At 32.0% G+C, this 56,158-nt stretch carries 72 protein-coding genes, 1 tRNA gene and 1 pseudogene (2 of these 74 only partly in view); 61 read left to right on the top strand and 13 right to left on the bottom strand.

All coding sequences use genetic code 11. From position 1 onward, the window contains the following. Window positions 1–826: the 3' portion of a heme o synthase gene (gene cyoE / locus ACP7BT_RS03890; RefSeq protein WP_002483654.1), read on the top strand. 86 nt of this gene lie to the left of the window's left edge; 826 of the gene's 912 nt are visible here — the last part of the coding sequence; its start codon lies off the left edge, out of view; its stop codon occupies window positions 824–826. Between the two features lie 24 nt (window positions 827–850). Beyond that, window positions 851–1,312 carry a DUF420 domain-containing protein gene (locus ACP7BT_RS03885; protein ID WP_011303401.1) on the top strand — a complete coding sequence of 154 codons (462 nt, stop codon included), beginning with the start codon at window positions 851–853 and terminating at the stop codon, window positions 1,310–1,312. 95 nt (window positions 1,313–1,407) lie between these two features. Here the strand turns inward: ACP7BT_RS03885 and ACP7BT_RS03880 are convergent, their stop codons facing one another. After that, on the bottom strand, window positions 1,408–3,666 hold the full coding sequence (locus tag ACP7BT_RS03880; RefSeq protein ID WP_426303734.1) for an ATP-binding cassette domain-containing protein: 2,259 nt from the start codon (window positions 3,664–3,666) through the stop codon (window positions 1,408–1,410). Window positions 3,667–3,855: 189 nt separating this feature from the next. Here ACP7BT_RS03880 and ACP7BT_RS03875 point away from each other — a divergent pair, with 189 nt between their 5' ends. Together ACP7BT_RS03875 and ACP7BT_RS03870 are read left to right on the top strand one after the other, a co-directional pair. Continuing rightward, window positions 3,856–4,905 carry a CAP-associated domain-containing protein gene (locus ACP7BT_RS03875; RefSeq protein WP_037538811.1) on the top strand — a complete coding sequence of 350 codons (1,050 nt, stop codon included), beginning with the start codon at window positions 3,856–3,858 and terminating at the stop codon, window positions 4,903–4,905. A gap of 17 nt (window positions 4,906–4,922) precedes the next feature. Then, window positions 4,923–5,357, top strand: coding sequence for a YlbF family regulator (locus tag ACP7BT_RS03870; RefSeq protein ID WP_041079081.1), 435 nt, complete (start codon window positions 4,923–4,925; stop codon window positions 5,355–5,357). 130 nt (window positions 5,358–5,487) lie between these two features. Here the strand turns inward: ACP7BT_RS03870 and ACP7BT_RS03865 are convergent, their stop codons facing one another. After that, window positions 5,488–6,411 (bottom strand): glycerophosphodiester phosphodiesterase, encoded by a 924-nt coding sequence (locus ACP7BT_RS03865; RefSeq protein ID WP_041079083.1) that lies wholly within the window; start codon window positions 6,409–6,411, stop codon window positions 5,488–5,490. A gap of 131 nt (window positions 6,412–6,542) precedes the next feature. On the opposite strand from ACP7BT_RS03865, the gene ACP7BT_RS03860 reads away from it, so the two are divergent. Continuing rightward, complete coding sequence (locus tag ACP7BT_RS03860) at window positions 6,543–6,794, top strand: YlbG family protein (RefSeq protein WP_041079085.1); 252 nt, start codon at window positions 6,543–6,545, stop codon at window positions 6,792–6,794. A 110-nt stretch (window positions 6,795–6,904) separates the two neighbouring features. On the opposite strand, the gene ACP7BT_RS03855 is transcribed toward ACP7BT_RS03860, so the two are convergent. Continuing rightward, window positions 6,905–7,294 (bottom strand): DUF7147 family protein, encoded by a 390-nt coding sequence (locus ACP7BT_RS03855; protein WP_041079087.1) that lies wholly within the window; start codon window positions 7,292–7,294, stop codon window positions 6,905–6,907. Window positions 7,295–7,363: 69 nt separating this feature from the next. Between ACP7BT_RS03855 and rsmD the strand changes: the two genes are divergently transcribed. Then, complete coding sequence (rsmD, locus tag ACP7BT_RS03850; RefSeq protein ID WP_041079088.1) at window positions 7,364–7,906, top strand: 16S rRNA (guanine(966)-N(2))-methyltransferase RsmD; 543 nt, start codon at window positions 7,364–7,366, stop codon at window positions 7,904–7,906. A gap of 1 nt (window position 7,907) precedes the next feature. Further along, window positions 7,908–8,393 carry a pantetheine-phosphate adenylyltransferase gene (gene coaD / locus ACP7BT_RS03845; RefSeq protein ID WP_426303733.1) on the top strand — a complete coding sequence of 162 codons (486 nt, stop codon included), beginning with the start codon at window positions 7,908–7,910 and terminating at the stop codon, window positions 8,391–8,393. 342 nt (window positions 8,394–8,735) lie between these two features. Here coaD and ACP7BT_RS03840 read toward each other — a convergent pair whose 3' ends face one another. Then, window positions 8,736–9,869 (bottom strand): nucleotidyltransferase, encoded by a 1,134-nt coding sequence (locus ACP7BT_RS03840; RefSeq protein ID WP_041080338.1) that lies wholly within the window; start codon window positions 9,867–9,869, stop codon window positions 8,736–8,738. 126 nt (window positions 9,870–9,995) lie between these two features. On the opposite strand from ACP7BT_RS03840, the gene ACP7BT_RS03835 reads away from it, so the two are divergent. From ACP7BT_RS03835 to pheT, 6 genes are all read left to right on the top strand, one after another. Next, window positions 9,996–10,544, top strand: a complete 549-nt coding sequence (locus ACP7BT_RS03835) for a YceD family protein (protein WP_002483644.1) — start codon at window positions 9,996–9,998, stop codon at window positions 10,542–10,544. A gap of 80 nt (window positions 10,545–10,624) precedes the next feature. Further along, a complete protein-coding gene (gene rpmF, locus ACP7BT_RS03830) occupies window positions 10,625–10,798 on the top strand; it encodes a 50S ribosomal protein L32 (protein WP_011303391.1) in 174 nt (57 codons plus the stop codon). Window positions 10,799–10,931: 133 nt separating this feature from the next. After that, window positions 10,932–11,873 (top strand): M23 family metallopeptidase, encoded by a 942-nt coding sequence (locus ACP7BT_RS03825; protein ID WP_041080340.1) that lies wholly within the window; start codon window positions 10,932–10,934, stop codon window positions 11,871–11,873. 26 nt (window positions 11,874–11,899) lie between these two features. Next, window positions 11,900–12,640, top strand: coding sequence for a TrmH family RNA methyltransferase (locus tag ACP7BT_RS03820; protein WP_041080341.1), 741 nt, complete (start codon window positions 11,900–11,902; stop codon window positions 12,638–12,640). A gap of 332 nt (window positions 12,641–12,972) precedes the next feature. Continuing rightward, window positions 12,973–14,031: a phenylalanine--tRNA ligase subunit alpha gene (pheS, locus tag ACP7BT_RS03815; RefSeq protein ID WP_002483641.1), complete on the top strand. Its 1,059-nt coding sequence runs from the start codon at window positions 12,973–12,975 to the stop codon at window positions 14,029–14,031. Further along, entirely contained in the window at window positions 14,031–16,433 is a 2,403-nt protein-coding gene (gene pheT / locus ACP7BT_RS03810) for a phenylalanine--tRNA ligase subunit beta (RefSeq protein ID WP_041080342.1), read from the top strand. The genes pheS and pheT overlap by 1 nt, the downstream gene beginning before the upstream one ends. Before the next feature lie 294 nt (window positions 16,434–16,727). Here the strand turns inward: pheT and rnhC are convergent, their stop codons facing one another. Further along, a complete protein-coding gene (gene rnhC, locus ACP7BT_RS03805) occupies window positions 16,728–17,660 on the bottom strand; it encodes a ribonuclease HIII (RefSeq protein WP_041080343.1) in 933 nt (310 codons plus the stop codon). 308 nt (window positions 17,661–17,968) lie between these two features. Between rnhC and zapA the strand changes: the two genes are divergently transcribed. The 13 genes from zapA (at window position 17,969) to ACP7BT_RS03740 (ending at window position 31,373) form a co-directional block, all read left to right on the top strand. Further along, window positions 17,969–18,238: a cell division protein ZapA gene (gene zapA / locus ACP7BT_RS03800; protein WP_002483638.1), complete on the top strand. Its 270-nt coding sequence runs from the start codon at window positions 17,969–17,971 to the stop codon at window positions 18,236–18,238. Further along, complete coding sequence (locus ACP7BT_RS03795) at window positions 18,235–18,756, top strand: CvpA family protein (protein WP_041080344.1); 522 nt, start codon at window positions 18,235–18,237, stop codon at window positions 18,754–18,756. Before zapA ends, ACP7BT_RS03795 begins: the two co-directional genes overlap by 4 nt. Before the next feature lie 111 nt (window positions 18,757–18,867). Next, window positions 18,868–20,580 carry a DNA polymerase/3'-5' exonuclease PolX gene (gene polX / locus ACP7BT_RS03790; RefSeq protein WP_426303732.1) on the top strand — a complete coding sequence of 571 codons (1,713 nt, stop codon included), beginning with the start codon at window positions 18,868–18,870 and terminating at the stop codon, window positions 20,578–20,580. A gap of 9 nt (window positions 20,581–20,589) precedes the next feature. Next, the gene (locus ACP7BT_RS03785; protein WP_041080347.1) at window positions 20,590–22,938 is read left to right on the top strand and encodes an endonuclease MutS2; all 2,349 of its coding nucleotides are present in this window, start codon (window positions 20,590–20,592) and stop codon (window positions 22,936–22,938) included. Window positions 22,939–23,019: 81 nt separating this feature from the next. Beyond that, on the top strand, window positions 23,020–23,334 hold the full coding sequence (trxA, locus tag ACP7BT_RS03780; protein WP_002483634.1) for a thioredoxin: 315 nt from the start codon (window positions 23,020–23,022) through the stop codon (window positions 23,332–23,334). Between the two features lie 205 nt (window positions 23,335–23,539). Next, window positions 23,540–25,327: an excinuclease ABC subunit UvrC gene (gene uvrC, locus ACP7BT_RS03775; protein ID WP_041080349.1), complete on the top strand. Its 1,788-nt coding sequence runs from the start codon at window positions 23,540–23,542 to the stop codon at window positions 25,325–25,327. Window positions 25,328–25,655: 328 nt separating this feature from the next. After that, window positions 25,656–26,267: a succinate dehydrogenase cytochrome b558 subunit gene (locus ACP7BT_RS03770; protein WP_011303381.1), complete on the top strand. Its 612-nt coding sequence runs from the start codon at window positions 25,656–25,658 to the stop codon at window positions 26,265–26,267. Between the two features lie 44 nt (window positions 26,268–26,311). Continuing rightward, complete coding sequence (sdhA, locus tag ACP7BT_RS03765) at window positions 26,312–28,075, top strand: succinate dehydrogenase flavoprotein subunit (protein ID WP_002483631.1); 1,764 nt, start codon at window positions 26,312–26,314, stop codon at window positions 28,073–28,075. 2 nt (window positions 28,076–28,077) lie between these two features. Next, entirely contained in the window at window positions 28,078–28,899 is an 822-nt protein-coding gene (gene sdhB / locus ACP7BT_RS03760; protein ID WP_002483630.1) for a succinate dehydrogenase iron-sulfur subunit, read from the top strand. 209 nt (window positions 28,900–29,108) lie between these two features. Further along, window positions 29,109–29,918 (top strand): glutamate racemase, encoded by an 810-nt coding sequence (gene racE / locus ACP7BT_RS03755; protein WP_041080350.1) that lies wholly within the window; start codon window positions 29,109–29,111, stop codon window positions 29,916–29,918. A 2-nt stretch (window positions 29,919–29,920) separates the two neighbouring features. Then, window positions 29,921–30,505, top strand: a complete 585-nt coding sequence (locus ACP7BT_RS03750) for an XTP/dITP diphosphatase (protein ID WP_002483628.1) — start codon at window positions 29,921–29,923, stop codon at window positions 30,503–30,505. Next, window positions 30,502–31,011: a YfcE family phosphodiesterase gene (locus ACP7BT_RS03745; RefSeq protein WP_002483627.1), complete on the top strand. Its 510-nt coding sequence runs from the start codon at window positions 30,502–30,504 to the stop codon at window positions 31,009–31,011. Before ACP7BT_RS03750 ends, ACP7BT_RS03745 begins: the two co-directional genes overlap by 4 nt. Before the next feature lie 288 nt (window positions 31,012–31,299). Next, window positions 31,300–31,373 (top strand) — tRNA-Arg (locus ACP7BT_RS03740). Window positions 31,374–31,505: 132 nt separating this feature from the next. Here the strand turns inward: ACP7BT_RS03740 and ACP7BT_RS03735 are convergent. After that, window positions 31,506–32,549, bottom strand: a complete 1,044-nt coding sequence (locus tag ACP7BT_RS03735) for a tyrosine-type recombinase/integrase (protein WP_041080352.1) — start codon at window positions 32,547–32,549, stop codon at window positions 31,506–31,508. Window positions 32,550–32,658: 109 nt separating this feature from the next. Between ACP7BT_RS03735 and ACP7BT_RS03730 the strand changes: the two genes are divergently transcribed. Further along, a complete protein-coding gene (locus ACP7BT_RS03730) occupies window positions 32,659–33,252 on the top strand; it encodes a hypothetical protein (RefSeq protein WP_061050653.1) in 594 nt (197 codons plus the stop codon). On the opposite strand, the gene ACP7BT_RS03725 is transcribed toward ACP7BT_RS03730, so the two are convergent. The 3 genes from ACP7BT_RS03725 to ACP7BT_RS03715 form a co-directional block, all read right to left on the bottom strand. Then, window positions 33,246–33,413 carry a hypothetical protein gene (locus tag ACP7BT_RS03725; protein ID WP_160279507.1) on the bottom strand — a complete coding sequence of 56 codons (168 nt, stop codon included), beginning with the start codon at window positions 33,411–33,413 and terminating at the stop codon, window positions 33,246–33,248. The genes ACP7BT_RS03730 and ACP7BT_RS03725 overlap by 7 nt on opposite strands. Window positions 33,414–33,497: 84 nt before the next feature. Then, entirely contained in the window at window positions 33,498–34,841 is a 1,344-nt protein-coding gene (locus ACP7BT_RS03720; protein WP_052463693.1) for an SAP domain-containing protein, read from the bottom strand. 95 nt (window positions 34,842–34,936) lie between these two features. Continuing rightward, window positions 34,937–35,686 (bottom strand): helix-turn-helix domain-containing protein, encoded by a 750-nt coding sequence (locus tag ACP7BT_RS03715; RefSeq protein WP_041080354.1) that lies wholly within the window; start codon window positions 35,684–35,686, stop codon window positions 34,937–34,939. Window positions 35,687–35,853: 167 nt separating this feature from the next. Between ACP7BT_RS03715 and ACP7BT_RS03710 the strand changes: the two genes are divergently transcribed. Then, window positions 35,854–36,084, top strand: coding sequence for a helix-turn-helix transcriptional regulator (locus tag ACP7BT_RS03710; RefSeq protein WP_041080355.1), 231 nt, complete (start codon window positions 35,854–35,856; stop codon window positions 36,082–36,084). A 224-nt stretch (window positions 36,085–36,308) separates the two neighbouring features. Here ACP7BT_RS03710 and ACP7BT_RS03705 read toward each other — a convergent pair whose 3' ends face one another. After that, on the bottom strand, window positions 36,309–36,500 hold the full coding sequence (locus ACP7BT_RS03705) for a hypothetical protein (protein ID WP_041080356.1): 192 nt from the start codon (window positions 36,498–36,500) through the stop codon (window positions 36,309–36,311). Window positions 36,501–36,694: 194 nt separating this feature from the next. Continuing rightward, a complete protein-coding gene (locus ACP7BT_RS03700; protein WP_041080357.1) occupies window positions 36,695–37,057 on the bottom strand; it encodes a hypothetical protein in 363 nt (120 codons plus the stop codon). Window positions 37,058–37,108: 51 nt separating this feature from the next. Between ACP7BT_RS03700 and ACP7BT_RS03695 the strand changes: the two genes are divergently transcribed. After that, a complete protein-coding gene (locus ACP7BT_RS03695) occupies window positions 37,109–37,306 on the top strand; it encodes a hypothetical protein (protein WP_041080358.1) in 198 nt (65 codons plus the stop codon). Here the strand turns inward: ACP7BT_RS03695 and ACP7BT_RS03690 are convergent. Beyond that, entirely contained in the window at window positions 37,303–37,884 is a 582-nt protein-coding gene (locus tag ACP7BT_RS03690; RefSeq protein ID WP_152609425.1) for a hypothetical protein, read from the bottom strand. The two genes, ACP7BT_RS03695 and ACP7BT_RS03690, sit on opposite strands and share 4 nt — an antisense overlap. Window positions 37,885–37,983: 99 nt before the next feature. On the opposite strand from ACP7BT_RS03690, the gene ACP7BT_RS03685 reads away from it, so the two are divergent. The 10 genes from ACP7BT_RS03685 (at window position 37,984) to ACP7BT_RS03640 (ending at window position 43,064) form a co-directional block, all read left to right on the top strand. Further along, window positions 37,984–38,289 carry a DUF771 domain-containing protein gene (locus ACP7BT_RS03685; RefSeq protein WP_041080360.1) on the top strand — a complete coding sequence of 102 codons (306 nt, stop codon included), beginning with the start codon at window positions 37,984–37,986 and terminating at the stop codon, window positions 38,287–38,289. A 5-nt stretch (window positions 38,290–38,294) separates the two neighbouring features. Then, entirely contained in the window at window positions 38,295–38,474 is a 180-nt protein-coding gene (locus tag ACP7BT_RS03680) for a hypothetical protein (RefSeq protein WP_041080361.1), read from the top strand. A 104-nt stretch (window positions 38,475–38,578) separates the two neighbouring features. Then, on the top strand, window positions 38,579–39,490 hold the full coding sequence (locus ACP7BT_RS03675; RefSeq protein ID WP_041080548.1) for a YqaJ viral recombinase family protein: 912 nt from the start codon (window positions 38,579–38,581) through the stop codon (window positions 39,488–39,490). A gap of 11 nt (window positions 39,491–39,501) precedes the next feature. Further along, entirely contained in the window at window positions 39,502–40,317 is an 816-nt protein-coding gene (locus tag ACP7BT_RS03670; RefSeq protein ID WP_041080362.1) for a recombinase RecT, read from the top strand. A gap of 41 nt (window positions 40,318–40,358) precedes the next feature. Next, entirely contained in the window at window positions 40,359–41,210 is an 852-nt protein-coding gene (locus tag ACP7BT_RS03665) for a DnaD domain-containing protein (protein WP_052463694.1), read from the top strand. After that, the gene (locus ACP7BT_RS03660) at window positions 41,200–42,111 is read left to right on the top strand and encodes an ATP-binding protein (RefSeq protein WP_052463695.1); all 912 of its coding nucleotides are present in this window, start codon (window positions 41,200–41,202) and stop codon (window positions 42,109–42,111) included. Before ACP7BT_RS03665 ends, ACP7BT_RS03660 begins: the two co-directional genes overlap by 11 nt. Further along, complete coding sequence (locus ACP7BT_RS03655; protein ID WP_041080363.1) at window positions 42,108–42,308, top strand: hypothetical protein; 201 nt, start codon at window positions 42,108–42,110, stop codon at window positions 42,306–42,308. The genes ACP7BT_RS03660 and ACP7BT_RS03655 overlap by 4 nt, the downstream gene beginning before the upstream one ends. Further along, window positions 42,286–42,492: a hypothetical protein gene (locus ACP7BT_RS03650; protein WP_052463696.1), complete on the top strand. Its 207-nt coding sequence runs from the start codon at window positions 42,286–42,288 to the stop codon at window positions 42,490–42,492. The genes ACP7BT_RS03655 and ACP7BT_RS03650 overlap by 23 nt, the downstream gene beginning before the upstream one ends. A gap of 12 nt (window positions 42,493–42,504) precedes the next feature. Further along, window positions 42,505–42,690 (top strand): hypothetical protein, encoded by a 186-nt coding sequence (locus tag ACP7BT_RS03645; RefSeq protein WP_041080365.1) that lies wholly within the window; start codon window positions 42,505–42,507, stop codon window positions 42,688–42,690. Beyond that, window positions 42,690–43,064 carry an SA1788 family PVL leukocidin-associated protein gene (locus ACP7BT_RS03640; protein WP_041080366.1) on the top strand — a complete coding sequence of 125 codons (375 nt, stop codon included), beginning with the start codon at window positions 42,690–42,692 and terminating at the stop codon, window positions 43,062–43,064. Before ACP7BT_RS03645 ends, ACP7BT_RS03640 begins: the two co-directional genes overlap by 1 nt. Before the next feature lie 19 nt (window positions 43,065–43,083). Here ACP7BT_RS03640 and ACP7BT_RS03635 read toward each other — a convergent pair whose 3' ends face one another. Beyond that, a complete protein-coding gene (locus ACP7BT_RS03635; RefSeq protein ID WP_041080367.1) occupies window positions 43,084–43,707 on the bottom strand; it encodes a hypothetical protein in 624 nt (207 codons plus the stop codon). A 759-nt stretch (window positions 43,708–44,466) separates the two neighbouring features. Between ACP7BT_RS03635 and ACP7BT_RS03630 the strand changes: the two genes are divergently transcribed. The 22 genes and pseudogenes from ACP7BT_RS03630 to ACP7BT_RS03525 all read left to right on the top strand — a co-directional run. Then, the gene (locus ACP7BT_RS03630; RefSeq protein ID WP_041080369.1) at window positions 44,467–44,763 is read left to right on the top strand and encodes a DUF5052 family protein; all 297 of its coding nucleotides are present in this window, start codon (window positions 44,467–44,469) and stop codon (window positions 44,761–44,763) included. After that, window positions 44,763–44,906 carry a hypothetical protein gene (locus ACP7BT_RS03625; protein WP_162835592.1) on the top strand — a complete coding sequence of 48 codons (144 nt, stop codon included), beginning with the start codon at window positions 44,763–44,765 and terminating at the stop codon, window positions 44,904–44,906. Before ACP7BT_RS03630 ends, ACP7BT_RS03625 begins: the two co-directional genes overlap by 1 nt. Before the next feature lie 12 nt (window positions 44,907–44,918). Continuing rightward, window positions 44,919–45,332 carry a hypothetical protein gene (locus tag ACP7BT_RS03620; RefSeq protein ID WP_052463697.1) on the top strand — a complete coding sequence of 138 codons (414 nt, stop codon included), beginning with the start codon at window positions 44,919–44,921 and terminating at the stop codon, window positions 45,330–45,332. A 187-nt stretch (window positions 45,333–45,519) separates the two neighbouring features. Then, the gene (locus tag ACP7BT_RS03615; RefSeq protein WP_426303731.1) at window positions 45,520–46,125 is read left to right on the top strand and encodes a hypothetical protein; all 606 of its coding nucleotides are present in this window, start codon (window positions 45,520–45,522) and stop codon (window positions 46,123–46,125) included. A 50-nt stretch (window positions 46,126–46,175) separates the two neighbouring features. Beyond that, on the top strand, window positions 46,176–46,700 hold the full coding sequence (locus tag ACP7BT_RS03610) for a terminase small subunit (protein ID WP_041080371.1): 525 nt from the start codon (window positions 46,176–46,178) through the stop codon (window positions 46,698–46,700). After that, window positions 46,690–47,898, top strand: coding sequence for a PBSX family phage terminase large subunit (locus ACP7BT_RS03605; protein ID WP_041080372.1), 1,209 nt, complete (start codon window positions 46,690–46,692; stop codon window positions 47,896–47,898). Before ACP7BT_RS03610 ends, ACP7BT_RS03605 begins: the two co-directional genes overlap by 11 nt. Window positions 47,899–47,910: 12 nt before the next feature. Beyond that, window positions 47,911–49,323, top strand: a complete 1,413-nt coding sequence (locus tag ACP7BT_RS03600; RefSeq protein ID WP_041080373.1) for a phage portal protein — start codon at window positions 47,911–47,913, stop codon at window positions 49,321–49,323. After that, window positions 49,283–50,236: pseudogene (locus tag ACP7BT_RS03595) on the top strand (phage minor head protein); the annotation flags it as partial. The gene ACP7BT_RS03600 and the pseudogene ACP7BT_RS03595, both read left to right, overlap by 41 nt. Window positions 50,237–50,323: 87 nt before the next feature. Continuing rightward, window positions 50,324–50,875, top strand: a complete 552-nt coding sequence (locus ACP7BT_RS03590) for an ADP-ribosyltransferase (protein ID WP_225791791.1) — start codon at window positions 50,324–50,326, stop codon at window positions 50,873–50,875. Then, a complete protein-coding gene (locus ACP7BT_RS03585) occupies window positions 50,872–51,018 on the top strand; it encodes a hypothetical protein (RefSeq protein ID WP_157822572.1) in 147 nt (48 codons plus the stop codon). The genes ACP7BT_RS03590 and ACP7BT_RS03585 overlap by 4 nt, the downstream gene beginning before the upstream one ends. Before the next feature lie 66 nt (window positions 51,019–51,084). Then, window positions 51,085–51,249, top strand: coding sequence for a hypothetical protein (locus tag ACP7BT_RS03580; RefSeq protein WP_160279508.1), 165 nt, complete (start codon window positions 51,085–51,087; stop codon window positions 51,247–51,249). A gap of 119 nt (window positions 51,250–51,368) precedes the next feature. Further along, on the top strand, window positions 51,369–51,893 hold the full coding sequence (locus ACP7BT_RS03575) for a phage scaffolding protein (protein WP_041080374.1): 525 nt from the start codon (window positions 51,369–51,371) through the stop codon (window positions 51,891–51,893). A 12-nt stretch (window positions 51,894–51,905) separates the two neighbouring features. Next, entirely contained in the window at window positions 51,906–52,838 is a 933-nt protein-coding gene (locus ACP7BT_RS03570) for a hypothetical protein (protein ID WP_041080376.1), read from the top strand. 13 nt (window positions 52,839–52,851) lie between these two features. Then, a complete protein-coding gene (locus ACP7BT_RS03565; RefSeq protein ID WP_041080377.1) occupies window positions 52,852–53,145 on the top strand; it encodes a Rho termination factor N-terminal domain-containing protein in 294 nt (97 codons plus the stop codon). After that, a complete protein-coding gene (locus ACP7BT_RS03560) occupies window positions 53,145–53,441 on the top strand; it encodes a phage head-tail adapter protein (RefSeq protein ID WP_041080379.1) in 297 nt (98 codons plus the stop codon). Before ACP7BT_RS03565 ends, ACP7BT_RS03560 begins: the two co-directional genes overlap by 1 nt. 1 nt (window position 53,442) lies before the next feature. After that, on the top strand, window positions 53,443–53,778 hold the full coding sequence (locus ACP7BT_RS03555; protein WP_041080381.1) for a hypothetical protein: 336 nt from the start codon (window positions 53,443–53,445) through the stop codon (window positions 53,776–53,778). Continuing rightward, window positions 53,765–54,178 (top strand): HK97-gp10 family putative phage morphogenesis protein, encoded by a 414-nt coding sequence (locus ACP7BT_RS03550; protein ID WP_041080382.1) that lies wholly within the window; start codon window positions 53,765–53,767, stop codon window positions 54,176–54,178. Before ACP7BT_RS03555 ends, ACP7BT_RS03550 begins: the two co-directional genes overlap by 14 nt. 11 nt (window positions 54,179–54,189) lie before the next feature. Beyond that, complete coding sequence (locus ACP7BT_RS03545) at window positions 54,190–54,612, top strand: DUF3168 domain-containing protein (RefSeq protein ID WP_041080384.1); 423 nt, start codon at window positions 54,190–54,192, stop codon at window positions 54,610–54,612. A gap of 5 nt (window positions 54,613–54,617) precedes the next feature. Then, window positions 54,618–55,163: a hypothetical protein gene (locus ACP7BT_RS03540; protein WP_041080385.1), complete on the top strand. Its 546-nt coding sequence runs from the start codon at window positions 54,618–54,620 to the stop codon at window positions 55,161–55,163. 52 nt (window positions 55,164–55,215) lie between these two features. Further along, window positions 55,216–55,710 carry a tail assembly chaperone gene (locus ACP7BT_RS03535; protein ID WP_041080386.1) on the top strand — a complete coding sequence of 165 codons (495 nt, stop codon included), beginning with the start codon at window positions 55,216–55,218 and terminating at the stop codon, window positions 55,708–55,710. Window positions 55,711–55,772: 62 nt separating this feature from the next. After that, window positions 55,773–56,081 carry a hypothetical protein gene (locus ACP7BT_RS03530; RefSeq protein WP_041080387.1) on the top strand — a complete coding sequence of 103 codons (309 nt, stop codon included), beginning with the start codon at window positions 55,773–55,775 and terminating at the stop codon, window positions 56,079–56,081. Window positions 56,082–56,083: 2 nt separating this feature from the next. Then, window positions 56,084–56,158 carry the 5' end (the start) of a phage tail protein gene (locus ACP7BT_RS03525; RefSeq protein ID WP_426303729.1) on the top strand. Its footprint extends 3,015 nt past the window's final position, so 75 of the gene's 3,090 nt are visible here — the first part of the coding sequence; it begins with the start codon at window positions 56,084–56,086; the stop codon falls past the right edge of the window.

Genomic DNA, 56,158 nt, shown 5'->3' with positions numbered 1-56,158 from the left:
AGGGAATTTAATTCCTGCATTTGCTGGATCATGGTTAGCGATTGTGTTGGCAAATCATTCCTTCCTCTCGTCAATACCACAAATCTTAATGATGTTAGTGGGCTCTACGTTAATTATGGGGGGCGCATGTGCTTTAAATAATTACTACGATCAAGATATTGACAGTATCATGCCAAGTAAACAACAGAGACCTACAGTTAATGAAAGAATTTCAAATAGAAATTTATTAATTCTCAGCTTTGGAATGATGCTCATAGGGGAAGCATTACTATTTGCACTCAATATACCTTCAGGCGTTATTGGTCTATTGGGCATTGTTGGTTATGTATCATTTTATTCAATTTGGTCTAAAAGACATACGGTTTGGAATACAGTCATAGGCAGTTTTCCAGGAGCAGTTCCACCGCTAATTGGTTGGACAGCGATAGAAGGAAATATAAGCTTAGTAGCCGTTGCACTATTCTTAGTTATCTTCTGTTGGCAACCGATTCATTTTTATGCTTTAGCAATTAAACGTAAGGATGAATATTCATTAGCAAATATACCAATGTTACCATCAGTTAAAGGATTTAATCGTACGAGAGTAAGTATGTTTTTCTGGTTAGTTGTCTTGTTACCACTACCATTCTTATTAAGTAGCTTAGGTGTTACATTTATTGTGTTAGCTACTTTATTAAATTTAGGATGGCTGTACTTAGGATTAACAAGCTTCAAAAAAGATACAGATCAAACAAAATGGGCAACAAAAATGTTTATATATTCACTAAACTATTTAGTCGTTTTCTTCGTACTCGTTGTTGTCATCTCGCTCATTCAAATGTTTTAATAACTTATGATAAGGATGTATTATATGAACTTACCAATTTTACCCACAATCAGTACAAGCTTTATTGTAATTAGTGCAATCCTTATTGCAATAGGTTGGCGTCAAATATGGAAAAGAAAAATTGAAAGTCATAAAAAGGTAATGTTGGCTGCAGCATTTTTTGCACTAGCATTCTTTATCATTTATGCTTCAAGAACAATTTTTATAGGTAATACTGCATTTGGTGGTCCAGATTCTATCAAAATTTATTATACAATTTTCTTGATTTTCCACATTAATTTGGCAACAATCGGGGGCATTTTAGGACTTGTACAAATCATTACCGCCTTTAAAGATAAATTTAAGGTACATAGATTTGTTGGACCTATAGCATCGATTGTCTGGTTCTGTACAGCTATTACAGGTGTAGCTGTATACCTATTGCTTTACGTATTATATCCAGGTGGCGAGACAACATCGCTACTTAAAGCAACGTTTGGATTATAATAATCATAAATAAAGCGTTAGTTTTTTAAAAGGCATATAAGAGGAGTCATCTCAATGAGATGACTCCTCTTTGTTTTGAATAGCTAACAAGATAATTAGCGTTCTGTATATCTTTTTAAGTGCTTGGCTGTAAGCGACGCATTTATTTGAAGTAAACCTTGAGGTTCCCCTTGATAAAGTAATTGGCCTCCTTTTTCACCTGCAAATGGTCCGATATCAATAATCCAATCAGCATAAGTCATCATCGTTAAATTATGTTCTATAATAACAACTGTATTGTGTTCATCGATGAGTCGTTTAAAGCAATCTATTAATATGGGGATATCATCTTCATGTAAACCAGTCGTTGGTTCATCAAAAACAAAGATATGTTGGTGGACAGTCTTTGTTAAGTATTTACTTAATTTGACTCTTTGTACTTCGCCACCAGACAATGTATCAAGTGTTTGTCCCAATGTCATATAGTTTAAACCAGTTGATTTTAAAGCTTGGAGTGGTTGAGCGATATCCTTATTTTTATTGAAAAAGGTGATTGCTTCATCAACCGTTAATGCTAAAATATCAGCAATATTATACCCCCCCACTTTAGCATCTAACACTTCTGGTTTGTATCGTTTACCATGACAAACATCACATGTTTGTGTGAAATCTGGCATAAAGGCTAGCTCTGTTTTGATAATGCCTCTACCGTGGCATTCAGGACAAGCACCTGCAGAATTATAGCTAAACAACGATTTCTTTAAACCGGTTGCTTCACAAAAATATGAGCGCACATCATCAAATATATTTAAATAAGTCAATAAATTGGAGCGACTCGAAGCATGCGCTGGTTTTTGGTCTATAAAAATGGTATCTGCTAGCGCTTCTAAACCTGCATGGATTAACGAACTTTTACCAGAACCCGCAACACCAGTTACGACAGTCATAGCTTGTTCAGGCAGTGTCACAGTCATATTCTTAATATTGTTACGAGAAACATTCTTTAAATTTATGAAATTTGAAGCGCTTAAATTCGGTGATTTTAATTGGTGCGTTCTGCGTAAAGCATCACCAGTATGTGTTGTTGAATTGAGTAACTCATGATAACTACCTGTAAAAGTAATGTCACCACCATATTTGCCAGCTAAAGGACCTAAATCAATAATATGATCGGCTATTTTTATAACATCTGGGTCATGTTCGACTACTAAAACTGTATTCCCTTTATTTTTCAAGGACAGAATAATTTCATTAATACGCTGAATATCTTCTGGATGAAGTCCAATACTCGGCTCATCAATAATATATACTAAATCACTCAACGCACTGTTTAAATGTCTAATGAGTTTAATTCTTTGTGATTCTCCACCTGATAAAGAGGTGGTTTCTCTAGATAAAGTTAAATAATTTAAGCCGATATAACTCAATGATTCTAACTGCTGTTGCAATGGTTCAATAATGACATTTGCTTTTGGTGAATCAATTTTTTTGATGAATTTTAAAGCATCATCAATTGATAAATTTGTAAAATCAGCAATATCTAAGTTATTGATTTTACACTTTAAAACTGAAGTGCTCAGTCTTTTTCCGTGACAAGTAGGGCATTTTTTAGAAGTAACCACTCTATCAATCGCTTCTTTAAATTTATTTTTTTCAAAGTTGTCATTCAATAAAAATGAACGTCTAAATCTATGGATGAGACCTTCAAATTTTGCAGTCTTAGGCCAGTTTTCTGGTGGGTGTTTAATTTTCATTGGCTTAGCGTACAAGAAGGTATCTAGTTCTTCTTTGGTAAAATGTTTTAATTTTTTATCGTTGTCAAACAAACCAGAATATAAATAGCGTTTTCCTCGCCAACTATCTGGTCTGAAAGAAGGGAAACGTATCGCATCTTCATTGAGCGATTTATTAAAATCTAATAATTCATGTAAATCAATGTCCTCAACGTAACCAAGCCCTGAACAAGTTTCACACATACCTTTAGGATTATTAAATGAAAAGATATCTGAGTAACCAACAAACGGTTTGCCAATTCGTGACCAAAGTAATCTCACAGATGCATAGATGTCCGAGATTGTACCGACTGTAGAGCGAGAATTTCCACCTAATCTTTTTTGATTTATAATCATTGCCACTGGTAAATGTTCGATTAAGTCGACCTTTGGTTTTGAAAATTGAGCTAGTTGATGTTGTATGTATGTTGAGTAAGTTTCGTTTAAAAGCCGTTCTGATTCTGCGGCAATTGTATTAAACACTAAAGAAGATTTTCCTGAACCCGAACGCCCAGTAAAAACAGTTATTTGATGTTTAGGTATATCAACAGAAATATTTTTTAAATTATTTTGCTTTGCGCCATGTATACGTATCATTGACATGCATTTTCACCTCTTATTTCATAGTATACCCAAAGTTGAGTTGTGTATTACCTTAATTTGTAATAGAGCGTAATATGTTGAAAATCTGTCGTATTTTACAATATACTTCTAATATTACGACGGCATGCCTTGTTTGTGATATATTGAAACATGTACAATAAATGAAAGAGAAGTATAGGTGGGTGAGCGATGAAAAAATTAATAATTAAAATTATTGGTGTACTGTTATTAATATGTTTCTTGATTTACCTTTTTTACTCACCACGTTTAAAGTTTGATGTTTTGGAGAATCCTAATAAAGATTCAACGAAGACTACTCAAAATGAAAATATTAATAAAAATGAGGAATCAGTTGAAAATCCGATGCCAAAAGAAGGTATCGGTACGTGGGTAGGTCAAAACCTAAAAAAACTTACAAATACATATGGGCAAGCTGAACGGGTTTATTCATATAAAGGTGATTTTAAAAATTATATATTTAAAGAGCATAATCAATATTATCTTGTTACAACAAAGCATAATATTATTAAATCTGTGTACGCAACTGGTAAAGATGCAAAAGTTGATCCATTAAAGATTTCCGATAATGCATCACATGTTTTTGAGAAATACAGTATTAATCCTGAACCAACGATTAAAGTTGATGGTAAAGAATATGAACTTGAATTATCTGATTTAGATATGAAGACGCAAACACTTATAAAGTTTAAAAATATTTATGCACAAATTTATATTGACCAACAATCAAATGAAATTGTAGCTGTTAGATATTTAGATAGCGAAGCCTTAGCAGCCTTTAAACCATATCAAATGTTAAGTTCTCAAGAAGATAAAGAAGTTCAAAGTGAGCATGATGATTTGCCCTATGAGCAAAATTCAAATCAATTGATGACATTATATGAAATTACAAATGAAATGAGAAAGTTAAAGGATGCCAAGCCACTTAAAATTAACAATGATATAGCTCATATTGCATCATTTAACTTGTATGAAGCTACAGGGACTGATAGTGTTGAATTTACAGAAGATGCTTTAAAACAACAGTTGAATGAACAAAAAATATCATTTGTCTCCACGAGTCAAAACGTAGGATATGATTTTAATGAAGTACCTACGTTGATTCATAGTTGGTTAAATTCGGATATCCATAGATCAAGGATGTTAAATTCAAAATATAATGAAATGGGTGGCGAAGTAACAAATGGTTATTACACACTTATTTTCGTAGAGGATAAATAGAAAGGAGATGGACGACGATGATTACAGAAGAAACTTTAACAGTGCTAGATGAAATAGAAATGCTCAGTGATAAAATATTACAATCTCGATTATATAAAGCATACAAAACAGCTGAACAGACATTAGCCAATGATGATGAAGCGCATCTACTTTATCAAGCTTTCTTAAAATCTAAAGAAAAATATGATGAAATTATGCGGTTTGGTAAATATCATCCAGATTATCAAAGTGTCATGTTAGAAACACGTATACGTAAACGTGCATATGAAATGCTTGATGTAGTGATGGATTATAAACAAAAAGAAGTTGCTTTGCAGGAATTGATAGATCAAGTTATTGTGAAAATTGCTTACGCAGTTTCTGAGAATGTGAAGATTGAAGCGGGCAATCCATTTTTCCAAAAAGAATCAGGTGGTTGTGCCACTGGCGGTTCATGTGGTTGTTCATTATAAAAGATAGATTGGAATTTTTAAGAAAATAGTAAAGGAGGCAGAGCGCTAACAGGACTCTGCCTCCTTTTTTGTGAATTTAATCAGATATTGAAATCATTGTAAATAGCACTTGTCGTTTATTTTATAATATTTATTTGGGATACGTATTTTTAAATCTTTCTGCTAAATCAGGTCGATCAGTGACTAAGGTATGTGCACCATAAAAGATTAAATCATTCATCATATCTAAATTGTTAACACCATAGTAGCCTGGAACAATATTTCGTTCGTTTAACCATTGTATAAACTTGGGCGATGTTAGCTTAATCCCGTTAAAAGAAACAGGCATTTGAAACGTATTCGCACGAGGTTGGAAAGTATTGCCAAGACCTGTGAAGAATTTCAATACGCCTTCAGCTACTTCATTTTGACTTGCACCAATCGCCACAGTACCATGGCTAATTATATTAAATCTTTCAATTTGTTGACTGTGAAAACTTGTCACTAAAACGCGTTTTTGTGCATGGTGTGCAACGATGACTTCATAAATGATTTCTGGCGCTAATTCACCTTCTTTGCTTTTGGGGTCATCTTTTAAATCCACATTAATTAATTGATTTGGATAATGTTTTAATAATTCATCAAATGATAATATTTTGGCATCTTCATGTCCACGATAAACTTTAGTACCATTAATATCGGTGAATCGATAACCTGCATCTAGTTGTTTTAATTCTGCTAAAGTATGTTCAGATACTTTACCTGATCCATTTGTAGTACGATCAACAGTAGCATCATGAAATACTACAAGTTTATGGTCTTTCGTAAGTCTGACATCTGTTTCAAAACCATCTATATCATGTGCGACTGCATTATCAAAAGCAAGCTTAGTTTGCTCTGGTCTGACAGCCATACCACCTCGATGTGCAAAAATATATGGTGCAGTTCTAGAAAAGAAAGGTGGTATACTTTGATTATGCGGTTGTGTTTTATATTTATTAATAAAAATTAAACTTCCTACCAAACCGACTGTGCCTAAAAATCCAGCTTTAATTATGTTATTAATTTTTGTCACGAGCCTTCCTCCTCAAATTTGGGTATATAGAGTAATATAGCAAAAGTTCATGCTACATCAAAATAATTATTATTTATAAAATGGAAAAGCCATGATATTATATAATAGCTAATAAATGGAGTGATGAATAAATGAATATTGTACCAAGAACAAGTATAATTATATATCTAAAACATATGAAGCATGAAAGACAAGTACGTAAATTCGGGCATATTGTCAGTACTAATGGACAAGAGAGATTTGTTGTCATGTACATTAATGAAGACGAAGCGGATCAAATTGTTGATAAATTAATGAGATTAAAATACGTGAAGCATGTTGAAGGTTCACCTTATAAATATTTGAAGAAAGTTTATGAGAAAGAACAGCATGAAGTTTTATAATATGAACTTAACGATACTGCTGCATACTGACTGAAGCAGTTGCTATATCAGCGTTAACAATAGGGAAGCCACAATAGTATATGCAATAGCTATAGTGGCTTTTTGTTATATTATTGCAAAGGTGGAATCCATCTTTGTAAGCGCAAGACACTTGTTAAATAATTAAAATATAATTCAGTGTCGTGAAATCGTTCGGTGGGCTGGACGTCAACAGCTTTTATATTGACGTGATATTTTTCAGCCTGGTTATTTATCAGTTCAAATTTTTTATTGGAATCAGGGTAAGGGTATTTCACTGCGTTAAGCATAATATACATTGCTTGGAAATGTTGTTCACTGGTTGGTTGCATGATGATAGCGACAGATGAACGTGCGTGTGCACAATTTGGAGAATGAAAATAAACGATATGTGCTATACGTTGGTGGTTATATTCTATTAATGTATTAAATTCGAATAAATCTGTAAGGCCTTCTCCGAGCTTTATAAATGATTGTTTCAAAATACGATGCCTCCTTATCTGCAGTATGCATTATATAAAATATATTTTGAGAATGGAAGTGTAAATCATATGAGAGTAATTTCTGGAATACATAAGAGTAAGGCGCTTGAGAGTTTAGAAGGACGCAATACTAGACCGACAATGGATAAAGTAAAAGAAGGTATATTTAATAGTTTACACGAAGTTTCTGGCATTGGTCTTGATTTATTTGCTGGTAGTGGAGCACTTGGAATTGAAGCATTATCTCGAGGCATTGACCAAATGATATTTGTTGATCAAAATTTTAAAGCTGTAAAAGTCATTAAAGCAAATTTAAAAAACCTTAATATTGATACACAAGCAGAAGTATATAAAAACAATGCTGATCGTGCTTTAAAGGCCTTAGCCAAACGAGAAATACAATTTGATGTAATATTTTTAGATCCTCCTTATGAAAAAGGGTTAATTGATGAAGCATTGGAAGGTATTGCAAAGTTTAATTTATTAAAAGAAAATGGTATTATCGTTTGTGAGTTTAAACATCATGAAAAAATCAAAACGGAGCCATTCCATGAGATAAAACGTTATCATTATGGTTTGACAGACACTTTGTTATTAAAAAAAGGAGATTAATATGTCTACAACTAAAGCAGTCATTCCAGGAAGTTTCGATCCGATTACATATGGTCATATCGATATCATAGATAGAAGTGCGGATCGCTTTGATGAACTACATATTTGTGTATTGAAAAATAGTGGTAAGTCAGGCACATTTTCAATAGAAGAACGTATCGCGCTGATTGAAGAATCAGTGAAACATTTGAATAACGTAACAGTTCATCATTTCAATGGTTTATTAGTCAATTTTTGTGACAAAATTGGAGCAGAAACGATTATAAGAGGATTAAGAGCTGTGAGTGATTTTGAATATGAATTAAGACTTACATCAATGAATAAAAAATTAAACAGCAATGTAGAGACAATGTATATGATGACGAGTACAAATTATTCATTCATCAGTTCTAGCGTTGTGAAAGAAGTTGCAGCATATAAAGCAAACGTTTCAGACTTTGTACCTTTACATGTTGAAAAAGCGTTAAACGAAAAGTTTAAAAAATGATAAAGAACCACTTACCAACTTGTTGGTTAGTGGTTCTTATGCAATTGCAAGGCAATTGTAAACCAAAGTAGCTTACCAACTTGTTGGTTAGTGGTTCTTATGCAATTGCAAGGCAATTGTAAACCAAAGTAGCTTACCAACTTGTTGGTTAGTGTTACACAGTAGCTGACTGAAGCTAAATGCACACAAGCATGTTTTTTAGCATTCTAGGCAGCCTTGTGGGGGCGGGACAACGAAATCATTATTAAAAAGCTGATTTCTGTCCCACTCCCTTATGCAATTGCAAAGCTAAATGACCATGCTTGGTATTTTAATCCGTATCAAATCCGTATCAAATCCGTATCAAATCCGTATCACTGGTGTATTAAAGTCGTTTGCAGTTTGACCTGAAATAAGGTTGTAAATTTTAGTAGCATGTATCTCATTAGTAAATAAATTTGCGTTTTGTTTATTGACTTGCGTCACAAAGTTTCTTTCTGGAAACGATTTTTTAATTTGTTTTAAATACTGTTGTCCACGTTCAGACATGCCTAGGATACGCACAGCGTTAATTGACGCAGGCTCATCATATTTTTTAAAATTTAAAAGTATATTCATAAGTAAACGCTGAATGTGCGTATAGGTATAACGTTTCGTTTTTAATAGTGTCATTAAATGTTCAAAACTTGTCGCTCGTTCAATAGTTTGAAGTATGCGATTTTCAATGCCTTCACTCATGGTATAAATCTGTGCTAATGATGTGGCATCTTGGCTTAAAATTGCATATTTTAAATAATTGAATGTATCCTCAATAGAGATATGAGGTCGTTCATAGTGCTTATGTATCTCAGATGGTACGACATCTTTCCAATGATCCGTTTGATTCATTAATGATTGACGAATAGAAGTGCCGCTTGCAAATGTTTGGTGAGAGATTTCATTATCGTGATGGGCAGACTGAAATCGGGAAATCGTCCATGGTTGTATTGATGGTGCGTATGTTTGGATTGCTCTCACATAAGAAAGGCCTAATGTATTGTTGGGCGATGATAGCAAGTCATTATCAGTAATCAGTTCGCTTAAGATTCTTGGGTAGCTTTTGCCTTCTTTTAATTTTTCTAAAAATAGAGGTGATTGCTCAATTTTATCAATAGACTGTGCCAATGATAGAAAGTCATCCATATTACCCGATTCGCTTCCAAATGATAAATGAGAAACATTTAAATAATCTGCTATCTGCACAGCTGTTTTTGCGAAATATTGACCTGCAGACACTGATGCATAAGCTGGAAGCTCTACGGCAAGGTCTACGGCACACAATGCCATTTTTGCACGAGTGAATTTATTGTAAATTGCGGGTTGGCCTCTCATCACAAAGTTTCCACTCATGATTGCTATGGAAATGTCAGAGTTGGTTATTGACTTTGATTGTTGGGCATGGTATAAGTGACCATTGTGGAAGGGATTATATTCAGTGACTAGTGCAACGCTTTTCATTTGCAATTCTTCCTTTCAGAATTCATTATAGATATTGTAACAGATGTAACTGTGTTAAGAAAAAATCTTGACAACTTATATCTATAAAGTTAAAATAAATTTTGTGCTTGTTAGAGGTGAAGCCATATGAAATGGTCAATAACACAATTAAGAAAATTCCAAGATAAACCTTTTGAATTCCATCAAACGGTTAATTTTGATCATTTAGTAAAATCATTAGATTTAATAGATTTATCAGATATTGATGTTGAAGGTGAATTAACCGTCAGATCAAGTGAAGTCATTGCAGATATGCATTTGACTGGGACGTATACGATGTCTTGTGCACGTACTTTAGTTCCTGTTGAAGTTCCTATTGATATCAAGTCTCAAGAGATTTTTGATTTAGAAGGATATGAGCAGTTTGAAAATGATGAAGATGAAGATGAACATTACCATGATGCAACAGACGGTATGATAAATCTAAAAGATATTGCTGAAGAACTAGTTATTATTGAAAAACCAATGCGCGTTTTTTCAAAAGAAAGCGATCAGATGTTACGAGAAGGTAATGGTTGGGAAGTTATTGACGAAGAACAAGCGGTTGAAATTGCGAAAGATAAAGCATCTGCTGAATCAGAGCAAATCGATCCTAGGCTTCAAAAACTACAACAATTATATGACGAAGAGCAATAGCGGATTTAGATAATCTATAGTATAATGGATTATTGAATCTGAAATTATCTATTTAGTGTTTGAATATAAGGAGGATTATCATGGCAGTACCAAAAAGAAGAACGTCTAAAACAAGAAAAAATAAACGTCGTACGCATTTTAAAATTTCAGTACCTGGTATGACTGAATGCCCAAATTGTGGAGAATACAAATTATCTCACCGTGTATGTAAGAACTGTGGTTCATACAAAGGCGAAGACGTTGTATCAAAATAATTTCATTTAATTATTAGGCTATATGATAGCCTAATCTAATCGTTCATTAATTATTCACTTGATAATTTTTGAACGATTTTTTATTTTAGAGATAGTTACTCTATATATTCAACTGATAGGTTGTGTGAATCATATGGAAACGATAAATGCACAAATAATTATAAATAAAATTGAAGATCACGATGCGCAGTGGCTTTATCATCATTTTAGTGAATCATTTCAAGAAGTTTCATCTTTTGAAGAACTTGAGAAATTACTAAGTAATTATAATGCACTTAGAGGCGAAAATAATTTATATAGACATCTCAATATTAATCGACAAGATGAGTACATTTGGTTTGATAATAAAATGGCTACAGGTGCAAGTGTCACATTAAATAAGTACCAAGAGATTGTTGGAATGTCCTTATTACCAATTGGTCATAACCATAATGCGAAACATACTAAATATAGCTATACCATTCCAATTAAAGAACCGTGCTTAGTTTATTGGGGTGGAGATAATGAATTAACGAATGACCATCATCGATTTAAACAACAACGTCATGCTTTAGATTTAGTGAGAGTTAAAGATGGTTATACATATAAAGGAAATCCAAATGAATGTGAGAATTACTATAGCTATGGAACATCAATCGTAGCGCCAGAAAATGGGGTAGTAGAGGCGATTGTAGATGGTATACCAGATAACTTACCCGGTGATAGTAATACTGTCCATCCAGAAGGTAATTATATTATTATTAAACATGGGCGTAATGAATATAGTATGATTGCACATATTAAACCATATTCTTTTAAGATTGAAAAAGGTGATATGCTATTGCGAGGACAACACATAGCAGAAGTTGGTAATTCAGGTAATACACCAGAGCCACATATACACTTTCAAGTTATGAAAGATAAGCATATTCAAGCGACACAAACATTAAAAATTCAATTTCAAAATGTTACAGCGCCTGTCAAAGGTGATATAGTAACATATAAAGGTGATAGTATTGTGGTAAAAGAAAAACACGAATTGTCTAAATTAGCAAAAGGCATACGTTCGAACATTACACACCTATTCAAAAGTTGAAAATAAATATATAAAGAGGCTATGTTATGGAAATAATAACTTCAGCACAAAATAATAAAATAAAAAATGCAAATAAATTAAAGAAAAAGCGTGAGCGAGATAAGACTGGCCTTGCGCTTATAGAAGGTTATCATCTTATAGAAGAAGCTTATAAGAGTAATATCAAGATTCAACAGCTCTATGTTGTTGATGCAGATAGAATACAAGATGATATGATAAGTTATGCAGAAGAAGTATTTGAAATTAATTTAAAACTTGCAGAAGTATTATCGGGAACTGTGACACCGCAAGGATTCTTTGCTGTTATTGAGAAACCTATCTACGAAACTACTAATGCGAAGCAAGTGTTATTAATAGATTGTATTCAGGACCCAGGTAACTTAGGTACGTTAATCCGTACAGCTGATGCTGCAGGTTTAGATTTAATCGTGTTAGAAAAAGGAACTGCAGATCCGTATCAAGATAAAGTAATGCGTGCAAGTCAAGGTAGTGTATTTCACATACCTATTTTAACGACAGAGTTAAGTGGTTTTATTGCTGATTTTGAGGGCGATGTTTATGGGACTGCGTTAGAAGATGCAGTTGTATATAATCAAATACCTAGTCAAGAGACATTTGCTTTACTTTTAGGTAATGAAGGTGAAGGCGTTAATGACAAATTACTCAGTCAAACAACGCAAAATCTAACAATTCCAATTTATGGTAAAGCAGAAAGTTTAAATGTTGCAATAGCAGGTAGTATTGTGATGTATCATTTGAAAGGTTGACCCTATCATAAATCATCGTATATAATAAATGTAATGATATTTAAATATGAACCCATAAAAAGACGTAAACTAAATAGATACAGAAGTAAAAGGGAGATTATCCACGACTGAAAGATAATCCGATGTAGTTAGTTTTTTTCACCTTTTTGGTTACTTAAAGAAATTTAAGTCGGAAATCATTTCCGTTATCAATGACAACAAGTGTATGCTACGGCATAAATTTGGGTGGTACCACGGAAGACTTCGTCCCAGTTTTAAGGGATGGAAGTCTTTTTTTATGCAATTTTAAAATATAAATATAACAACTTAAAATTCAAGTAGGAGGGCTAAGTATGGCACAAACAGAAGCTATGGCTGAAATCAAGCAGCAGGCATTAGTCGATATTAATGAAGCTCAAAATGAAAAAGCGTTACAGGATGTAAAGGTTAAGTATTTAGGAAAAAAAGGTTCAGTTACTGGATTGATGAAACATATGAAAGATTTACCGAATGAAGAGAAACCTGCATATGGTCAACAAGTAAATGAAGTTAGACAAACGATTGAAAAGGAAATTCAAGCACGTCATGAATTACTGGGTAATGAGCAGTTAGAGCAACAATTGAAAGAAGAAAAAATAGATGTAACATTACCAAGTCGTAAAATTGCGATTGGTGCTAAACATCCGCTCACAAGAACCATCGAAGAAATTGAAGATTTATTTTTAGGTTTAGGTTATGAAATTGTTGATGGTTTTGAAGTTGAACAAGATTATTATAACTTTGAAGCGTTAAACTTACCAAAATCACATCCTGCCAGAGATATGCAAGATAGTTTTTATATAACGGATGAAATTTTAATGCGTACACACACATCTCCAGTACAGGCTAGAACAATGGAAAAACGCAATGGTGAAGGCCCAGTTAAAATTTTATGTCCTGGTAAGGTTTATCGTCGTGATTCTGATGATGCGACACATAGTCACCAATTCACTCAAATTGAAGGGTTAGTTGTTGATGAAAATATTAAAATGAGCGATTTGAAAGGTACTTTAGAATTATTAGCTAAACAACTATTTGGTGAAGATAGAGAAATACGTTTACGACCTAGCTATTTCCCATTTACAGAACCTTCTGTTGAAGTTGATGTATCTTGTTTCAAATGTAAAGGTGAAGGTTGTAACGTATGTAAGCATACGGGTTGGATAGAAATATTAGGTGCTGGTATGGTTCATCCTAACGTTCTTGAAATGGCAGGCTTTGATTCAAATAAATATACTGGTTTCGCTTTTGGTATGGGACCAGATCGAATCGCTATGTTGAAATATGGTATTGAAGATATACGTCATTTCTATACAAATGATGTACGTTTCTTAAGTCAATTTAAAGCAGTAGAAGACAGAGGTGAAAAATAATGTTTATTTCTAAAGAATGGTTAGAGTCATATGTAGAAATTAATGAACCAGTTAATGTACTTGCAGAACGTATTACACGTACTGGAATTGAAGTTGACGATATTATTGATTATACAAAAGAGATTAAAAACCTTGTAGTAGGCTATGTACAATCCATAGCTGCACATCCAGATGCCGATAAACTTAATATATGCCAAGTTGATATTGGTGAAGCGGAGCCAGTACAAATCGTTTGTGGTGCGCCGAATGTAGATGCAGGCCAAACAGTGATCGTTGCAAGTGTTGGTGGCAGATTACCTGGTGGTGTGAAAATCAAACGTGCGAAATTACGTGGCGAACGTTCTGAAGGTATGATTTGTTCATTACAAGAAGTTGGGGTGCCTAGTAATTTAGTACCGAAACAATTTGAAGATGGTATATTTGTATTTTCAACTGAAGTTAAACCGGGAACAGATGCATTAGATGCATTATATTTAAATGATCAAGTGATGGAATTTGATTTAACACCAAATAGAGCAGATGCATTAAGTATGATTGGTACAGCCTATGAGACTGCTGCACTATATAATGTTCCAATGACGAAACCTGAAACACAAAGTACAGAAACAAGTGATCAAACGAATGATGAAATTAGTGTCAACATTCAAAATGAAGATAAAGTACCATATTACAGTGCACGCGTAGTGAAAAATGTAACAATTGCACCTTCTCCAGAGTGGATGCAAATGCGTTTAATCAAAGCTGGTATTCGCCCAATTAATAATGTTGTAGATATCTCTAATTATGTATTAATTGAATACGGTCAACCGTTGCACATGTTTGATCAAGACCAAATTGGTTCCAAACATATAGAAGTGAGACAAGCTAAAGCTGATGAAGAGATGACAACTTTAGACAACCAGGAACGTCAACTAAAAGAAAATGACATTGTTATAACAAATGGAGAAACACCTATTGCGATTGCAGGTGTAATGGGCGGAGATTTCTCTGAAGTTACAGAAGCAACGAAGCACGTTGTAATAGAAGGCGCTATTTTTGATCCAGTATCCATAAGACATACATCACGTCGATTGAACTTAAGAAGTGAAGCATCTAGTCGCTTCGAAAAAGGTATTGCAACTGAATTTGTAGATGAGGCCGTTGATAGAGCTTGTTACTTATTACAAACCTATGCTGGCGGTTCAGTAGCACAAGGACGTGTTTCTCAAGGTGAACTTGGATCTTTCGTTACACCAATTGATATTTCAGTTTCAAAAGTGAATCAAACAATCGGTTTTGAACTCAGTGCTGAAGATATTGAATCTATATTTGTTCAATTAGGTTTTGAAACAACTAAAAATAAAGATGTACTCACTGTCATGGTGCCTTCACGTCGTAAAGATATTTCAATTAAGGAAGATTTAATTGAAGAAATCGCACGTATCTATGGTTATGATGAAATCCCTTCAACATTACCTGTATTTGATCAAGTAACACATGGCGCGTTAACAGATAGACAATCTAAATCAAGAATAATTAAAGCGACATTAGAAGGTGCTGGATTAAACCAAGCAATTAATTATTCACTTGTAGATAAAGACAGAGCAAAAGATTTTGCATTACAAGAACGTGAAACAATTGACTTACTCATGCCTATGAGTGAAGCTCACTCAACTTTACGTCAAAGTTTAATCCCGCATTTAATTGATGCAGTTGCTTATAATGTGGCACGTAAAAATAGCGATGTGCGATTATATGAATTAGGTAGCGTATTTTTTGCGAATGGTGAGGATGAACTTCCTGATGAAGTAGAATATTTAAGCGGTATTTTAACAGGTGATTATACAGTTAATCACTGGCAAAGTAAAAAAGAAACGATTGATTTCTTCGTTGCTAAAGGTATCGTTGATAGAATCGCTGAAAAGCTAGATATCCAATTTGAATATGAAGCTGGAGAAATAAATGGACTGCATCCAGGTAGAACAGCTTATGTGAAATTAAATGGCGAAATTGTTGGTTTCGTAGGTGAACTACATCCTAAAACTGAAAAGGACTATGACCTAAAACGCACGTATGTCTTTGAATTAAACTTTGATAAATTAATGTCAGTATCTGTTGGTTATATTAATTATCAAGCAATTCCAAGATTCCCAGGCGTATCAAGAGATATCGCATTAGTGGTTAATCGTGCGACACCATCAGCCAAATTAGTAAACATCATTCATGAACATGGTGGCAATATTTTACAAGAAGCAGAAGTTTTCGATGTCTATGAAGGTGAAAATATGGCAGAAGATGAAAAATCAATCGCAATCCATTTAGCTTATTTAGACACTGAACAAACATTAACGGATGATAAAGTGAACGCTGTACATGAAGCCATATTAGAGGCTTTAAAATCAGAGGGTGCAACGATTAGATAATGATTCACAAACATATATTTTAGATTTGATTTTGTAATATAAGATAAGGGAGTAGGATAGAAATCAAATTTTCTAATAGAAATTTCGAAGTCTCACCTATGCAATCAAGGCAAGGATGACTCGGATAAAGGTTTATTTGAGCTAAAGCGTATGCATAAGTCTAACTAGACTTTTTACGTGGCATACTGATGCTTTTGCATAAGAAGTGAGACATTACAATTTCAATTCAGTCATCTACTCCCCAATTGAAAAAAGCGCCTTAGACATCTATTTATGTCTAAGGCGCTTTTCTATTTAATCATTATATTTTTTTTGAACTAAATTTTCAGCTTTTTTGCGATTGGCAAAATGTTTCTTGGAAATAGAATCAAGGTAAGCTATGCCTTTGCGTTCAATTATTTTAGCTGCAGTTAAATCTACTTTATTACTCGCTCCTTTAGGAATGTCTGTTTTAACTGATTGAGTTAAACGATCCATATGTTTAACGAATGCATACCTTGAAATAATACTTGCAGCTGCAATTGCAATGGATTTTGATTCACCTTTAGTCTCAAATTTCGTTTTATCACTGAATGGTAAGTCACTTAAGGCATAACGTTTATAAACACCTGCTTCGGCAAATTGGTCAATAACGATATAATCTAATTCAGTGGTATCAATTTTTTGAGTGACATTTTTAATCGCTTCATTATGCAATACAGCCTTCATCTTAACTTGAGACCAGCCCGCCTTTTGCTTTTCATTATATTTCTCATTATTCATGACCAATAATGAGTGGGGGATAAAGGTAACGAGCTGTTCGGCTAATTCAACAATTTTTGTATCTGTTAATTTCTTCGAATCATCGACGCCTAGCGCTTTCAAGATTTGTACATTTTTATGTGAGACATAGGCAGCACATACGGTCAATGGTCCGAAATAATCGCCACTTCCTGCCTCATCACTACCAATACATTGAAATTGGTTATATGAAATCGTTTGTTTGGTTGTTGAAGCTTTCTTATTGGATGGTTGTGATTTAGTAACATTAGGCAACAACTGTGCAGCGATACGTTCTGCATCCTTGCCTTGAAACATCACTTTGTTTGAATTATATATTGAAATAGAAGTTCCCTTGTATTTTGTTTTTGCTTTCATACCTCGGGATAGCTTTGATGTTTCAAAGGGTATTTTTGACATTAATTGCTGTATATCTGAATTGGTTAATTTATGTACAATATTTGTCATGTACGGTACCTCACTTTTTATATGAATAACTTATGTATTTAGACATTGAACATCATATCATATGTATGTAAGTGGTGTTAGGTGATAAATATATGATATTTTAATTATTGAAAGAAAATTTTAATTGTTATCGATAAAAAATAGCATTAATAACAAATATTTCTTATATAACAATTCTCACCTCTTACAAAATAATATTATGTCGTGTATAATGGTTCGTGAATATTCTAAAATACTAAATTACATACTTAATTGAAACAAATAGGAAAATAAGTTCGGAAATATATTAAAAAGTCAGGAGTTATGATATGGGCGAGTTTAAAAATCGGATTAACGTAACTATAAATGATCAACATTATACTATTGTCGGTGAGGACAATCCCGAGCATATCCGTTACGTTGCGCATTTAGTAGACGAAAGACTCAAAATGTTAGCTAGTAAAAGTGCTGGATTAGATACGACGAGAAAGGCGATACTTACAGCTGTCAATATTATGCATGAAAAAGTTCAATTAGAAGAAGAAAACCTTCGTCTGCAACAAGAAATAAAACAGTTGAAAAATAGTGAAGACAAATGATTTTAGATTTGATTGTTCTAATTATTTTTCTTTATATTGGAATGATTGGTTTTAGAAGAGGTGCTTGGTTAAGTGCTTTGCATTTAACTTCTACTTTGTTTTCATTATGGATTGCACAAAGATTTTATCATCAAATTGCTCAGCGATTAGAATTATTTATACCATTTCCCAAGACACGTGCATTTGATTTGAATTATGCCATTCAATTTGATAATATACACCAACGATTTGATCATATCATCGCATTTTTAATTATTGCGATCCTTACTAAAATCATATGTTATGGTATTATAGTGATTTTCGATAATGTGTTAAAATTTAAGCGTCCTAATGTCATAAGTCGAGTGATTGGTGTGATAATGAGTCTGATTTCTTCAATCATTATCAGTGCTACATTGCTTTACACTATTTCGTTGTATCCATTAAAAATAGTGCAACAACAGCTTATAAGTGGGAAAATCTCAGAATTTTTAATTTTACATATCCCCTATATATCCAACTATGTTGTGAATATATAGCGTGTTATAGATTAGAATGGTCTTATAAAATATAGGAGGTCAGGACACAATTAATTTACTGAATGCGTGCTACAGTAATCTGTCTTGACCTTTTTTTATGGAGTGAAAATAATGACAAAAAAAGATATTATTCAATTACTAGAAAAAATAGCGACTTATATGGAATTAAAAGGTGAAAATACGTTTAAAGTATCTGCATATAGAAAAGCTGCACAAAGTCTTGAAATGGACGAACGTACGTTAGATGAAATTGAAGATGTGACTGAATTAAAAGGGATTGGTAAAGGTGTAGGAGAAGTGATTGATGAATATCGTCAGTCAGGCCAATCAAGTGCATTAGAAGCATTGCAAAAAGAAGTTCCTGAGGGACTTATTCCTTTATTAAAAATACAAGGTCTTGGAAGTAAAAAAATTGCAAAGCTATATAAAGAATTAAATATTGATAGTAAAGAAGCACTGCAAGTTGCTTGTGAACAAGGAAAAGTTAGTGAGTTAAGTGGCTTTGCTAAAAAGACAGAACAGAATATCCTTGAAGCTGTAAAAGCTTTAGGCGCTAAGAAAGAAAAATATCCAATCGATCAAATACGTGGTTTAAATAGTGAAATTAATGACTATTTAGCTACAGTCAAGGATATAGACAAATACGAAGTCGCTGGTAGTTATAGAAGATATAAAGAAATGAGTAAAGATTTAGATTATATTATTAGCACAGATCATCCTACTTCAGTTCAACAGTCATTATTAAAAATGCCTAACATTGTTAAGCAAGTAGCAGTAGGTCAGACTAAGGTATCACTTGAATTAGCTTATGATGATGAAACGATAGGTGTTGATTTTAGGTTAATTGAACCTGCAGCTTTCTATCATACTTTACAACATTTTACAGGTTCAAAAGATCATAATATTAGAAGACGACAATTGGCTAAAGAACAAGACGAAAAGGTAAGCGAATATGGTATTGAACAAAATAATGGGGAAATCATTCAATATCAAAGCGAAAAAGAAATATATGAACATTTTGGAGTGAATTGGATAGAACCTGCATTGAGAGAGGACGGAAGTGAATTTGATAAAAACTTAGATAATATTATCAAATTAACAGATATTCATGGTGATATCCATATGCATACGACATATAGCGATGGTGCATTTAGTATTGAAGATATGGTAAAAGCGAACATTGAGAAAGGTTATGAATTTATGGTGATTACTGACCATTCTCAAAGTTTGAAAGTTGCGAACGGCTTATCAGTTGAACGTTTATTGCGTCAAAATGAAGAAATTAAAGCGCTAAATGAAAAATATAAGGAAATTGATATATACTCAGGTATAGAAATGGATATCTTACCTGATGGTCAATTAGACTATGATGATGAGATATTAGCGAAGTTAGATTATGCCATTGTTGCGATACACCAAAGTTTTAATCAGTCGCAAGAAGAAATCATGCGCAGATTGGAAAATGCTTGCCGTAACCCTTATGTACGCCATATTGCACATCCAACAGGTCGCATTATAGGTAAACGTCCTGGCTATGAACCAGACATAGATAAATTATGTCAACTTGCAGAAGAAACTAATACCATTTTAGAAATTAATGCAAATCCAAAACGTTTAGATTTAAATGCAGATACAGTTAAAAAACATCCAAATATACAGCTAACAATCAATACTGACGCACATCATGTCGAACATTTAGAATTTATGAAATATGGTGTTGCAACTGCACAAAAAGGATTTGTTACAAAAGATAGAGTGATTAATACAATGTCTCGAGAAGAATTTAAATCATTCGTTGAGAATAATATTAAACTGAAGAAATAGAGGGATTAGATGAGACAGAAATCTTTAAATGTCTTAGAATTCGATAAAATAAAAGCATTGATAGAAAATGAAACAATCAGTGATTTAGGTAAAGAAAAAGTTGTAGATATGGCACCAGCAACTGATTTTAACACGGTTGAATTTCAAATGAACGAAACAGATGAGATTTCACAAATTTATAACAAACATCGTATGCCTAGTTTAAGTGGATTAGCTAAAATATCCACGTATATTCATAGAGCGAAAATCGGTGGTGTACTCAGTGTTAGCGAATTAAATGTCATTAAACGCCTAATACAAATCCAAAATCAATATAAAACATTTTATAATAATTTATTAAATGAAGAAGAAACAATTAATTACCCTATTCTTAACGATAGAATGGAACAACTGCCTGTATTGTCAGATTTATATCAAAGTATTCATCAAAAATGTGATACTTATGATTTATATGATAATGCAAGTTATGAATTACAAGGAATTAGAAGTAAAATTTCTAGTACGAATCAAAGAATTAAACAAAATTTAGACAAGATTGTTAAGAGTCAAGCTAACCAGAAGAAACTATCTGACGCGATTGTCACTGTACGTAATGAGCGAAATGTAATTCCAGTGAAAGCAGAGTATCGCCAAGATTTTAATGGTATTGTTCATGATCAGTCTGCTTCTGGACAAACCTTATATATTGAGCCCTCATCCATTGTAGAGATGAGTAACCAAATAAGCCGTTTAAAAAATGATGAAGCGATTGAAAGAGAACGCATCTTATCCGCATTGACAGTAGAAGTAGCTGAAGAAGCAGATGCATGTTTAATTTCAGAGTCAATCATGGGCCAAATTGATTTCTTAACAGCCAAAGCACGCTATGCAAGTTCAATTAAAGGAACCAAACCACAATTTACAAAAGATAGAACAGTTTATTTACCAAAAGCTTTTCACCCATTACTTGATAAGCAAACAGTTGTTGCGAATACAATTGAATTTGCACAAGATATTGAAACAGTTATTATTACAGGTCCAAACACCGGTGGTAAAACAGTTACATTGAAAACATTAGGCTTAATCATTGTTATGGCACAATCAGGTATACTTATTCCGACATTAGATGGTAGCCAATTAAGTATTTTTGAAAATGTTTACTGTGATATTGGTGATGAACAATCTATTGAGCAATCACTTTCTACTTTCTCTTCACATATGAAGAATATTGTTGAAATTTTACAAGATACAACTAAAAACAGTTTGATATTATTTGACGAGTTAGGTGCTGGAACTGACCCGAGTGAAGGTGCTGCACTAGCAATGAGTATTTTAGATCATGTTCATGAAATAGGCTCATTAGTTATGGCAACAACGCATTACCCAGAGTTAAAAGCATATAGCTATAACCGAGAAGGTGTAATGAATGCCAGTGTCGAATTTGACGTCAATACATTAAGTCCAACCTACAAATTATTAATGGGTGTACCAGGACGTTCAAATGCATTTGATATTTCTAAAAAACTTGGGTTAAATATGAAAATCATTCAAAAAGCAAAATCAATGATTGGCCAAGATGAGCAAGAAATTAATGAAATGATTGCTTCATTAGAATCTAATTCAAAACGCGTAGATGAACAACGTATCGAGTTAGATTATTTATTAAGAGAAGCACAAGATACACATGATGCTTTAGCAAAACAATATGAACAATATCAAAATCATGAAAAACAATTGATGAACGAAGCAAAAGAAAAAGCGAACCAACGTGTGAAATCAGCTACAAAAGAAGCTGACGATATATTAAAAGAACTGCGTGAATTGAGAGACCAAAAAGGTGCCGATGTAAAAGAACACGAGCTCATTGATAAGAAGAAACAACTTGATGATCAATACGAAGCCAAATCCCTAAAACAAAATGTTCAAAAGAAAAAATGGGATGAAATCAATGCAGGTGATGAAGTTAAAGTGCTAACTTATGGCCAAAAAGGCGAAGTTTTAGAATTGATTGATCATAATGAAGCGGTTGTTCAAATGGGTATTATTAAGATGAAATTACCATTAGAAGACTTAGAAAAAACGAAGAAAACGAAATCGGAACCAACGAAAATGATTAAACGAGAAAATCGTCAAAGCATTAAAATGGAACTCGATTTACGTGGCTATCGTTATGATGAAGCAATGGTTGCTGTAGATCAATATTTAGATCAAGCTGTATTAAGCAATTATGAGCAAGTTTACATTATTCATGGTAAAGGTACAGGTGCATTACAAAAAGGTGTGCAAAATCATTTAAAACGACATAAAAATGTGGCATCATATAGAAACGGTATGCCGAGTGAAGGTGGATTTGGCGTTACCGTTGTAGAAATAAAATAATTGTGAGCAAGAGGTATGCAGATTTGTATAAAGTCTGTTATAATTTCTTCATCATTTGAAATTTAAGGAGGATTGGCAGTTATGGCAATCGTAAAAGTAACAGATTCAAACTTTGATGAAAATATTCAATCAGGGGTCAATTTAGTAGATTTTTGGGCAACTTGGTGTGGTCCATGTAAGATGATTGCTCCAGTATTAGAAGAATTAGCTGGTGACTATGATGGCAAAGCTAACATTTTAAAACTAGATGTAGATGAAAATCCATCAACAGCTGCTAAATTTGAAGTTATGAGTATCCCAACTTTAATCGTTTTTAAAGATGGCGAACCAGTTGACAAAGTTGTTGGTTTCCAACCAAAAGAAAACTTAGCTGAAGTAATCGAAAAACACTTATAATAAATTGAGCAACTTTCTGGGACATTAATCTTGATTAATGTCCCAGTTTTCAATTTATAAGCATATCAATCAATTGAGAAACATTGCGAAGCTATTTTATAATATAAATAAATGTAAATTAAAACTACGTTGATATCATATAAAACCAAGCTATTTATTGAAAAATCGAACTATAAAATTTTGTGTGAAAGGAGGAGGACAATTTATGGAAACATACCAAGAAAAAATTAAGCAGAAACTGACAGTAGTACCAACAGAGCCCGGTTGTTACCTAATGAAAGATCGAAATGATCAAATTATATATGTAGGTAAAGCAAAGAAACTTAGAAATAGATTAAGATCTTATTTTACTGGTGCGCATGATGCGAAAACCACAAGACTTGTCGGTGAAATTCGAAACTTTGAATTTATCGTAACATCCAGTGAAACTGAATCGCTACTATTAGAATTAAATCTTATAAAACAATATCAACCGCGTTATAACATCTTATTGAAAGATGATAAAAGTTACCCTTTTATAAAAATAACGAAAGAAAAATATCCAAGGCTCGTTGTAACGCGAACAGTGAAAAAGGGAAGTGGAAAATACTTTGGACCATATCCCAATGCATATTCAGCACAAGAAACAAAAAAATTACTAGATCGTATCTATCCGTTTAGAAAATGTGATAAAATGCCTGACAAATTATGCCTTTATTATCATATTGGCCAATGTTTAGGGCCTTGTGTGTATCCAGTAGATTTAGAAAAGTATGCTGAAATGACAAAAGAAATAACGGATTTTTTAAATGGAGAAGACAAAACAATTTTGCATAATTTAGAGCAAAAAATGCAAGAGTCAAGTGAATCACTAGATTTTGAACGTGCCAAAGAATATAGAGACTTAATACAACATATCCATAACCTTAATAAAAAACAAAAAATCACATCTTCTGATAATACGATTAGAGATGTGTTTGGTTACAGTATTTCTAAAGGATGGATGTGTATTCAAGTATTCTTTATTAGACAAGGTAATATGATTAAACGAGACGCAACGATGATACCGCTCCAACAAACAGAAGAAGAAGAGTTCTATACATTTATTGGACAATTTTATGATTTAAATCAACATATTTTGCCTAAAGAGGTACATGTACCGAAACATTTAAATAAAGAGTTGATACAATCCGTTGTGGACACAAAAATTGTACAACCACTTAAAGGCAAAAAGAAAGATATGGTTGATTTAGCAAATCATAATGCAGAAGTTACGTTAGAAAATAAATTTGAACTCATTGCAAAGGATGAATCACGCACTGTTAAAGCGATTGAAGAGTTAGGCGATGTAATGGGTATACAAACGCCTATAAGAATAGAGGCTTTTGATAACTCTAATATCCAAGGTGTAAATCCTGTGTCTGCAATGGTGTCTTTCATTGATGGTAAACCAAACAAAAAAGGTTATAGAAAATATAAAATTAAAACAGTTGATGGACCCGACGATTATAAATCAATGCGTGAAGTGGTACGCAGGCGATATACACGTGTATTAAATGAGGGCAGTCCATTACCAGATTTAATTATTGTAGATGGTGGTAAAGGCCACATGAGTGGTGTTATTGATGTCCTAGAAAATGAATTAGGTTTAGATATTCCCGTTGCCGGATTGCGTAAAAATGATAAGCACCAAACGTCAGAAATTTTATATGGAGAGCAAGCAGAGGTTGTACCTATGAAAAAAAATAGCCAACCATTTTATTTGTTGCAAAGAATTCAAGACGAGGTGCATAGATTTGCAATCACTTTCCATAGACAAACAAGACAAAAGACAGGATTACAATCTGTTCTAGATACAGTTGATGGAATTGGTGCCAAACGTAAGACTAAATTATTACGTACATTTGGGTCAATTAAGAGAATGAAAGAAGCAAGTGTAGAAGATTTAAAAAACTCTGGTCTTCCCCAAAATGTGGCTGAGAATCTTCATCACGCCTTATCCAATAATTCATAGATATAACTTTGTGGCATGAGAATCATTCTCATGCCCAATTTCTATTTAATTAGTGTTACAATAACAAATAACAGGAGTTCTTTTTTTACAAGTATATGGAAGCGTTTTCTAATTGAGAATGTTCTCAACAGCCTTTTATTTAAACTGTAAACTACAACGTCTCAAAAATGCAGTGATGTTTAAATAATTATGCAATGTTATTGTGTTGTAAAAAACATACGTCACAAAAAAATCATTGTTCATAAGGTTTATATGAAAATTGCCATTACTTTGTACGGTAAAAAAAGAAATCCAAAAAAATTATCTGTTTCACAGGGGGGACTTCCTTTTGGCATATTCGAAAAATCAATTCTATTTAAGACGCTTACATTCTTTGCTAGGCGTAATACCAATAGGTGGATTCTTATTAGTTCATTTACTTGTTAACCATCAGGCAACACAAGGTGAGGCCGCGTTTAACAAGGCAGCTGGATTTATGGAATCTATACCTTTTTTAATTGCAGTGGAATTTATCGTTATTTATATTCCAATTCTGTATCATGCGGTTTACGGCGTACATATTGCCTTTACGGCAAAGGAGAATGTAGGGCATTATTCTGCATTTAGAAACTGGATGTTTTTACTACAACGTGTGACTGGTGTCATAACATTTATCTTTGTAGCAATTCATCTATGGCAAACACGTATCCAACGTGCGTTAGGACATGAAGTGAACTTTGACATGGTTCATGACATTGTGACGAATCCATTTTGGTTAATTTTTTACATTGTATGTTTATTAGCAGTAACATTCCACTTTGCGAATGGTTTATGGTCATTCTTAGTTACTTGGGGTGTTTTACAATCTAAAAAATCTCAACAAATTTTCACTTGGGTTTCACTTGTTGTATTCCTAGTTGTTTCTTATATCGGAATCAGTGCAATCTTAGCATTTTTATAAAGAATTAAAACTAAGTTTCATATATATTTGAGGGAGTGACATATATGGCAGAGAAGAAAATTATTGTTGTCGGTGGAGGACTTGCCGGTCTGATGTCAACAATTAAAGCAGCAGAACAAGGCGCACACGTTGACTTGTTCTCACTTGTTCCTGTTAAACGATCACACTCTGTTTGTGCACAAGGTGGTATAAACGGAGCGGTAAATACAAAAGGTGAAGGGGACTCACCATCAGTACATTTAGATGACACTGTATATGGTGGAGACTTTTTGGCAAATCAACCGCCAGTTCAAGCAATGACGGAAGCTGCACCAAAGATTATCCATTTACTAGACCGTATGGGTGTAATGTTTAACAGAACTAAAGAAGGTTTATTAGACTTTAGACGTTTTGGTGGAACGATGTACCACAGAACAGCGTATGCTGGTGCGACAACTGGCCAACAATTACTTTATGCTTTGGACGAACAAGTTCGTAGCTTTGAAGTCGATGGTTTAGTTACAAAGTATGAAGGTTGGGAGTTCTTAGGTATCGTTAAAGATGACGATAATATGGCGAGAGGTATTGTTGCTCAAAATATGACAACATCAGAGATTGAATCATTTGGTTCAGATGCAGTCATTATGGCAACAGGTGGTCCTGGTATTATCTTCGGTAAAACGACTAACTCAATGATTAATACAGGTTCAGCAGCTTCTATCGTATATCAACAAGGCGCAATGTATGCAAACGGTGAATTTATTCAAATTCATCCGACCGCAATTCCTGGAGATGACAAACTTAGATTAATGAGTGAGTCAGCACGTGGTGAAGGTGGTCGTATTTGGACATATAAAGATGGTAAGCCATGGTACTTCTTAGAAGAAAAATACCCAGATTACGGTAACTTAGTACCTCGTGATATTGCAACGCGAGAAATCTTTGATGTATGTGTTAACCAAAAATTAGGTATCAATGGTGAAAACATGGTATATCTAGACTTATCACATAAAGATCCACATGAGTTAGATATTAAACTTGGTGGTATTATTGAAATTTATGAAAAATTCACTGGTGATGACCCTCGTAAAGTTCCGATGAAGATCTTCCCAGCAGTTCACTATTCAATGGGTGGTCTATACGTTGACTACGATCAAATGACAAATATTAAAGGTTTATTTGCAGCTGGTGAGTGTGATTATTCACAACATGGTGGTAACCGTCTTGGTGCAAACTCATTATTATCAGCGATATATGGTGGAACAGTTGCAGGACCAAATGCGGTTGAATACATCTCAAATATCGAAGATTCATATACAGATTTAGATCAAAGTTTTTATGAAAAACGTGTACAAGAAGAACAAGAAAAATTTGATCACTTACTGAATATGAAAGGAACTGAAAATGCGTATAAACTTCACAGAGAACTTGGTGAAATTATGACAGCGAATGTCACAGTTGTTCGTGAAAATAAAGCGTTATTAGAAACAGATAGAAAAATTGTAGAATTGATGGAACGCTATCAAAATATAGATATCGAAGATACGCAAACTTGGAGTAACCAAGCGGTATTCTTTACACGTCAATTATGGAATATGTTAGTGCTTGCAAGAGTGATTACAATCGGTGCATACAACAGAAATGAGTCTCGTGGTGCGCATTATAAACCAGAATTCCCAGATAGAAATGATGAAGAATGGTTAAAAACAACACTAGCTACATATCAAGGTAAAACAGAGGCGCCTAAGTTTACTTATGAGCCTGTAGATATTAGCTTGATACCACCACGTAAACGTGACTATTCTAGTGTGTCAAAAGGAGGTAAATAATTATGGCAGATACTCAAGAAGTACATGATGCTCCTGAACAAAACGAACAAAATCAACAACCTAGCCAAAAAACAATTAAATTAATTATTAAACGTCAAGATACAGATCAATCAACACCTTATATGGAAGAATTTGAAATTCCATATAGAGAAAATCTTAACGTGATTGCATGTTTAATGGAAATTAGACGTAACCCAGTTAACAGTAAAGGTGAGAAAACAACACCTGTCATTTGGGATATGAACTGTTTAGAAGAAGTGTGTGGTGCCTGTTCTATGGTTATCAATGGTCAAGCAAGACAGTCTTGTTCTGCGATTGTTGACCAATTGGAACAACCAATTAAATTAGAGCCAATGAGCACGTTCCCAGTCATTCGTGATTTACAAGTTGATCGTACTAGAATGTTTGATAACTTGAAACGTATGAAAGCTTGGGTACCAATTGACGGTACTTATGATTTGGGACCAGGCCCTCGTATGCCAGAGAAAAAACGTCAAACAGCATATGAATTATCTAAATGTATGACATGTGGTGTTTGTTTGGAAGTTTGCCCTAACGTTACTAAGAAAAATGACTTTGTTGGTGCGCAAGCAATTTCTCAAGTTAGATTGTTTAACTTGCATCCAACAGGATCAATGACTAAAGATGAACGACTTGAAGCACTAATGGGTGGTGGCGGTTTACAGGCATGTGGTAATTCACAAAACTGTGTAAATGCTTGTCCTAAAGGTATTCCTTTAACAACTTCTATCGCTGCTTTAAATAGAGAAACATCATTCCATATGTTCAAATCATTCTTTGGTTCAGATCACCAAGTACAATAAAAGCTCAAATTAAATAAATAGGACTTAGCATTTGTTTAGTACAAATGCTAGGTCTTTTTTTATAAAATAAAGTACGATAGGTTATATATTTTGTTTAGTGAAGGATACATACTAAAAATTATTAATAAATGACAGTGTTGTTAAATGATAATAAAAACAGGTCTATGCTACAATAAAGTAGAAGATGATAAGTAAGGATGTAATTGAATATGGAAAAACCAATTGGTGTAATTGATTCAGGTGTTGGCGGTCTAACAGTCGCAAAGGAAATTATGCGTCAACTACCAAATGAAACAATATATTATTTAGGCGACATTGAACGTTGTCCATACGGATCTAGAGAAGGATCTGAAGTAAGACAATTTACTACTGAATTAGCACAAAAGTTAATGACCTTTGACATAAAAATGCTAGTCATTGCTTGCAATACTGCAACAGCCGTTGCACTCAACCATTTACAAAATATTTTACCGATTCCAGTGATAGGTGTCATTGAACCGGGCGCACGTACAGCGATTATGACAACAAAAAATAATGATGTTTTAATTTTAGGAACAGAAGGTACAATTAAATCAGAAGCATATAGACATCATATTAAGGCAATTAACCCGAACGTTGAAGTGACAGGTATAGCATGTCCAAGTTTCGCACCTATGGTAGAACAAATGCGTTATAAAGACCCAACCATTACTAGTATTATTATTCATCAAAATTTAAAACACTGGCGAAATAGCAATGCAGATACAGTTATTCTGGGTTGCACACACTATCCATTGCTTTACCAACCTATTAATGATTATTTTGGTGGAGAGAAGACAGTGATTTCTTCTGGGCTAGAAACTGCTCGTGAAGTCAGTGCTTTACTAACATTTAGTAATGAACATGCTGGTTATCAACGTCAACCTAAACATCGTTTTTTCGTGACTGGTGAAACAGAATATATAGAACGTATCATAACAGAATGGTTAAATATAAGTGCTACCGTTGAAAAAATAGACTTAAAAGAACAGGAGACATAACAATGGAAGATATTGTAATTGCATCGACGAACAAAGGTAAAATTAACGATTTTAAAGTTATATTTCCAGATTTTAATGTTATAGGTATAGCTGAAATTATAGAAGATTTCGATGTTGAAGAAACGGGAGATACATTTGAAGCAAATGCTAAATTGAAATCAGAAGCTGCTGCAAAAGTATTGAATAAACGCGTGATTGCTGACGATAGTGGACTTGAAGTATTTGCTTTAGGTGGAGAACCAGGCGTTTATTCTGCGCGTTATGCTGGTACCGATAAAGACGACGATGCCAATATCGATAAATTATTAACCCAGCTTGGTGGTGAAACAGACAGAAGCGCACAGTTTGTATGTGTGATTAGTATGAGTACGCCAGGTGAGGAAACTGTACAATTTAAAGGTAACGTACAAGGTGAGATTACATTGAGTAAAATAGGTGAACATGGCTTTGGCTATGACCCGATTTTTTACTTAGATGATAAAAACAAAACGATGGCACAGCTTTCTGCAGAAGAAAAAAGTGAAGTCAGTCATAGAGGTAAAGCAATAGAAAAATTACGACAATATTTAGAAGGTGATGAATCATGACAAAATGGATTATAGTTAGTGATAATCACACAGAGCAAGGTGTGCTGTTTGATGTTATAAATCATCACAGTCATATTGATGTTGCAATTCATTTAGGCGATTCAGAATTTGCATATGATGATAGTGAACTAAGTCATTTTTATAGAGTTAAAGGAAATACAGATTTTTATCCTGAATTTCCTAATGAAGAGACTATAGAAATAGATGGTATTAAAGCTTTTTATACGCATGGCCATCTTTATAATGTGAATCGTTCACGCATGCAACTTGCTGAACAGGCTAAATCATTAGGTTGTCAATTTGCTTTTTACGGTCATACACACGTGGCTAAACATGAAAATATCGCTGGCGTACACGTAATTAATCCAGGAAGTATATCACAATCGAGAAGCAATATTGAAGAAACGTATGCAGAATTAGTTATTGATGAACAAAGTAAGGAAGTAGTACTGAATTTTTACAATCGTGATCATAAGGTCATTGATAGTGAAACTTTTGAAATCTAATCGTTAAATACATACGATGGTTATGTTAATACGAAAATTTGCTTTCAATATGCAGAAGTAAGAAATCAAATATACACGTATTTGATTTCTTATAGTGCTGCTTTATGATAATCATTGATCAGTAAAAGCAAATGAGATAACTTAGTTTTTAATTAGAATTTTAAAATATATTTAGAAAAGATGATAAAAAGTCCATTAAAGTGAAAAATCATATTTATTTTTAGCGCTTGGAGTATTGCTTTATAGCACTAAGTTAGATATAATTATTTTTGTGTTCAAAAACAATATGTCCTGGTAGCTCAGCTGGATAGAGCAATGGCCTTCTAAGCCATCGGTCGGGGGTTCGAATCCCTCCCAGGACACTAAAAGCGTTGAATAGCGCACATTCCAAACTTAGAAACCCCGTTGTTACGGGGTTTCTTTTATTTTGTCTACAATGCGATACAATAGAAAACAAAATTTTATGGCACTGGCATGGCACCGAGAACATATTTTTACATTGCTGATAAAATTTCAATTGCTTTGTTATTTTCTTCAAGATATTTTTCTTCCAATAAATGGGAATAGATTTCAGTGGTAACAGAAATATTTTTATGGCCAAGCCTTTTTGAAATATAATAAATCGATACATCATTTGCGAGGAGATAAGAGCAATGCGTATGTCTTAATGCATGTGAAGTAATCTGTTTAATACCATGTAACTTACAAGCCTGTTTTAGTTGCTTGTTAACAGCGTTAATAGTAAGTATAGTACCAAAAGAATTAAATAGTAATCCTTTGGTATTTAGTTTGAGTTTTTCAATCATACCAGTAATGTGTCTCATATCATCTTTATCTATAGTTAAAGTACGAGGTGATACATCATTTTTACGTTCATCTATAAATAATTCATTTTTTACTTGGTTAATGTATTCATACTTCATATTTAAAACACCACTTATTCGACAGCCTGTACAAATCATGATAAATAGGGCGAGGGATGAACGATTATTTTGTGATTTGAAATATTGTTTAAGTGTTTCGTATTCTACTAGGTTAATAAACTTGCTTTGTTCATCTTTTGGAGGATTAGACCCTTTAAATGTGACCTTATAAGTAATATTCTTAGGTAGTAATCCTTCATAAACAGCATCGTCTAATGATGATCTGATATATCCATTTAGTTTTCTTATTGTTTCTTTTGAGTGTGTTTTAGAAAATTCATTTATAAATTGTTGATACATATTTCGTGTTAATGATTTAAGGCTTGTCTGTGAAAATGAATGATTACCAATATGTTTGATAGCTGCCTTATATGATTTGTAAGTTATAGGTGTAACATTAGGTTGTTTGAATGTTTCGCACCAATTCTTGAAGTAATCATAAAAGGATAAATCATTATCAAGATAAAGTCCTTTAGTTAATTCATTAAACTTTTCATTTCCTGCATATTCAGCTTCACGTTTTGTTTTAAATCCTTTTTTTCTATAGCGTTTTCCTTCATATACAAAGTCATACATCCACTTTTTTAGTTTTTTATCATATTGTTGTGCTTTCATAAGTTGTTCCTCCTAAAAAAGATAAAAATATAAAGGGCAGTAGAGACTGCCCCTTATCACATTAATTATGACTAATGTGGTATAGTAAAATAAAAAAGTTGGTGCTTTCTTGGAATTAATATTACTTTTAATAACTTCTGGTATACCGGGGTTTTATACATATTATTCACTATCAAATAAAAATATTCTTTATTTTGAGTCGGAAAACAAGGCTATAATCTTAAGTTTATTCTCGGCAGTATCTATATTAATATTTTTAGCGATATTAAGCTTATTTTCATATGAAAATAATGTAAATAATTTAATTAATAATTTAACTTTTACCAAAATAATATTGTCATTAACAGTCAGTGTAATAATTGCTGTTATATTCACTGAAATCCTTTTTCCTATCTGTTTAGAGTTTTATAAAGATTATAATAATAAATATCGAAAAAATAATAATTTAAGCTCTAATGGGACTTTACCGATTCATTTAAAAAGATATGAAAATGAAGCTGAACAAATTTACGTTGTAATTAAAAATTTTGACAATACTATCATTGAAGACGGTATTATTAAATCGTATTCTAAAAAAGATGATAGAAATCTTATTTTACAACCTCTTGATGAAAAATATAAAATTCCAGTAAAATCTGAGGGAAGATTAGAAAAATTTATAGATTTTGAAAACCAAGTAATATTAGAATATTATTTTCATTGATTTTTTTCTTCGTATTTAATTCTTATCTGTTCAAGTCTTTCATGATTAGAACCAGCCTTATCACCAGATTCATTTCTTTTTTCAATTTTTTCATTTGGGGCATATCCGCCATTTTTTTCCCAGTCTATTATATATTCATTTGAACTTTCCTTATTCGTCATATGATCACCTCCTTAATACGTCTAACATAGTTAGGCGTCTAATTATGTTTTTTATTAAATGATATTTTTCACAATGTTAAAATATTATTTCCCTTTATTCTTAATGAAAAAGATGAAGCAATATAGATTAATGAGTAATAATATTATTAATAAAATAACGTCCATAAAAATATTATCTGTTTTGCCATCTAATAAGGAAGTACAAAAACCTAAAAAAACCATAGCTACAAATACCCATAAGCAACCAATACCTGCTTTTTTATTCTTCTTGTTTAAGGAATTATCTTTGCTTTGAGAGTTGCTAAATGAATTAGAATTATTATGTGATTCTTGTTTATTAGATTGAATTTGTGGCTTAACCTGCTCTTGTTTTTTTAGTGGTTTTTGCGATTTCGATTTAGTAGTCACTTTTGGGTCAGGTGAAGTAGGATAATTTGGTCCACTTATATTAGAATTTGAAAGTGAATTATCTGAAGTAACATTTACTTCAATATCGCTAAAATTATATTTTCCTTTTAATGAGTCTTTATGCTCGTTTAAATATTCACGTATATAAATAGTATTGTCTTCTGACAAGGGTTTATTATATACCTTTGATAAAATGATATAAAAAAACTCTTCACATAAGTTTTGATCAGCATTTATAAATAATATTATATCCTTATAAAATAATGTTTTGAGTGTTTGCTTTTTTTCTTTTTTAATTAATAACTGGTTTTCATAATACTCTAGATTGTCAGAATTTATGTAAAAGGAACCTGATATATCATTCACTGTTTCTCCGAATTTAAAGCGAAGTGACAAATGTTCCAAATCTCTAGACAATTCTAGATAGACTAAAAAATTGACGAATTGACGAATTTGAGTTTCATCTTTGTCTATTTTTTTATAGTATCTAATCAAGGAATGTAGAATGCTAATTAAGTTGTATTGTTCATTCGAGGAATTAAGACTTTTTTTAATGAGCGACTGATATATAGTTTCAATTTTATCTTCTGAATTAATATTTTTATTTGCAATATTATGTGCTGAGGCTAAACTAATTAAATGTGAGTTATAAAAATGTAGAATATACTCAGTTTCTTTTATTAATTCCTTTCCTTTAGAAGTAGCAACATACACTTCATCTAATTGAACTTTTTGTATAGGGACATTAGTTTTTATTCTTTCAATGAGTTCCTGTTTTTTACCACCAACTTTTAAATTGTTATTTCTAAGTATTTCCTTTAGTTCAGGAATTTTTAATAATGGTAATGAATTATTGTAGTCAGATTTTAAGACTAATATATCTTTGTCTATCAAATTTTGTAAATGTTTACTTACTGGAATTTTATTTTCTATTATGTAGTTATGATGAGTAACTTCATTTCCAACTTTTCTATTAACATTCAAATGTAAAATTAGTAAATCATATGCATTTAAATCCATTAACTAACGCTCCTTTTGATAAAATACTTTATTTATATTAAACAATCTAATTTTAGACACACGTGTGCCACGACACGTTTTAAAACTAAGTAATTCTACATAACTATTCGTCCAACAACTCTAAAGTTATCATTATCTCTTACGTATATATCATCATAATAAGGGTTGATTGATACCAATTTTAAAGTGTTCTCATTAAAAACAACTTTCTTAATCAATGCAACATTATTTAATACAACTAAAGCAATTGTGTTGTTAAACACTTGAGTTTGTTTGCTAACAAACGCATAACTCCCTTTATCAAACATTGGCTCCATAGAATCACCATTAACTAATATCCCAAATTCAGCATCTTTAGGTAGATCATTTACATTGATATTAATTTCTTCATATAATACATCATCATATATTTCTTCTCCTACACCCGCGCCTGTGGCTCCGTATATAGGGAAGGGGATTACATTTTCTTCAGCTTCTATATTTTCCTTTTTATGATTATATATATTAGTTACATTAAAAGTATCTTCATTTACTGTGCTTTCTTGTTCCTTATATTGATGTTCAGCATAAGAGAGAACACGATGTTGTGCTTCACTAGTTAATTTAATCGATACTTCTGTTATTTTTGTAATGGTGGGGTTTGTTAATTCTTTTCTAACCAAATCAATGGGTTCAACATTAAATACTTGAGCTATCTCAGGAAGTTTTTCTAGTTTAGGACTTCTAATTCCTTTTCTCCAACGCGTAACAGTAGTTCTGTTAACATCAACTAACTCACCAAGCTTAGTATCATCTATATTGTTTTTGTGCATAAGATATTCTAAGTTTTTTGGGAATTCATTCATTATAAATTTCTCCATTCATTTTTACGTTCTACACTTTAATTATATATTTAGAGTTCCAAAAGTGCAACGAAATAATGGAATAAGGTAAAGAGCAGCAAAATTTAACTTTTAGTACTTGCAATTTTGGAACACATGAGGTAAAGTTAAATCAAGGAGGTGTTCCAAAAATGCACAAAGAGTTGTATAGCTTCCGAAAAGAAGCTAAAAAAACACAAACTTACATGGGAGAATTAATCGGTGTATCAGGTCAGCAATATGGTAAAAGAGAACGTGGTATTTTACCAATAAATTTAGATGAGGCAGAAATATTCTCTGAAGATTTGAAAATTCCAATTCAAATGTTATTTCCTAAATATTTTTTTAAGAGCAATGTTCCAAAAATGCACATAAAAAATTGAATAGGTGGAGATTTAGTGAAAAAACGCTACTTTAATATTCTAATTTATATTCATAACAAATTCATTGAGCGGTTTTTAGTTAAAATTGGAAACTTGGACTGACTTTTTGACTATTATTTAAAAAGAAAGGAATAATGAAATGGAAAAACTATACAAAATAACCCTCCTTATCACAATGGTGGTTGTGACTTGGAAGGTTTGTAAGATTGAAAATTATTTAAAAATTAAGAAAATAAGCTTGGATGTTCTTTAGAAAGATTTTCTAATTCTGATTTAGCTTTGGCATAGTTTTTAACATAATCGTTAATTAAATCTACTGTTACATTGCCACCGTTTTGAATATCAGCATTTGCGCAAATTTCAATGTTTAATAAAGCTAAATCATGAGCACGTTGATTAATAGTAATATTCGACATAGTCAATAACTCCTTTCTATAATAATTAAAAATATTATACCACGGAGGGCAATTTAAAATTATGGCAATAAGGAAAAATATAGTTTGAATAAAATAAATGATGCACAGCTAAATAGAAAAGCCGTTGAGTTACAACTCGACGATGATGATATTCTTTAAACGTTTGCTAGCGGCTAATATCGCGATAGTAATATCTATAGACCGGGAATAAATGATGCGATTTTTGAAATATTATCTAACAAGTTTTTCGTATCATTTTTAAATTTATTTTCAAAGTAAACGATAGTTAAATCAGTAATAGTTACATGAAAAATTGTATTATCAGCAAATACACCACTTAAAAAACCTTGATTCTTAAGTTTTTTTAAATCGTTTTCGATATCTTCAAAATGAAATGAAACAAAATGTTTTTGATGAATTTCTTTAGCTGATGAAAAGCTATTACATTTCAACTTGATTTCTCCTGATTTAACACATTCCAAATAATTTTTATAAAGGATAGATAATATATATTGCTGATCCTTAGTTAAATTTTCAAATTCATTTGTTAAATTCATTAAATTAAACACCACCTTGTTAAATATTATACACGAAAGGAGAATACGAATTTGAAACAAGTATTAAAAATTACACTCCTAATCGTCATCTTGGCGGAAGAGATTAAGAGCGATTTATCAAAATTTAAAATTGAACAATGCGATATTTGCTTAAAAAGTAAAATTAGTTCTCAATTATTACACGACAACCAATTAACAATATGCAGTACTTGTGCTTCTCATTTTAATGATATGAGTAATGATAATTAAATTGTGTTGTAAATGCTTTGAAACGATACTACCTCACTTTGTAACAGTGCTATAGCATCATTGCTTGGATAATTACTTTCATGTGTTTTCTTCTTATCAACTATTAATATCATACTTGATGTATTTTCTGGTAACTCTTTAAATTCTGTTGCCAGGTATGAAAGAGCCAAAGTAGTTTGTAGATTGCCTTTCTTAGCATATTTATTTCCATCTTTGGATAATAATAATTTGATTAAGTAGGGCTTCCCATTGATATAAAGTCCTAATTCATGATTTACATTGATTGTTACATCTCCATAAGCAAATTTCGATTTTGGAGGGTCAAACCATTTTACTTCTTTATTCTTAACGAAAGATTTGTATTTATTAATAGCTTGACGATAATTAATAATTTTTTTCTCACTTACTTCATCTAGTAAAGTATCTAATTCATTGATGTTTTTATTATTGGAATGAATATTTCTAACCTTATCTCTAAATTCTTTCCAATAATCGATACCAGGGTGATAGTCTGGAGCGTTTTTAATGTTTTTCACAGCAGTAATTTTTGGCATACCATTTTTAATCGCATAATTCATGAACTGAGTAAAAGAAATCTTTATCATTATTTTCACTACCTTTTTCGAATAATAGTTAAATATAGTATAGCACAACCTAAAATTGAAAGGAGTAACTACATGACACAATTAACAGTCACAATACCAGAGCAATATGTAGTCATTACAAAAGATGAACACGATCAACTTATTATGAATCAACAAAAAGCAGTATGGACTATGGATGATTTAAAAGAAAATTTAAAGATTAAATCAGATGAAGTTATTAAAGATAGATTACTGGATAGGCCAAAGTTCAAAAGAAAATTAATTGAATTAGATATTGTTCATGAACCTAATCGTGATTTTAATCAATGGAGATTTAATGGGCCTAAAATGTATCAATTTATCCAAGAAAATTGGAAAGAGATTTTTAGAAGGAGGTGAATAGTATGAGCAAAACTGATTTTGCTTTTTATATTGGTGTAATGGTTTGGGTTATAACTACTTTTTATAGCTTATTACTTTCAGAAGATTTTCATCTGAGCATTGTGTTGGGTATAGCTTTTGGAATAATAAGTGGCAGTTTAGCAAGATGGTTTTACGATATAGCAATAAAAAAAGACTGTTAGCAACAGCAATTACTAACAGTCAGATACAAAAATATACAACTTAAATATACACAAAGTTAGGGGGATTAGTCAACTTGAATAATGATTTTATAAATACAAAAGATATGTCTCATATAGATTGGTTGAATGCTCGTAAAAGTGGAATTGGTGGTTCTGATGTAGGTTCAATACTAGGTGTTAATAAATGGAAATCACTAATACAGTTATATTTTGAAAAAATTGGTGAAGTTAAAGAACCAGTTTTAGACAATGAATATATCTATTGGGGCAATGTTTTAGAAGATATAGTTGCTCAAGAGTTTAGTAAACGTACAGGTAAAAAGGTTAGAAGAGTTAATAAGATGTTCAGACATCCTAAATATGATTTTATGATCGCAAATATAGATCGTTCCGTAGTTGGCGAAGAATCTTTATTAGAATGCAAAACCACTTCAGAATTCAATAAAGACAAATGGGAAGATGATGAAATTCCCAGCTCTTATCTGGCTCAAGTACAACATTATTTAGCAGTTACAGGTTATAAAAAAGCTTATATTGCAGTGTTGATTGGCGGTAATAGATTCATATGGAAAGAGATTGAACGTGATGAAGAATTAATTAATCTCATTATAGATAAAGAAAAAGACTTTTGGGAGCGATATATATTGGGGAATGAGATACCCGATATGGATGGTTCAGATGCTACAAGTGAATTTTTGAAGCAAAAATATCATGAAAGTTTTGATAGTGAAAAAACATTAAACAATGAGATTGAAACAACCATTGAAGCATTAAATGCAGTAAAAGAAGAAGAAAAAGAAATTAGAACACTTAAACAAAAATATGAAAATGAAATAAAAGCAACACTAGGAAATGATGAACTCGGAATATCTAAAAATTTCAAAGTATGTTGGAAAATGCAAAATAAAACATCATTTGATAAAAAAGCATTTGAACAAGATTATCCAGATTTAGCGACCAAGTATACAAAAGTATCAAAGTATCGAGTACTTAGAATTAAACAATTGAATCATTAGGAGGATAGTAAATGGCAACAAATGAAACGTTAAAACAAAAAGTTATTGAACATAAACCAAATGGAGTCAAAGAACAAAATCCAAAAACACAATTAAATCATTTACTGAAGAAAATGGCACCAGAAATTCAAAGAGCATTACCTAAGCATATGGATTCAGATAGAATGGCTCGAATAGCTATGACTGCAGTAAGTAATACCCCTAAATTATTAGAGTGTGATCAGATGAGTTTTATTGCTGCGTTAATGCAAGCATCACAGTTAGGTGTAGAACCTAATACAGGACTAGGCCAAGCGTACTTAATACCATATGGAGGTAAAGTGCAATTTCAATTGAGCTATAAAGGATTGATAGATTTAGCTACTAGAAGTGGCCAATATAAATCAATCTATTCACATGAAGTATATATCAATGATGAGTTTGAATATAGATATGGCTTATTCAAAGATTTAATACATATTCCATCGCAAGAACCCGAGGGAGAACCAATTGGTTATTATGCAGTTTATCATTTGAAAAATGGTGGGTATGACTTTGTTTATTGGACAAGAGAAAGAGTTGATAAACATGCTAAAGCATTTAGTCAGGCTGTTCAAAAAGGGTGGACATCTCCTTGGGTTACAAATTATGACGCTATGGCTAAGAAAACAGTACTCAAAGAAGTATTAAAATATGCACCAAAATCTATTGAAATGAATAAAGCAGTTGAAAATGACAGTACGATTAAGGAAGAGATAGACAAAGATATGTCCACTGTAATCGATGTTACCGATTATTCAGAGGTCGAAGAGAATGAAAGTATAGAACACCAAGACAAAATTGAATAAGGGGAGCAAATAGCTCCCTCTGTTTTAAGAGGTGAGAAAACATGACCGGATGGATAAAAGTTCATAGATCTATAAGAGAACATTGGTTATATGAAGAAAAGAGAAAGTACTCTCGTTTTGAAGCATGGTTAGATATTTTATTGATGGTTAATCATGAGGATAAAAAAGTCTTGTTAGGAAAAGAATTGATTTTAGTGAAACGTGGACAAAAAATTATTAGTATTAGAAAACTTTGTGAAAGATGGTCTTGGTCTAATAACAAGGTGAAAATGTATTTGAAAACATTGGAAAGCGACGGTATGTTAACAGCAAAAAGCGACACAAAAAAGACGCTCTTAACCGTTCTCAATTATGAGTTTTATCAAAGTAGAGATTCAGAAAAGCGACGCAAAAGCATCACGGATGCATCACAAAAGCATCACGAAAGCGACACAGATGCATCACAAAAGCACACAAACAAGAATGAGAAGAATGTAAAGAATGAGAAGAATGAAAAGAAACAACCACAACTAGATATAAGTTACAAAGACAGGAGTATAGGTGATTGTAAAATTTACAGTAGTCCCCCCAAGGTGTTGGCGTTTGACTTCTTCCAACAAAACGGCTTCGGTAACTTACAGCCCTATATTGTTGATCAAATCAATGCATGGCTTGATGAATTCCCAAAAGATGCAGATGATATTGTTATTAAAGCAATGGAGATTGCGGTAAGTAATAATTCTAAACGCTGGAATTACATCAACGGCATACTCAAACGTTGGTATGAAAGTGGCGTGAAGTCATTGAGTGATGTTGAAGCATTGATTAATACCCAAAAGCTAAATATTACCAAGAAGAAGGATTGTGATAATCCTTATCTTAAAGTGATTGAGGAGGCGCGAAATGGACAGTGAAACTATGAGTCATGCAGAGCGTGAAGAATTAAGAAAATACGTTGATGACAGAAAAAAAGAATATCACCGAAACATTATGAACCAAAGCGTTACTTCAATGACGAAAATAGCCGATGTCGCAAAGAAACTTCGAGAAAACAACCCTAAAATAAGCAAAGTGGTTGTAGAGGAATTAGGGATTACCTGTGAAAAGTGTAAGCACAACTACGACTACTACAAATTTGCGAGTGGTTATGAATATAAAGACGGGTGTACGTGTGAATCAAATGCGCAATTGAGAGAAGCAAAGCTACGTCGTAAAAATGCAATAGAGAGCCAAAAAGTTAAACGTATGTTCAAGTATTCTCACGTAAACGACGAAATTAAAAAAGCAACTTTCGATGAATACATAGCAGCAAATGAGATACAACAAAAAGCAAAGGCTATCTGTGAGCGGTATGTAGAGAACTTTGACTTAAATAACAAGCAGTCACTAATCCTCACTGGATCTTGTGGGATAGGAAAATCGCACTTAGCAATGTCAATAGCTAAAGAGATAATGAAGCAGCGATATACAGCTTTATTCTTGAATGTTCAAGATGCTATCTCGATGTTCAGAAGCACATATAGCAATAATTCTAGTGAGCACGAATCAGAACTTTTAAAAATAATAAAAAGTGTTGACCTAATGGTGATTGATGATTATGGAATTAAGCTTAATGACTATGGAATGGGGAAACTTTTCCAAATTCTAGAAAGTCGTGTAGATAAGCATAATATTATAACCACGAATTTAAGGCTAGAGGAAATGACGAATGGTCTAGATTCAGAACGGATATTTAGCAGAATGATAAAAAATGCAACTGTGCTTGAATTGAGCGGTATAGATTACAGATTGAAAAACTTGAAGGTGATTCGATGATTACAAAAGCATATGTCAGAGCTTATTTAAATGTCCCAGGTTTGTCAGATATGTATGTTAAGAAATTAATTGATTATGCTGATGGTGATATTTATAAGTTAGATAATTTATTAGTTCAAAAAAAGTTAGAAAGAGAAACAAGAAATGGTATTTACGATTACGAGGTGAATTCAAATGAAACAGTTCGGCCTGTATGATGGAAACGGAAAATTAATGTTTCATGTGAGCTTATATCCTAATGGACTATATGAACTTACGGGTGTGGAACGAACATTTTATTCAGGAAAACATTGGAAACTTACGGAAGATGAGTTAAACACATTTATTCAAAATGACAAATTAACAAAAGAATATCAAACATGCATATTTGAGTACATATAGTAGGTGATTGCTTTGTCAGAAGAAACAGTAACACTTAGATATACGGTGGAATTCGAAAAGCGAATTAAGGCTGCACAGGGGAAATACGAAACTAGACAAAATTTCATTGATCGTATAGCAGATAATTTATTTGAATATGAAAATGATTATACAGACGCTACAGTTTTAGGAATAGCAAACGTAGAGGAGAAATGCTAATGCATCAATTCAAAGTAAAAGGTAAGGAATATCCTTTAACTAAAGAAATGAAAATACATCTTCAGAAAAATAAAGTATCTATGGCGCTATTATGCAGAAGAATTGAGTTAGGTTGGTCATTATATGAATCAGTAAATGTACCAGTTGGTATGAAGATAAAAGAGTTTAGAGAAAATGAACAAAAGCGAAAAGTAACTTGCGTAGAACATAACAAGAAATTGCACATATTGCTTTTAGAAGAAAAACAAAAGAGAGAAAAGAAACCATGGTTATACGATGGTACGCCTCAAGTACATCCAAGAAGTCAATATGTGCAAGATATGATGGTAAATGATATATATCCTAAAAATCTAAGTAACTATGAAAAAGATTGACTAAATGTAAGAAAATGAATCATTTATTTCGTTTTGAAAAGTGAAGAATTGACATTAAGAAATTAAACTTTGCTTTTTTAAATTTGTAAAAAAACCATATTATTAAAAATAATAATGCTAAAAAAGTCATAGTTTGTGTTAAGAATTGAGAAACATAGCTTCCTATAACAAAATATAAAAAAGGAAAAGAAGAAAAAAAGATTGTCATATAAGAAAAAAGTTGGATTTCACTCTCCCAAAGTTTAATTTTAATTAGTTCTGTCTCTTCATAATCTTTAAATGTATTATAATATTGTTCTTTACTTACATTGACGAAATAGTTATATAACTTAGGGATAAGATTACCATTAATTAAAGTAATAGTAGTTAATGAAATTGCTATATAATCAATGGGCAAAGTACTTTTACTGTTGACAATGGTATTAAATAAAACACTAACATTAAGTACAAATAATAAAATGCATATTAAAAACATAGACCATTTACTATATCTATAGGGTTTTTGAATTTTTTCTAAAATATTAGTATTTTCTTTTGTGGAATTAATGCTTGAATATTGGTTTTGATCACTATTTAAAATTATTTTTTCTTTATTCTTTAAATTATAATATTTGTTTGAAGTTGCTTTTGTATGTTTAATCAATAGTAGGGCTCCTTGGAATAAGAAATTTAATTTAAATGATATTAAGGTAATAAATTAATAGATATGGTTATTTAATGGAGCTAAAGCAAATGACATTCACGCTTAATATATTAAGTGTAGATGGAGAATTTCTAAATAAAATAATAAGAGATAATTTAAACTACCGCTTGTTATTATTGAAAACAGTATAACAAAAGCTTATAGATGCGCCAATAGCTGATAATGCACTGAAAACAATCGTGTTATTTGAGGGGCTTGTAGAAGCTAATATAAATACAAAAATGAATGTTATCAAGAATACACCTAACGAGCATAGTAAACTAATTTTTAAAATTTTTATGGTGTGATTGAAATTAAGAATTAAGATGAATAACATCCAGAAAATAAAAATTAAATATGTAACTAGAAATGATAGTAAAAATGATAAAAACCAATTTTCTTGAAGTGATTTTAAAAGTAAACCTAAATTACTACCTTCAGTTTTCATGAGTATCTGTGGAAACTTGGTATAGGTAGAAACGCATACGTATAAAAAGCAAACTACGATAGTAATAACTAGAAATGATTTTGTGATTTTTTCGATTTTATTACCTAAATCAGTTAGAAATAAATCTTTTAAGTTTTTTTTCATTTTTATCTCCTAAAAAATTAATTTACAAAATAATATTCTACATGAATTTAGGAGTGATAACAATGCAATGTGTAATACACATATTTATTTTGTAGGGTTTTATACTAATATTAAAGGAGAAGACAACTATGAAAAAACTATTATTAATTCCAGTAGTAATATTAACTTTTATCTTAGGAGGTTGTACTTGGTTTGATGATGTTAAAAAAGATCATGAGAGTGACACTAAAGGCTTAAAAAGAACTGTCACTGTTTATAGTAAAACGGGTGATGTAATTAAACAGTACAAAGGTGAAAATGTTAGAACTAAATATAATGATGGTGGAGCCTTAGTAATTAATATTGATGGTAAACGTGTTCAAGTGATGAACAGTGATGTTGTTATTGAAGAAAAGGGCGCAGAAAAGTTTGAGGTGAAACGATAATGTGGCTAGTGATAATTGTTATATTTTTATTACTATTAATCATAGGTTTTGTTTCAGAAAATAGTAAATTGAGAGGACAACTAGAGTCGAGAGAATATGAGAAGAAATTGCTCGAAAATAGACTGAAACAATTAGAAAAGTAATGGAGGTATTGCATGTACGAAAGAACTGAAATTAAAAAAATTATTGAAAGTTACAAAGTATTTTGCAATACGCTAGCTGAATTAATTCCAGACATAGATAGCAATTCAATAGCTCAATATGGAATTGAATCATCACTACCAAAAGTACAAGGCGATAATAATAGTAAAGTAGAACAAAATGTTTTTAAACGTGATAAAATGATTACAGCTAATAAAAGACTAGTGGATAAAATAAACTTTGTTAATATGTTCCATGAAAAAATTCGTGATGATCAGAACTATTGTATGCTTAGTCTCATGAAATTGGGCAATGATTCAAAATCTATTATGTACATAATGGATATCAAAAAAGATGAATATTTTAAGCGAAAGAAATTACTCATAGAGGAATTATACCAACTACAATTTAGCGACAAAATCGACTAATTACGACAAATTAGAATAAATCGACTGAATTTGTTTTTTGAGATTATATTTGATTATAATTATTGAAGAAGTTCTAAATCCAATTTAAATACTTGTTCGACTAAAAAAATTAATTATTACATTCACAGTTTATAGATGCTTTTTGTAGTATAATAAATATAAATAAAGATAATTGAGGAGTATAGTCATGGAAGTATTTTTTAATATTATATATCCAATTTTACTGGCGAGTGGTGGTTTATTATTAAAATGGATTTATCAAAAAATTAATAATTATAAAAGTATAAAGCAAACTAATGAGTTAGTGATAGAAAAGATTGTTAATTATATCCATATACATAATCACATCGAGGATGAACTCTTGCAAACAATAATTTTAGGAGCATCTAAAGAGTATAATGTAAAGCTAGATAAAATGAATAATTTAAACCAAGCTAAAGCGCTCATAGCATTAAACATTATTGATAATATAATTTTTGAAACAACAAAAAAAGATACCCTTTTACAGAGTTTATTAATTAATAGTGAGATAAATATAGAAGAAACCCAAGAAGATAGCTATTATAACAAGAAAAAAATATATACAAATTTCGCCTTAGTATTTTCGATTATATATGTATATATTTTTTTAGGTGGGTTATACATTATATACACTGAAGGCAAAATAACAAATGTATTGTTAAATCAAGAGTCTTTGTTTCTATTGGTAGTAATATTTATGGTAGTAGTACTAATGTATTTAATGATCTTATTAATGATTATGAATAGAAAAAATAAAAGGAAAAAATCCTAGTTAGGTTTTTTCCTTTTTTAGAAATTAGCATAAGAAGGTGATTCGATGACATGAAATTAACAGTAAAACAACAGAAGTTTGCTGATGAGTATATTATTACTGGCAATGCTTCAGAAGCGGCAATAAAAGCTGGTTATAGTAAGAAAACTGCTAGATCAGTTGGAGCTGAAAACTTAACAAAACCATACATTAAGGAATATATAAACAAGCGACTTTGCGAACTAAAAGAAGAGCGGTTAATGTGTGTGGAGGAAGCATTAATGATTTCTGCATCAATAGCTCGAGGTGAACATCAACAGTCTTATACAAAGATATATAACAATTTAAAGGATGAAGTTGATAAAGAAGTTACGTATACCATTACACCTAGAATTGAAGAACGCCAACGATCTATAGAACATATATTAAAAGTTCATGGCATTTTAAATGGTCGTTTAGCTAATGAAAAACTTGATAAAGAAATACAAATGCTTCAGAAGAAAATTGAAAAAATGGATAATGCAGAAAATAATAGTCAAGAGTCTGAAATTGCTAAAGCACTTATTAAGTTAGCTGGTGGTTTAAATGATAGATAAAGTATTAAATCCAAAACAACAAGAAGTTTGGAATTGTTTTATAAATGAACGGCCAAAAATATTAATAGCAAGTGGAGCTAAGCGAGCAGGTAAAACGTATGTTTTTATACTGCTTTTTTTAATGCACATAGCTGGTTATGAGAATAAAGGATTGAACTTTATTATAGGTGGTGCTACTCAAGCATCTATCCGTCGTAATGTGCTAGATGATATGGAATTAATACTTGGAAAAGAGCTTAAATTAGATAAATCAAATGCAGTTAAAATATTTGGAAATAAAGTTTATGTGTTTGACGGTCAAAATGCAGATTCTTGGAAGAAAGCACGTGGTTTTACATCAGCTGGAGCATTTCTCAATGAAGGAACAGCGCTACATGACACTTTTATTAAAGAGGTGTTTTCTCGTTGTAGTTATAAAGGTGCAAGAATATTAGTAGACACAAACCCTGAAAATCCGATGCATCCAGTTAAAAAAGATTATATTGATAATTCTGGACAAACATTATCCAATGGCAGACTTAATATAAAAGCATTTCAATTTACTTTATTTGATAATACTTTTTTAGATAGTGAATATATTGAATCAATTATTGCTAGTACGCCAACAGGAATGTTTACCGATAGGGATATATACGGTAAATGGGTAGCAGCTGAAGGTGTTGTGTATAAAGATTTTAACGAAGAAATACACTACATCACAGAAGAAGAATATAATCAAAAGCAAATCAAAAAGAAATATGCTGGTGTCGACTGGGGATATGAACATCATGGATCAATTGTTGTAATTGCTGAAGATATGGAAGGCAAAAGATACTTAATTGAAGAACATGCTTATCAACATAAAGAAATTGATGATTGGGTTAAAATCGCAAAAGGTGTTATAGAGCGACATGGCAATATCTTATTTTATTGTGACACTGCTCGAACTGAACATATAAGCAGATTTGGTAAAGAAGGAATAAAAGCTAGATATGCGGATAAATCAGTTTTATCTGGTATAGAAGTAGTTGCTAGAGGATTCAAACTTAATGAGTTATTTATTATTAAAGACAAAGTTAAGTTGTTTAAAGATGAAATATATAACTACGTTTGGGATGAGAAAAAAGATGAACCAGTAAAAGCTAATGATGATTGTTTAGATGCTTTGAGATATGCAATTTATACATCTAGCAAAGGTTCAGGAACTGGTTTTAAGTAAGGAGGAGATATTTTGTATCCGAGTGAACCAACACAGACAGAAATATTTAATGACATAATTAAAAATAATAATAAACCTGAAACATTAGAAGAAATGATTATAAGATACATTAAAGCACATCAGAAAAAAATACCAAACTTTGAAATTGGCCAAAAATATTATGATCAAGAGCCAGATATTATAAGAGACCCACCTTCAAGAGATGCAACAGGTAAAGTAGACCCATTAAAACCAGATGAAAGATTAATTACTAATTTTCATGCGAATTTGGTTGATCAAAAAGTATCTTATTTAGTTGGAAAACCAATCGAATTCAAATACACAGATAACAATGTAATAGAGCAAATCAATCTAGCGCTAGGAAGTAGATTTGATGACAAGTTACATAGTGTATTGACTGGTGCAAGTAATAAAGGTATTGAGTGGATTCATCCATATATTGACGAAGAGGGAGAACTCAAATTTTTTAGAGTGCCAGCTGAGCAAGCAGTACCGATATGGAAAGATAGAGAGCACGAAAAACTCGAAGCATTTATACGCTTTTATAATATAGATAATGATATGAAAGTAGAATACTGGGACGAAACGTTCATTAATTATTATATATATGATAATGGAAGTTTAATAAGAGATTACTCACGTAATTTAAAAAGTCAAGAAACACATTTTAGTACTGGTTCATGGGGGCGTATTCCTTTTATACCTTTTAAAAATAACGATGCCGAACGCTCAGATTTGTTTATGTATAAAACTCAAATAGATGCATATAATAGGCGTTTATCTGATACAGCAAACATGTTTAAAGAATCAAATGAATTAATATATGTTCTAACTAATTACGATGACACCGATTTATCAGAGTTTAAACGTAATATGCGACATTATGGCGCTATTAAAGTAAGTAACGTTGATGGTGGTGTAGATACAATTGAAATTAAAGTACCTGTAGAAAATACAGAAAAGTATTTAAAGATGTTATATGAAAATATAATGTTATTTGGCCAAGCAGTAGATTTTAGTTCTGATAAATTTGGTTCTGCACCAAGTGGTGTTGCATTAGAGTTTTTATACACTAATTTAAATTTAAAAGCCGATAAATTAGCTCGTAAAACAAAAGTGGCCATACAAGAATTACTTTGGTACGTAATAGAACATCATAATTTAAAAGTTAATCATAAGGAAATTGATATAAGTTTTAATTATAACAAAGTTGCAAACACAGAATTACAAGTACAAATGGCGCAATCTTCAATGGGCGTGGTGAGTCATGAAACTGTTATTGAAAACCATCCTTTCGTTGAAGATTTAGAAGCAGAATTAGAAAGAATTCAAAATGAAAGATATGAACTAAATAAACAATTACCTTCTATAACGGGGGAAAGCGATGAACAACAAGAACAACATAGAGATAACAACACAGAATGATATAGATAAGTATATAGAATTATTAATACAAAAAGCTGAAAAAGAAATTGAATTGCTTTTTGCTCGAAGATTAAAGATAATAAAACAAGAAATCAATGACATGTTTGAAAAATATCAAGCTGATAGTCCACATGTCACTTGGACTGAATTTAATAAATACAATAGGCTCAATAAGGAATTAACTCGTATAGGTACGATGCTTACAAATGATTATAGAGAAGTAGCCAAGGCTATTCAAAAATCACAAGCAGATGCTTATATAGAAAAATTCCTTATGAGCCTTTATTTATATGAAATGGCAAGTCAAATACCCATGCAAATTGATGTGCCTAGTCCTGAAGTGATTTTAAGAGCAATTGAACAACCTATAGAATTTATTAAATTAATTCCCACTTTAGAAAAGCATCGTGAAAATGTTCTAAGAAAAATCAGAATGAATATTACGCAAGGTATTATGAGTGGTGAAGGATATTCTAAAATAGCTAAATCATTACGTGATGATATTGGTATGACAAAGGCACAATCTATGCGAGTAGCACGTACTGAAGCGGGTAGAGCAATGTCACAAGCTGGATTAGATAGCGCTAAAGTAGCACAGAAAAATGGTCTAGATATGAAAAAACGATGGTTTGCGACTAAAGACACACGTACTAGAGTTACGCATAGAGATTTAGATGGTGTTAGCTTACTTCTAGATGAACAATTTCATTCTAGTGGATGTGTTGGATCAGCACCTAAACTATTTGTAGGGATCAAAAGTGCAAGTGAGAACATTGCCTGTCGATGTAAGTTATTTTATTATATAGATGAAGATGAATTGCCAACAACAATGAGAGTAAGAAATGATGATGGCAGTACTTCTATTGAACCACTTCAAACTTATAATGAGTGGAAAGAATCTAAAATAAAAAAGGCACAAAAAGAGAAACCTAAGCAGTATGTTAAAAAGAATATTGACTATTCTCAGATAAAAGAACCAGATAACAAGAAAAGCGTAAAAGTGGTTAATGATGGTACAAATTATATAGATCAATTACCAAAAAATATACAAAAATCTATTTCTGATTATACGACACCTAAAGCAGAATTCATTAATGGTTTCTTAAAAGGTGAGTTTAATGGACAATCTACACCTGTACATCAAAATCCAAGTGCATATAGTTCAGTATTTGAAGATATAAGAAACCTAAACTCAGCAATTAGTAATTATAAAATACCCGAAGACTTTATTACATATAGAGGAATTTCATTAGAAGAACTGAAAGCTATTTATAAAAATTTAATTAAAGATGACAATGGTAAACTAATAGGTATTGGTATTGGATTCAAAAGCACCTCGAGACATATTGATAACACTCAATACTTTGGAGATGGGTGGAAAATGATTTGTAAAATTCCAAAAGGAGCCAATGCATTATCTATAGAGAATTATTCTAATTTGAAAATGGAAGAAGAAATTCTTTTAAATCATGGAGTGAAATTTTATATCGAAAACTTAGATGAAGATATGAAAGAACTTAGTGTCAATATAATAGTGGAGGAATTGCAATGAATAAAGAATATAAGCACTTAAGTATTGAAAAAAGATGGGAGTTAGATGGAAAACTTGATGCGAAATATTATGACAAAATAACTGAAGAAGAAATTAATGATTTTAAAAAGAAAATAGAAGAATCTAAGAAAGGTAAAAAATAAAATGATTCGCCCTAGATACGGCGTTAAAAGGTCTGTTTTTTATATCAATAATTAGGAAGTGATTATATGGAAGAAAATAAAGTGATTATGTATTTAGATGACTATAATGAGTTATTAATTAAGGCACATAATTATGATGAATTAAATAACGAAAGAAAGACATTAAAGGGAAGTACATCTAATGAAAGAGAGCCAATTAAAATTGAAGTGAGACCTGAAATAAGTGACTAAAGCTACTACACAGTGTGTGGTGGCTATTTTTTATGCCCAAATATGCTTAAGGCGTTAAAAGGTGCAAAGCTCAATGGTGGATAAGACCACCGTAATAAAAAATGTGAGGAGTATGGAATATGAAAAGAGAATTTTTACGCAATTTAGGATTAGAAGATGAAATTATCGAAAAAATTATTGATAAGCATCACAATTCATTAAAAGATTCTAAAGATAATGCCAAATCAATTCAAAATGAACTTGATAAAGCAAATGAAGAAATTTCTAAGCGAGACAAACAAATTACAGATTTAGAGTCTAAAGTGGATGATAAAGAAGCATTAGAAAAGCAACTTGAAGAATATAAAAACACTAACGCTGAATATGAATCGAAAATGAAAGAGTTGCGTTTAGATAATGCTATCAAAGTTGCAGTGGCAAAAGATGCTGTCAACGCTGATCATGTTCTAAAACTTATTGATAAAGAAGGATTGGAATTACAAGACGATGGAACAGTAAAAGGTTTAGATAAACGCTTAGAAAGTTTCAAAGAAGAAAATATACATTTGTTTGGTGCTGACAAACCGAGAGGAAATTCACCTCTAGTTGGCGCTAATCCTGAATCGGAAAAACTTACTGAACAGTGGACAGAATTTTTAAAATAGGAGTGATAAATAATGGGAAAATTAAGACTTAACTTACAGCATTTCGCTGAACAAACTACGGTCGAACCTGGAGAAACATTACTAAAAAACAAGCATATTGGAATTATTGAAAAAGTAACAGCTAAACACTCATATTCATCACCTGCGATCATTAGTAATGACGCAATTTTTATGAAAGGTCGGTCATTTACTGTATTAAAAGGGGATATAACTGAACTAAAAGACTATGAACGAAATGCCCAAAATGAATGGGATCATCCACAAATTCAAGAAACTACTTATTTCTTAGATCAAGAGAAATACTGGGGACGTTTTGTAGATGCACTCGATAAACGCGATACAGAAGGTAATATTGATATTAATTATGTGGTGGCACGTCAAGCTGCAGAAGTTGTATCACCTTATTTAGATAACTTACGTTTTGCTACATTAGCCCGCAATAAAGCCAAGCATTTAACATTAGGTAGTGGCGCAGATGCACAGTACGATGCTGTATTAGATGTATCTGTTGAATTAGATGAGATTAATGCATCACAAAATCGTGTGCTATTTGTATCACCTAGCTTCTATAAAGGAATTAAGAAATTTGTTATTGAATTACCACAAGGAGATACTCAGCAAAGAGTTTTAGGTAAAGGAATTCAAGGTGAATTAGATGGTTTCTTAGTTGTAAAAGTACCGACTAAGTTTTTACAAGGTGTACAAGCAATGGGCGTTATTGGTGAAGTATTAGCCTCACCAATTCAAGCTGATTTAGCTAAGATGAATTCAAATATCCCAGGTATGTTTGGTACTTTAGTAGAACAATTAATTTATACTGGTGCTTTTGTGCCACAACACTTACAAAAATTCATTTATACAATTGGTGGAACTGAGGTAGAGACTAACCGAGATGGTATTGACGCACATGCTACAGAAGTTAGAACCGAAGATACAGGAGCATAAGGAGTGAGTAATTATGACCTATGAAGCTATTAAATACTTTACAGACTTACAAGATAATGATTACGAATACAATGTTGGTGATACTTTTCCACGTGATGGATTAAAAGTTAGTGCTGAACGCTTAGAAGATTTATCTACTGATAAAAATAGACAAGGAATACCTTTGATTAAGCCTATTTCAGAAGCAAAAGACTTTTCGAGTATGAAAGTAGCAGAACTAAAAGAAGCGGCTATAAAACAGGGTATTGAAGGCTATTCTGATATGAAGAAATCAGAACTTATTAAAGCATTGCAAGGTGATACTTAATGGATGCTAATGAAGTTAAATTATTAAATTCAAAGCCATTAGATGACCATTCACATGATGAAGAAATAGAGGCATTAATATTAATTTACAAAGGTATGGCAGAAGAATATTGTAATAATAAATTCAAAGCACCATATCCATCTGGAGTTAAAAAATTTATAGCTGACTGTATTAAATACGGAGAAACTGGAAATATAGCTGGTCGGTCTATGGGGACGGTCAGCTATTCTTTTGTTACAGAGCTACCAGATACTTTATATAAACCTTTAATGCCATATAGAAAGTTGAAGTGGTAACATGTTTGATCCATTAAATGAGTTTCCGCATGTAATAGAAATAGGAAGTTTTGAATTAGTTGGTAAATTTCCAAATCAAAAAAGAATATTTGTTTCAATAACAAAAATTAATGGATTTATGGATACACCGTCTACCAGTGAGCAACTTAAATTTTATCAAATGGATGTGTCTTTTGACCGAAACTTATATACACCATTTCATTTTCCTATAGATCGAGAATCAATTTTTAAGTTTGAAGGTAAACTTTATGAAGTTATTGGTGAACCAACAGACCAAGGCGGAATGCATGAAGTACTTCTTACTAGATTGAAGGTGTATGAAGTTGGCCAAAGTTAAATATGGTAGTGACAAATTAGTAGTAGATTTAGAGAAATTCGAAAAAGATATGCAAGAGTGGGTTAAAAAAGGTATAGCAAAAACCACACTTATAATATATAACGCTGCAGTTGCACTAGCTCCTGTAGATTTAGGTTATTTAAAAGAAAGTATAGATTTTAAATTTACAGATGGTGGTTATAGTGCAGTTATTAGTGTTGGCGCAGATTATGCCATCTATGTTGAATTTGGGACTGGAATTTTTGCTACTGGACAAGGTGGTTCAAGAGCTGAAAAAATACCGTGGTCATATAAAGGTGACGATGGTCAATGGTATATCACATATGGCCAAGAACCACAGCCTTTTTGGTTTCCTGCAGTTGACCAAGGTGAGAAATTTTTTAGAAAGTATTTTGGGTGAGGTGATTAAACATGTGGGTATCCGTTGAACCTGAATTCTTTAATAGATTGTATAATAAAATAGAAAATCATCCATTAGTTCATAAACATGTTAACCATAGAGTTTATGATGGTGTCCAAAAAAAGGCTGTTTATCCATATATTGTGGTAGGAGAAACTAATGTTATTCCCGAAGAAACAGCAAATAGTATGAAAGAAGATGTAGCAATTACTATTCATGTGTATAGTCGAGCCTATAATCGTGATGAGGCTGCTAGAATTATAAGAGATATTTCATTTGTAGTAAATAGGAAATTAAATATACCAAACTATGAATTTATTAGAAGTCGTATAAGTGTCCAGCAAGTTATTACTGATATAGATCAGTATACAAAGCATGGCATTCTACGGCTTCTTTTTAAATATAGACATAAAACAAGATATGAAGGAGAGTGAATAAATTGCAGAAAAATTATATTGCAGCAATTCAAATAGCCGATAAGAAATTAGCCTCTAAATTATCGATTGAAGAATCTATTTTACTAGCAAGTCTTGATGAAGGCGGTCATACAATAAGTAATGATTTAGCTGAAATGATTAAAGGAGATAAAAAAGACTATTCACGTAATAGCGTAGAGGAAGAAATAAAATTAACTGTTGATAAAGTGCCAGGTGATAAAGGACAAGAAGCATTAAAAGAATCAGTTAAGTTATTTAAACAATTACGTATATGGATTTGGGAAGTTCAAAAACGAAATGGTAAACATCATGGAACTTTTGCATATGTAGTAATTGAAGAACATGATTGGTCATTTGATGACGAGGACGACAAGATAGAAATTACTGCCAAAGTTAAATTTAATAGTGCTGATGGAGAAGTCGATGAATTACCAGAAGAATGGCTTTATCCAAGTGAAGCGGCTAATACTGTTGAGTTTGAAAACATGAATGAGTATGAAGGAACTTATGAAGAAAGAACTAAAAAATCGTCTGATACAGGAGCATAAAAGGGGCATATAGCTCCTTTTTTATTTTTAAATTTTGAAAAGAGGTATAAAAATGACAAAACAAAAATTTAATCCAATTACAACTTTAACAATCAATGATGAAGAAATAAAAGCACGAGCTACTTTTAATTTTGACATGAAAGCAGAAAAGTTTACTGAAGAACGTGAAGATGAAAAAGGAAAAAAAGAAAAAGTACCAGGATTTAATGCAATTTATAACGGTATTTTATCTAGAGATACAAAATCTATTGCTGATTTTTGGGAATGTGCTACTGCATATTTAGGTAAAAAAGCACCTAAACGCGAAGATATTGAGGACGCATTGATGAAAGTTATTGAAGAAAAAGACGACACTATAGAACTGTTACAAGGTGCGTTAGACATGATGAACAATAGTGGTTTTTTCAAGCAGAAATCACGTGCTTATTGGTCACAGATGAATCAATCTATACCGATGGTCAAAGAAGAAGAGAAAGAAACAACGAAACACGGAATCGAAATGTTGAAGAACAACTACAAAGAAATCATGGGCGAACTACCTTACTAAATTATTCAGAGGTAAGGCAACTGACAAGCCAGTATATAGGTTATCTTCCAGAAGACGAACTTATGAATTTAGTTCCACATAAATGGAGCGATTGGATCGTCGGGAGGCGTCAAGCTTTGATAGATCAAAAAGAATCTATGTTATTTATGGCACAAGCAAATGGCATGGTTCAAGCTGGTAAAAGATTAACTAAACTACAAAATCAACTTGAACGTGAAAGGTACACTGTTCGAGGTGAAGAGGATAAATACGAATTAAAACGTAAGCAAAAACTTGCTCAAAATAAACGGGAAAGAGCAAGAGCAATGAGAGGAACTAGAAGATTTGTAAATTCTTTAAATAATAGAAATACAAGTCACAAGGGAGGGTGAAAATGGAAAGTAATTTTGTGGCTAAAATATATGCAGTTATTAGAAATTTTGAACGTAATATCAGAAAAGCACAACGA

This window comes from Staphylococcus sp. Y174-1 (genome assembly GCF_049897865.1).
GTDB lineage: Bacteria > Bacillota > Bacilli > Staphylococcales > Staphylococcaceae > Staphylococcus > Staphylococcus saprophyticus.
This window is presented reverse-complemented; position numbering and strand designations above follow the sequence as displayed.

Bases quoted from the DNA above. Each gene is read 5' to 3' on its own strand.
- ACP7BT_RS03640 (WP_041080366.1), top strand. From the start codon at position 42,690: ATGCATCAATTCAAAGTAAAAGGTAAGGAATATCCTTTAACTAAAGAA.
- trxA (WP_002483634.1), top strand. From the start codon at position 23,020: ATGGCAATCGTAAAAGTAACAGATTCAAACTTTGATGAAAATATTCAA.
- ACP7BT_RS03795 (WP_041080344.1), top strand. From the start codon at position 18,235: ATGATTTTAGATTTGATTGTTCTAATTATTTTTCTTTATATTGGAATG.
- sdhB (WP_002483630.1), top strand. From the start codon at position 28,078: ATGGCAGATACTCAAGAAGTACATGATGCTCCTGAACAAAACGAACAA.
- ACP7BT_RS03620 (WP_052463697.1), top strand. From the start codon at position 44,919: ATGTACGAAAGAACTGAAATTAAAAAAATTATTGAAAGTTACAAAGTA.
- ACP7BT_RS03615 (WP_426303731.1), top strand. From the start codon at position 45,520: ATGGAAGTATTTTTTAATATTATATATCCAATTTTACTGGCGAGTGGT.
- racE (WP_041080350.1), top strand. From the start codon at position 29,109: ATGGAAAAACCAATTGGTGTAATTGATTCAGGTGTTGGCGGTCTAACA.
- ACP7BT_RS03820 (WP_041080341.1), top strand. From the start codon at position 11,900: ATGGAAATAATAACTTCAGCACAAAATAATAAAATAAAAAATGCAAAT.
- ACP7BT_RS03605 (WP_041080372.1), top strand. From the start codon at position 46,690: ATGATAGATAAAGTATTAAATCCAAAACAACAAGAAGTTTGGAATTGT.
- rpmF (WP_011303391.1), top strand. From the start codon at position 10,625: ATGGCAGTACCAAAAAGAAGAACGTCTAAAACAAGAAAAAATAAACGT.
- pheS (WP_002483641.1), top strand. From the start codon at position 12,973: ATGGCACAAACAGAAGCTATGGCTGAAATCAAGCAGCAGGCATTAGTC.
- sdhA (WP_002483631.1), top strand. From the start codon at position 26,312: ATGGCAGAGAAGAAAATTATTGTTGTCGGTGGAGGACTTGCCGGTCTG.
- ACP7BT_RS03625 (WP_162835592.1), top strand. From the start codon at position 44,763: ATGTGGCTAGTGATAATTGTTATATTTTTATTACTATTAATCATAGGT.
- ACP7BT_RS03665 (WP_052463694.1), top strand. From the start codon at position 40,359: ATGACCGGATGGATAAAAGTTCATAGATCTATAAGAGAACATTGGTTA.
- ACP7BT_RS03690 (WP_152609425.1), bottom strand. From the start codon at position 37,884: ATGAATTATGCGATTAAAAATGGTATGCCAAAAATTACTGCTGTGAAA.
- ACP7BT_RS03585 (WP_157822572.1), top strand. From the start codon at position 50,872: ATGAATAAAGAATATAAGCACTTAAGTATTGAAAAAAGATGGGAGTTA.
- rsmD (WP_041079088.1), top strand. From the start codon at position 7,364: ATGAGAGTAATTTCTGGAATACATAAGAGTAAGGCGCTTGAGAGTTTA.
- ACP7BT_RS03825 (WP_041080340.1), top strand. From the start codon at position 10,932: ATGGAAACGATAAATGCACAAATAATTATAAATAAAATTGAAGATCAC.
- zapA (WP_002483638.1), top strand. From the start codon at position 17,969: ATGGGCGAGTTTAAAAATCGGATTAACGTAACTATAAATGATCAACAT.
- ACP7BT_RS03880 (WP_426303734.1), bottom strand. From the start codon at position 3,666: ATGTCAATGATACGTATACATGGCGCAAAGCAAAATAATTTAAAAAAT.
- ACP7BT_RS03575 (WP_041080374.1), top strand. From the start codon at position 51,369: ATGAAAAGAGAATTTTTACGCAATTTAGGATTAGAAGATGAAATTATC.
- uvrC (WP_041080349.1), top strand. From the start codon at position 23,540: ATGGAAACATACCAAGAAAAAATTAAGCAGAAACTGACAGTAGTACCA.
- ACP7BT_RS03545 (WP_041080384.1), top strand. From the start codon at position 54,190: ATGTGGGTATCCGTTGAACCTGAATTCTTTAATAGATTGTATAATAAA.
- ACP7BT_RS03835 (WP_002483644.1), top strand. From the start codon at position 9,996: ATGAAATGGTCAATAACACAATTAAGAAAATTCCAAGATAAACCTTTT.
- ACP7BT_RS03710 (WP_041080355.1), top strand. From the start codon at position 35,854: ATGCACAAAGAGTTGTATAGCTTCCGAAAAGAAGCTAAAAAAACACAA.
- ACP7BT_RS03785 (WP_041080347.1), top strand. From the start codon at position 20,590: ATGAGACAGAAATCTTTAAATGTCTTAGAATTCGATAAAATAAAAGCA.
- ACP7BT_RS03675 (WP_041080548.1), top strand. From the start codon at position 38,579: ATGTCTCATATAGATTGGTTGAATGCTCGTAAAAGTGGAATTGGTGGT.
- ACP7BT_RS03660 (WP_052463695.1), top strand. From the start codon at position 41,200: ATGGACAGTGAAACTATGAGTCATGCAGAGCGTGAAGAATTAAGAAAA.
- ACP7BT_RS03725 (WP_160279507.1), bottom strand. From the start codon at position 33,413: ATGACGAATAAGGAAAGTTCAAATGAATATATAATAGACTGGGAAAAA.
- ACP7BT_RS03735 (WP_041080352.1), bottom strand. From the start codon at position 32,549: ATGAAAGCACAACAATATGATAAAAAACTAAAAAAGTGGATGTATGAC.
- ACP7BT_RS03530 (WP_041080387.1), top strand. From the start codon at position 55,773: ATGAATTTAGTTCCACATAAATGGAGCGATTGGATCGTCGGGAGGCGT.
- coaD (WP_426303733.1), top strand. From the start codon at position 7,908: ATGTCTACAACTAAAGCAGTCATTCCAGGAAGTTTCGATCCGATTACA.
- ACP7BT_RS03570 (WP_041080376.1), top strand. From the start codon at position 51,906: ATGGGAAAATTAAGACTTAACTTACAGCATTTCGCTGAACAAACTACG.
- ACP7BT_RS03535 (WP_041080386.1), top strand. From the start codon at position 55,216: ATGACAAAACAAAAATTTAATCCAATTACAACTTTAACAATCAATGAT.
- ACP7BT_RS03580 (WP_160279508.1), top strand. From the start codon at position 51,085: ATGGAAGAAAATAAAGTGATTATGTATTTAGATGACTATAATGAGTTA.
- ACP7BT_RS03555 (WP_041080381.1), top strand. From the start codon at position 53,443: ATGTTTGATCCATTAAATGAGTTTCCGCATGTAATAGAAATAGGAAGT.
- ACP7BT_RS03565 (WP_041080377.1), top strand. From the start codon at position 52,852: ATGACCTATGAAGCTATTAAATACTTTACAGACTTACAAGATAATGAT.
- ACP7BT_RS03655 (WP_041080363.1), top strand. From the start codon at position 42,108: ATGATTACAAAAGCATATGTCAGAGCTTATTTAAATGTCCCAGGTTTG.
- ACP7BT_RS03750 (WP_002483628.1), top strand. From the start codon at position 29,921: ATGGAAGATATTGTAATTGCATCGACGAACAAAGGTAAAATTAACGAT.
- pheT (WP_041080342.1), top strand. From the start codon at position 14,031: ATGTTTATTTCTAAAGAATGGTTAGAGTCATATGTAGAAATTAATGAA.
- rnhC (WP_041080343.1), bottom strand. From the start codon at position 17,660: ATGACAAATATTGTACATAAATTAACCAATTCAGATATACAGCAATTA.
- ACP7BT_RS03720 (WP_052463693.1), bottom strand. From the start codon at position 34,841: ATGGATTTAAATGCATATGATTTACTAATTTTACATTTGAATGTTAAT.
- ACP7BT_RS03870 (WP_041079081.1), top strand. From the start codon at position 4,923: ATGATTACAGAAGAAACTTTAACAGTGCTAGATGAAATAGAAATGCTC.
- ACP7BT_RS03630 (WP_041080369.1), top strand. From the start codon at position 44,467: ATGAAAAAACTATTATTAATTCCAGTAGTAATATTAACTTTTATCTTA.
- ACP7BT_RS03885 (WP_011303401.1), top strand. From the start codon at position 851: ATGAACTTACCAATTTTACCCACAATCAGTACAAGCTTTATTGTAATT.
- ACP7BT_RS03610 (WP_041080371.1), top strand. From the start codon at position 46,176: ATGAAATTAACAGTAAAACAACAGAAGTTTGCTGATGAGTATATTATT.
- ACP7BT_RS03705 (WP_041080356.1), bottom strand. From the start codon at position 36,500: ATGTCGAATATTACTATTAATCAACGTGCTCATGATTTAGCTTTATTA.
- ACP7BT_RS03860 (WP_041079085.1), top strand. From the start codon at position 6,543: ATGAATATTGTACCAAGAACAAGTATAATTATATATCTAAAACATATG.
- ACP7BT_RS03650 (WP_052463696.1), top strand. From the start codon at position 42,286: ATGAAACAGTTCGGCCTGTATGATGGAAACGGAAAATTAATGTTTCAT.
- ACP7BT_RS03560 (WP_041080379.1), top strand. From the start codon at position 53,145: ATGGATGCTAATGAAGTTAAATTATTAAATTCAAAGCCATTAGATGAC.
- polX (WP_426303732.1), top strand. From the start codon at position 18,868: ATGACAAAAAAAGATATTATTCAATTACTAGAAAAAATAGCGACTTAT.
- ACP7BT_RS03670 (WP_041080362.1), top strand. From the start codon at position 39,502: ATGGCAACAAATGAAACGTTAAAACAAAAAGTTATTGAACATAAACCA.
- ACP7BT_RS03745 (WP_002483627.1), top strand. From the start codon at position 30,502: ATGACAAAATGGATTATAGTTAGTGATAATCACACAGAGCAAGGTGTG.
- ACP7BT_RS03715 (WP_041080354.1), bottom strand. From the start codon at position 35,686: ATGAATGAATTCCCAAAAAACTTAGAATATCTTATGCACAAAAACAAT.
- ACP7BT_RS03840 (WP_041080338.1), bottom strand. From the start codon at position 9,869: ATGAAAAGCGTTGCACTAGTCACTGAATATAATCCCTTCCACAATGGT.
- ACP7BT_RS03875 (WP_037538811.1), top strand. From the start codon at position 3,856: ATGAAAAAATTAATAATTAAAATTATTGGTGTACTGTTATTAATATGT.
- ACP7BT_RS03685 (WP_041080360.1), top strand. From the start codon at position 37,984: ATGACACAATTAACAGTCACAATACCAGAGCAATATGTAGTCATTACA.
- ACP7BT_RS03680 (WP_041080361.1), top strand. From the start codon at position 38,295: ATGAGCAAAACTGATTTTGCTTTTTATATTGGTGTAATGGTTTGGGTT.
- ACP7BT_RS03700 (WP_041080357.1), bottom strand. From the start codon at position 37,057: ATGAATTTAACAAATGAATTTGAAAATTTAACTAAGGATCAGCAATAT.